Raw genomic sequence first — 55,813 nt, forward strand, 5'->3', positions numbered from 1 at the left:
CTCGCTCAGCCGCTCCAGCAGGCCCGGGATCTCCTCGGGCACGGCCCCGGGATGACGGCGGAGTTGGTCAAAGGCAGGCGGGATCGGGGATGATGCGTCGGCAGGCACGGTCTTCCACTTGGATCACGGGGCGTCGAGAACTCCATGATCTTGGAAGCCGTGCCTGTCACGTTCCCGGAACCCCACCGAGCCAGCAGATCATCACGAACCGGACGTCAAGCAACTACGCCGGAGCCCTGACCTACGAGCACTGTCCGTGGTTCTGATGCGCGTGAGCCCCAGCTGAGCGATCAGCCAGGGCTCACACCACCGAAGCCAGGACCCCCGACCTCGGAGTCCGCGGGTACCAGCCGCGGGAGGGCGGGGCTTCTGGTCGTATTGGCGCTGAGCCGCATCTGTGAGATATGGAGCGCCTACCACGACAGTAGCAATTGAGCTGCTGATTTGTGGAGGATGATGGGCGCGATGCCCGACGCCGGGGGCGTGCAGGCGGCGATCAAAGAGTCGTTGTTCACCTTCAGAGCGCATGTGGGGACAGGGGGACTCCCGCTCGGGCGGCGTGCGCCCCCCGGAGTGCCCGAGATCTCCCGCTTCATGCGGTGGTGTGAACGGACAACGGCTGATTGATGCTGGACCGGCCAGGCAAAGCCCTAGCTGATCTTTGCCCGGTGCTGCGTGAACAAGTCGTGGCGCTGATGGTCGTCCTGGCCGACAAATGCCTTGAACTGTCCCAAGGTATAGGCGAGCTCGCCCGACTTGCGCTCCGCCTTCTCCAATTCGAAGTCGTGGCCCAGATGATTCAAACGCCGCTCCACCTCAGACTGGCCCATAGAAACGCCAGTCTTCGCAAGCCTGGTAATGATCTGTTCGACCGTGAGCGGGCGGGATTGCTGACGCAACAGCTTGTATACCGGGTCGTGGACACTGCTGGACGTCTCAACAAGGGGACGCGGTTCACCCTCCTTGAGGAGTGCGTTCTTGATGGACACGCCGAGAGCCTTGGCGACCGGCGGGGGAAAGGCATTCCCGATCTGTCGGTACACCGAGGTTTTGAGGCCCAGGAAGTCCCAATGAGCGAACTCCCCGCGCCAACCCTGAATCCTGGCAACCATCTGGGTCGTCAGCTTCGGACCCGTAGCGCCATTGACGGGCTCGAAGTTCTTGTCAGGTGCCTCGTAGTTGACGCCCATGGCGTCAACTCCCAGCTCGGCCCAGGCCCTCTTCGCCCGGGTGGGGCCGAGGTCGGCTCCACCGTGCTTCTTTGAGCCGCCTACGATCGTGGGAGCGATCTTGTTGGCCTTCTTGACCCAGGCTTCGACGTTTTCGTCACCCCAGCCGTTCGCACCCATGAGGTCAGCGAGCGCCTCCCCGACGGTAGGGGCGTCGTCGGGATTTCCTTCGGGCCACTGAAAATACTCGAAGTATTCAGGCAGGAGTGCGACAAGAACAAACCGCGGTCGAAGCTGAGGAACGCCGAAGTGGGAAGCGTGAAGCAATTGCCAGTCGGCGATATAGCCAAGCTCATGGAGTTTATCTAGGACTGCTTGCCGATAGCCAGAGAACCGGTTCGCGCTGAGCCCGCGCACATTTTCAAGCAGTAGCGCCTTGGGCCTTATGCGGCCGCACAGTTCGATAGCCCAGGCAAAGAGGTCTCGCTCGTCGCTGGAACCCAGTTGCTTGCCTGCGATGCTGAAGGGGGGGCACGGAACGCCTCCCGCCAGGAGGGCGATTTCCCTGTCCTTGTACGCTTCCGGATCCCATACCTTAGGATCCGCGACATCGCCCACCCGCACGAGCTCGTCAGGTACGTCCACGCCATCCTTTTTCAGGACCCTGCGGAGGTTCTGATCCAAGGTGTGAGCCGCGTGCTTGTCCAGTTCCACAGCGAGGAGATGTGTGAATCCGGCCTTATGCAGCCCGAAGGACTGACCGCCGGCGCCGGCGCAGATCTCGATGACTTCGAGTCTCTGCTCGTGCTCCGCCGCCGACATCGTGATCTCCTTCCAAGCGCGCCGACTGAGCCGACGCAGGGGTAGCGCTGGTAGCTCTCGGCGCCGCAGACGTAACAGGTGTCCCGCTTCACGTGACCCGGCAGCACCCTAGCCGCAGATGAACGGAGATGGGACAGCGGGCGTGATGAAAGACGCGAGAAGATTTGAAGTCTACGGTGCGCCAGTGACAACCCCATACGCTGGCGCTCCCGGAGTTGCCAGGAGGCAGCCGTGCCTCAGTCCTGAAGCGCTGACCTGAGTTCATCCCGGGCGTCGGCAGGCAGTCGCCGGTAGGTGTTCCAGGCCCGCTCCAGAGGCGTTGTGCCGCGGCGGCCCCGCTCCATCCAACGGATGAGGCGGCGCCGGTCCCCCGGGTCGAGGCTCCTGATTTCAGCCATGGCCTCATCGGCGCGGGCAGTGCTTCCGCCGGAGCCGGAGCGGCAGCGCTTGCACTCAGTGGCGAGCAGGGTTTCCTCGCTGCCGTCAAGCAGAACCGTCTTGCGCTGGGTGACAGAGAGCACAGCGGTTTGATTGGAGTCGTCGTGGTACGACTCTCCTCCAGAGATGCCGCAGATGGTGCACATGTAGTGATCTCGGGCCAGGATGGCCTGCTTTTCCTTGTTCGAGACGGTCTTCTGCGGCGACGCGGCCCGTCGGGCCGCAGGGTTCCAGACTGGAACTCCGGCTCTCTCGAAACGCTGGTCCTCTGAGGTCAGGCGGGCGTCCTCAGTGTTGGTGAGCAGGACCCAGCCATACTCGCGCAGGCCACGGATACGCCTGTCCGCCTGCGAGATCCCGGGGAAGGCTTCACGGATCTGCTCCTTGTTGAAGGTGTTCCCCTCGCCGATGACTTGGACGAGCCACAGCGCACCGCGGACCATGGTTCCGGCCTTGAGTTCAGGGTCGTTCCACGCGGGCAGCGGCACTTCTCGCTCCGTTCTCCAAGTGTCCGGGACGTCGATTGTGGATTATCAGCTCACCTGCTGTCAGCGGGGCCTGCAATGATGCTGCTGCACGCTACGTCTGGCTCCTTGGAGGCTCTGGTTATGGCTGTGAAGTTCGGCGTCCCGCCCGAGGGTGAGAAGATTCGCTCGCTGGTGGACGAGCGGCTGAAGCAGGCCATGGCCGAGGACGGCGCGAAGATCACCGTGGAGTGGCGTGGTGAGCAGAAGCACCTGCATGTGATCTCCATGCCGGTCGACATGCTCTACTTCAATCCGGACACCCACCGTATCCGCGCGCAGCGCAGTCTGGAGCCTGAGCGCAACCGGGTCTTGGAGGACGAGCCGTGGAGTGAGGCCGCACAAACGTATCTGCATGACCTGCTCCGTTGTCGGCCGTCGAACCCGAGCCAGACTGACCCAGACTACGTGGCGCTGCAGGACGAGCTGGACGACGTGGGCCAGAGGGAGCCCGGCATCATCAGCCCGGACGGCATCCTCGTCGATGGCAACACCCGCTGTGCCGCGCTGAAGGACCTGGGCATCAGAGACATCCGGGTGGGTGTCCTCCCGGCGGATACGTCCCGCCGCGACATCAACAGTGTTGAGCTTGCTCTGCAACTGCGGCGTGACAAGCGCCGAGAGTACTCATACATCAACCGCCTCATCGCCATCGAGGACGAGCTCGCGGATGGCCGCCGCGAGGAGGACGTGGCGCGTGACTTCAACATCAAGAAGACCACGCTTCAGCAGGACCGCTGGGTCTACCAGTTGATCAGGGACGCGATTGACCGCAGCCGCACCGCGAACGGCGCTGTCCTGCGGCTGGTCGACTTCGAGGACCACCAGGAGAAACTTCGCGAGCTTCACCGCGATTACACCAAGCTCGCCAAGACCGACCCGGATGCCGCTGAACAGCTGAAGGAGTCACGTCTGGCCATGGTGGTGCTGAACTACGCGAAGACGACGGTGCGTCTCGCGGAGTCTGACTTCCACAGCCGTTACCTCGAAGAGCGGCTGCCCAGTGAACTGCGGCCTGTTGCCCAGGAGTCCGCGGCTGTGGCAATTCCCGGCCTTGCGGGTGTGTCGATCCCGGACGCGACCGCCGCCGTCAAGACCACGCGCGCCCTCACGGACGCCTTGCTGAAGGCAAAGGCCACGGCGCAGGCTGGCGACAAGTTGGACGGCGCGACCGTGACTCAGGCTGACGCGCTCATTAAGTCGGCGCGCAGAACCTTCGACGCTGCCGTGAAACTGGCTGGCGCGAACGCTGAGCTCCAGAAGCGCCAGATTGCCGTCCCGGAGCGCCTCACTGACGCCGCTGACTACGTCAATCAGTGTGCTGCCGAGTTCGCTGACGCTAAGGCCAAGCGGGCGCTGGACGAGGACGCTTTTGACGACGCTCTGCTCACCCTGAAGGCCAGCCTCGCCCGGCTTGCCAAGCAGGCGGGACGCACGTTCAGCTCGCCCGGCGACGGGGTTGCCTGGCTGCTCGACTCCACACGGGAGAAGTGATGGCGGGGCAGTCCGCCGCGCCCAGCCTGGAGATCGGGTTCGGCGAGGGAGCGACCCGAGCGCGGCTTCGGGCCGGAACCGGGTACGAGAGCGACCTTCGCCGCCTGGCCCTCCGGTTCCAGAGCAGTGTGCAGCGCTCGCCAGGGACCATGGAGGTCGAGATCGATGACCTCCTGACAAACCTGGTCGCGCTCGCCACATGGCCGGAACCCACCAGCGTCGCGTGGGATCCTCAGCTAGCCGCGTTGGCTACGGACTCAGCGGTTGACGCACAGACTGTCGCCAAGCGCCTCGACGCTACGGCTGGACCGGATGGAGAAGTAGACCCCGACGAGGTGGGGAGCCTGCTTGGCCCGGGCTGGGTAGCGGATCTCACCGTTTTCCAGCGCCGGGACATTGCCAAGCTGCTCTCCCTGCGGCACGGGGCCAATTTCTCTGTCCCTGGAGCTGGAAAGACCCGTGTAGGCCTCGCTGTGTTCCACTCGCTGCGGCACAACAAGGGCATTGAACGGTTGCTGATCGTGGGACCGAAGTCCTGCTACGAGTCCTGGAAATACGAGAACCAGGAGTGTTTGAGCGAGCCTTTGAGCATGGACGTGTTCTCCAAGGAGGCCGATCCGGGGGCAGATGCGCTCATCGTCAACTATGAGCGTCTGCGTCAGGACGGGGTCGTGAACGATCTCGGCCAGTGGCTGGCCGCGAGGCCTTCGATGCTCTTGCTCGATGAGGCTCACCGGATGAAGCGCGGAGCCGATGGTACGGATGGCGCCGCCTGCCTTGCCCTTGGGCCGCGTAGCAGGCACCGGCTGATTCTCACGGGGACACCGGCTCCGAACGGAGTGAAGGATCTGGAGAACCTCTTTGGTTTCGTGTGGCCTGGCCACGGACGCCAGAAGGTGATCCAGGCAGTGGCCGGCGGGGATCTCGCCAAGGCGAGCCAGGTACTGCGCCCTCTGTTCACGCGCACCACCAAGGGTGAGCTCGGTCTGCCGCCTGTGTCCACCAAAGTGACGCCCGTCCCTCTGCCAGATCTGCACCGGGAGGTGTACGAGGCACTCGTCGGACGGTTCTCTGCGCGTGCTGCTGGTTCAGAGGGCGACTTCCTTGCTCTTGGCAAGGTCATCGTTTACATGCTGATGGCGGCGACCAGCCCAGCGCTGCTTGCCGTGGGCACCACGCGCTATGAACCACTGTCCTATCGGGTGCCTCCGCTTTCCGCGCCGGAAGGCACACCACTCTTCGAGCTGATGCGAGACCTTCCGAGCTACGAGATGTCACCGAAGTACCGTGAAGTGCTTGCGATCATCAACCGGAACGCATCTCAAGGGCGCAAAACGCTCGTCTGGTCGACCTTCGTAAGGAGCCTCAACACGCTGGAACGCATGCTCAGTGAGTTTTCGCCCGCCCTCGTCTACGGCGGGATGGCCGACACCGACCGTGAGGCATCGATTAAGCGGTTCCGGCGCGATCCCGACTGCATGGTCCTCTTGTCCAACCCCAGCACTCTCGGCGAAGGCATCAGCCTTCACCACCACTGCCACGACGCCGTGTATGTGGACCGGGACTTCGCGGCAGGCCGCTTTCTGCAGAGCCTTGACCGTATTCACCGTCTAGGTCTTGCTCCTGAGACAGAGACGCGGATTACGGTGCTCGCTTCGGAGGGCACGATCGATGAAGTCGTTGAGCAGCGTCTCAGCGACAAGCTGAAGTTCATGGGGAGCATCCTCGACGATCCGGCCGTTCAGCAACTGGGCGACCTTGAGGAAGAGTCGGCGATCGGTGGCGGCCTGGATCACCGAGACCTTCAAGCTCTGATGGGTCATCTTCGTGCCCACGCCGCCTGAGCCGGTTCTACGTGCGGCTGTCCGCTGGCTGGAGAGGCTTCCGGCTAGCGGAGTGGCGCGAGTGCGTGCCCTGTTTACTACACATAGCGATTTCAGCGACCTGACCCCCACCCAATACGACGCGGCGTACGCCTGGATCCAGGAGACGGGCCTTCTGCGTGAGGCAGGTGGAGGAATGCCCGTCAACTGCAGGGTCTTCGAAGCCGCGATGGCCCAGAGCGGAGTGCCTTGGTTCCAGGACGCTGACCTGCTCATCCGCAGGCCGGACGAACTTCCCGAAGACGCGCTGCGTGCGGCGGAGTCCCTCGGCCTCGGTCCGGAGGAGGCGTACGCGCAGGTCAGTATGGCGTGGGGAAAGGTGGACACAGAGGAACGCTCCCGGATCGGCTCAGCTGGCGAACTCGCGCTTCTCGATCTCTTGTCCACAGCAGCAGAAGGCCGGGTGGAGCATGTAGCAGCCTGGTCCGACGGTTACGGCTATGACATTTTCGTGAACGGCTACCATCACTCCGCCCACCTCGAAGTGAAGACAACGGTGCGCGTCGGCCGGCTCACGGTGTATATCTCGCGCAATGAGTACGAGACGATGCTGCGTGACCCGGCCTGGGAACTAGTAACTGTCCGGCTCACTCCAGAACTCAAGATAAGAGCAGTAGCCGCAGTCCCAAAGGACTGGATCGCCGATCACGTGCCCTCGGACCGCACTGCACGAGGGCGATGGCAGTCGTGCCGACTGGACATACCCCCTGAGGTACCTGTGCCAGGCATCCCGAGCATTACGTCGATACTGGTCGAATCGGCGCCCCAGGTACTCAGAGGGGTGCCTGCGGCCTAGGTCGGCTTCCTCAATCCGGTCTCCGAGAGCAGGAACTCTTCTGGCTCCACTGGCCATTGCTCGTCAGTTGGTTCCGGGCACTCCGTTAGGGGCTGCACGTCCTCGAACGCGTCCTTGACCGCGGTACGCCACTGGTCCAGCGAACCCCGGATGGTGAACGGCCCAAGGCCGAAGGTAACGCTGCTTTCGTCGTCGATGCGCAGTGGTGCGTTTTCCTCCCCGACTGGAACGTCGCTGGCGAGGCCGGTCGCGGCGGCGTCGAGTGCCGCTTCGAAGTCCGCCGGGTCGACCCATCCGATCCAGCTCTGGCCGCCTGACTCAGCCTCAGCCACCAGCACGCTCCGGCCGGCTCCGGCGTATCCCCCAAACACCAGCGACCGGGGCGTAAGGGCCTCGGCTGTTGCGATGTCGGTGGACAGGAAAGCTGGGCGGAAGCGATCCAGGAGGGCCGCGATCCGGTCGGCGAGCAAGGCTCTACGGGCAGACAGGAAGACCCGGTAGCTGTCTGGCTCAAGTGCGGCAGGGTCGTTAGGGATGGCGTGTGCGGCACGGTCACTGGCGCCAACGCTTGGCATGTATGCAGCCGGGGAACGGCTGCCGATAATGTTCTTCGCGGTCTGTTCGGAGACGAATACGATGTTCGCGAGTTCGTTGATCTCAGTGGATGAGTAGTGGTTGCTGTGATTGCGCAGTTTCGCGGCTGGATGCACAAGGCTGTACTGCGGCTTGCCGGACCGGTCGACACTTCCCGAGATGGCGCCGCCGTCCCACCAGTCAGTCGCGCCGGCGTGTGCCGCAGCCAGGTAGCAGAACATCAGGTAGGGGCTTTGATGGTTGCGCCCGGCCAGGTCGTCAGCAGTTACGGAAATACCGCCTTGACGGATTCCGAGGTTGGAGAGCAACGCTGCTACAGGGTTCTCGCCCTCAAGCACTCTGATGTCCTGCGTCAGCGCCGTGTCTGAAGCGCCGCCATAACGGTTGCGGGCTGTTGCGGCCAGGAACCAGTACAGAAGTCCGTTTTCCACATCGTTGGCGATCTTCGCTGATTCTGCATGCCGACCGTAGAAGAGGATCAGCGGGTGGAGTGCGGCGAGTGACGGCACCAGGGCTGTGGTCGGGATCAGCAAGCGCTCCTCAAGGAGCGGGACGACACGGGACAGCCCCCGTTGGACATTCTCCCATCCCGCTTCAACCGTTTCCTTGCTGGCGGCAGTTAGCTTGGCCACGGACGCTAGACGCTTGCCTGTTGTCGACAGACTCAGGGTAAGCGCCTTGATCAGAAAATTGACGTCGAGGGCTCCGTAGCCGCGGGTAGCCCATCGGGCTGACTCCGCTTCCAGTTGCCCCAGGAAGCCGGGCGTACGCGCGGAGAGTGTCGCAAGAGCTAGATCCGTGGTTTTGAGCGCGCGCCCGCCACTGTTCACACGGACGAAGATGTCGGCGACTTCTTCGTACTCGAAGTCGTGCAGTACCTCCATGTGGAAGTCCCGCTGGGTGATCTTCTGAAGTGCGCTCAGGCGCCGCCCGATTTCAGAGTCGGGGATAGCGAGGCCGACCCCCTTGAGTTCGCCGTGGATCGCGAACACATCGGAATCTGGGCCGACGACGTCGTAAACCTTGATCCACTTCTTGTTGCGCCGGGTGGCAGCGCTCTGGTTCTGGAAGGCCTCTGTCTCGATGTTGAAGACAACCTGGGCTTCTGCGTGGTCTGTGAGGACGCGGAAGAGCGAGGTGAGCCTCTGCTGGCCGTCGAGCAGGTAGAGGGGCATGACGCTCGGCAGGGCTTGGGACACGCCGATTGCGGCTCCCCGGGTCTCCGCAAGCTGGCCGGTCTTCCAGAAGAGAAGTGATCCCGCTGGGTATCCGCGATACAGCGATTCGATGAGCCTCGCGACCTGCGATGCCTTCCACACGTATCCGCGCTGAATCTCGGGAAGCATGATCTCCCCAGCAGCGATCTGCGTGATGAGTGTCCGGACGTCGCGGTTTGTGCGCTCGACCGCCACCTTGCCCCCAGTGTCCCGCGCGGTCACGGCCGGAGAGTCCGCACCCGCTGTGCCTCGTGCGAGCACAGCCAGACGGCTTCCCCCACAGAAGTCGCTGACGCCACTGCGCTCGCTGCTGACAGCGTAGGGGACGGCGGAGGGCCTGTGGCCTGGACAGTTACGTCACGGCTTCATCGCGATGCTTGCCTTGACGTGCTCTTCGCTCGGCCACTGCCTTGCACACCGTAAGCGAACACTCTTCAGCCGGTTCGTGCTCCCAGAAGCGGAGTACGAGCCACCCCGCCTCCTTGAGCCGCTGATCCGTGTCGCGGTCACGCTGCATGTTGCGCAGAACCTTGTCGGACCAATAACCGGGATTCGTCTTCGGCGGAACGTAGTGTTCAGGGCACCCATGCCAGTAGCAGCCGTCGATGAAGACCGCTACCTTCGTCGGACCGAACACCATGTCTGCGGTCCTGCGGAGGTCCGGCAACGGGCGAGCGGCGACGCGGTATCGAAGCCCCTTGGCGTGCACCAGCCGACGGATCAGTTTCTCGGGCTTGGTATCACGGCTGCGGATCGCCTGCATGTTGCGGCGACGGGCAGCGGAGGAAGCCCAGGAACCTTCTGGTGCTTTCCATTCGGGATCTTCGGACACAGTGCTGAGCGTAGTACTGGCTTGGGCCGTGGGCACAGGGATGCCGAAGCGGTCAGGCTTGCGCGCGGCTCGTGCGGTTAGGGAGTCGGGCTGCACGGATGGTGTTTGTCCGGCGCCGTAGGCCACTCGCTTCTTGGCAGTGTCGTGCTTCCGCGGGTCGCGTCAAGGGCGCTTCACTCCGCTGCGCTGCGTTCCGCGTCGGCTGCGCCGATGGCCCTGCGGGCCACCATTGACCCGACCCGCTCCAGCACGGGGGAGAAGCGAGCGAGCGGCCGGGGGAGAGCCGGGGGCTCGGGTGGGTGGTCCCTTGGGTGGGCTTCGTTGTGGGCGTGGGCGTGGGGCGCGGTTGCGTCTCGCCTGCACGCCGGGTGGGAGTGGCGGCTTTCCCGTCGAGTGGTGCCGAGAGAGGGGGTCCGGGTGGGGTGCGCCGCCAGTGTTGGGTCAACGTTCACCCTTCCGGGTGATCGGTCTGACCTGGCGTTATTACTCTGCGTGACTGACAATGGTGGTGTGGGTCCGTTCGTGGGAGCGGAGCGTTTCGTGGCGTGCCGGTGGTCTGGGGGTGAGTGCTGTGTCTGTGGGGGAGCGGTTCGATGTGCCTGGCCGGGCGAGCTTGCCCGGTGTTGCGGACGTGGGTGCTCGGAGTTCCGTACTGTCCGATGAGTCGGTGGCCGGCCTGCGGGAGATTCGGCCGAGTGGGGGTACTGCGGCTGAGCTCGATGGTCTTGATCCGGCTCGGCTGAGTGCTCGTGGGCGGATCGATGCTCTGGTGGTGATCGAGCGGCATGTGGCGTGGCTGCAGGCCAAGCAGGTCGAGGTGCTGGCTGCGATCGATGCGCATACCGAGACGCCCGAGGCCGTCATTGTGGAGGCGGGCGGGAGTCTGGACGATGTCTTCGCGGCCTCGTGGGACTGCGCGGTGGAGGAGGTGGCGTGTGCGTTGCGGCTGGCCAATCAGACCGCTGCGCAGCGTCTCAGGATTGCGAGCTTGTTGAGTGCTCGGCATGGGGTGACCACCGGTCTGCTCGCGGAAGGGCGGATCTCCTATGTGCAGGCGATGGCGGTCGCCGAGCAGTTGGAAGTGGTGGACGACGAGGTGGCCGGGCAGGTTGAGGCGGCCCTCGCGGACAGGATGCCTGAGCAGGCTGCCGGGCAGACCAGGGCTGCGCTGCGCCGGGAGATTCACCGCGCCGATCCGGAAGGGGCCGAGCTGCGCCATAGGCGGAGGGTGAAGGAGCGGATGCTTCTCCACTATCCGCAGGATGACGGCATGGCTCTGTTCGGTGCGGTGCTTCCGGCTCAGCAGACAGCCCTCATGCAGCAGGCTGTGGACAGCCGCGCCATGGGGTATGAGGACGACGGTCGCAGTTTGGAGCAGAAGCGTGCGGATGCTCTTTTCGGTCTTGTGGTTGGTGAGGGTGGTGATGCTGCTGGGCGGGCTGGTGCTGTGGTGCAGGTGACCGTTCCCCTCGACATCCTTCTGGGGGCGGACGAGGGGCCTGCCGAGCTGAAGGGCTATGGGCCGATCACCGCCGGGCAGGCGCGGGAGTTGGCGTTCGCGCCGGGTACCGTCTGGCGGCGGTTGCTCACCGAGCCCGAGAGCGGGCTGCTCGTCAAGACCGACCCGACCACGTATCGGCCGACCGCCGAGACCGAACGGCATGTGATCGCTCGGGACCAGTACTGCGCCTTCCCCAGTTGTCGGATGCCCGCGCACCGCTGTGATCTCGACCATGTGCAGCCGTTCGACCATCGGCACCCCGAGCGGGGTGGGCAGACCACACCGGACAATCTGCAGCCGTTGTGCCGCCGCCATCATCGGCTCAAGACTCACCATCCTGGCTGGCGGGTGGTCCGGGATCCTCATACGGGCGTCAGCACCTGGACCGCCCCGACCGGGCACACGTACACCAATGCGCCACCGGTCTATCGCGAGTGAATCGTGCTGCGCTGGTATTCACCGATGCCGCGGAAAGCCCGCCAGAATCCAGAATGCTGTCTGGCGGGCCGTACGGACATGTGTTGAGCCGTCAGCCGCCCGAGGCGTTCCCGCCGTCCCTCCACAGTTGCTGCGCCTCACCGCTGTCGCAGGTCGTCACCATGACCTGCTTGGCGCCGCCGTACGACGGTGAGGCGATCTCCAGGCAGCGGCCGGTGTCGGTGTTCTTCAGGGTTTGGCCTGCTGCGGTGGAGTTGGCCACGTGCCATTGGATGTAGCCGGTTCCTCCGGCTGCGCCGCAGGTTTCCAGTTGGGTCGTGTAGTCGTTGTTGAAGGGAGCCGAGAGGCATTTTCCGCTCGCGTGGTTGACCAGTTCGAAGGTGTTGCCGCCGGAGGAGCGCAAGGTCCAGGCGTAGGCGTCGCTGGAGCTGCAGGTTCCGAAGCTGGGATAGATGGAGGCGTCGCCGGACACGCACTGGTTGGTGGATACGTTGCGGAGGCTCGCTGTGGAGCCAGGGGAGAGTGCGTCGGACTTGGACTCCGGGGACGGGGGTGTCCCGGCTTCAGGGGTGGTTCCCGCGCCGGGTTGTGCCGGCTGAGCCACGGAGTCCGCGGAGTCGGACGCGCGGGCCGCGGCAGGGGCCGACGGGGAACCGGTGGCGGACCGTGAGCCGGAAGGCGACGACGAGGGCGACCGTGACTGCGACGCGGACAGCGTCGGTGCCGGGGAGCTCCCCTTCGGGGTCGACGGAGGGGACGAGTTCGGCAGGAGAGTGATGGTCGTGATCGCCCCGCCTGCCACGATGACGGGGATGATCACCATGCGTATACGGCGTGCGCGTCGCTCCCGGACGTAGGCGACGTGGTCGGCGTGGCCGATCGCCACCCCGCCGTGGGAGGCGGTGATGGAAGTGCGAGCGGTGACGTCCGGGGCCGGGGCGGGGGCCGGGCTGTCGCCGGGCCCGTTGCCCGAGCCCGACCGGTGCGGCAGTCCTCCTTGGGGCGCGGCGCGGTCACGGCGCTGTGGACCTGACGGGCCGGGGGCGGTCAGTCCTGGGTCGCCCCCGGCTTCGGAGGGTCCGTGCGCACGCCTCCGTTCACCACACCGGCTGCCACCGAGCCGTGGTGGGCCTCGATGGTCACGTCGCCGACGACAGCGAGACCACCGGAGCCGGCCGAGGCACCTGAGCCGGAGCCGTGCTGTCGGACATGCTCGACCAGGCCCCGCAGCTCCTCGACGGCCTCGTCCCTCGCCGCTTCCGGCAGATCCTGGAGCAGGTCCGCGAAACGCGTCTGCCAGGACCGGGACTGCGCGTCGCGAACCTGTTCCCTCGCCGTCCGGGTGTCTCCGGCAGAGACCTGTGCGAGTTCGGCGGCGGTCTGGTCAAGGCGCTGCAGGACCGATTCCTCCCGTTGGCCGTCTCGCCCGAGGAGGCGGGCCACGATGGTTCGGGTCTCGGTCCAGGCGTCGGTTCCGGCCGCCGTCACCACCGCCGTTCCTCCCGAAGCGGCGAGCCCGACCAAGATTTCCGGCAACATCAAGAGCCCCCATGACCAGTTGAGTGACGGACCTTCAGCCACGTCATTCAACACGCCTCGTCGGTTCGAGGGGTCGGGAACGGGCGTCCTTACACCGTTTCCGGCCCGGGCAGGCCGATGACATGGAAGACCGGGTAATCGGGTGCGATCCGCTCGAAGTCTTCCAGTGGCGCGGTCCGGTCGACGGGTGCGTGTGGCCGGGCGCCGGGAGCCGCGTTGAGGTAGGCGCGCAGGATCTGGGCGCGGGACGAGGCCGGGACCTCCCGGAGGGTGACGTCGTGGTCCCGTCCGTGCCGGATGACGGCCTTGCCGCCCGAGGCGTGCACGTTGCGTACCCAGTTGGCGTGAGTGCCCAACATCGACACCACGTACCACTTGCCCTCATGGGCCACGGGGACCACGGGGAAAGCGATCATCCTGCCGCTGGCCCTGCCGCGGACGACGAGAGTGACTCCGCGGTCCTGCGGCGCGCGCGCCGTGCCGTAGCGCCACCGCCAGAAGGCGTTGAGCAGACGGGCGAGCGCGTCGGGCCGGTCGCCCCGGTAGATCCACCGTTTCAGCCCGTACAACGGGCGCAGACTTGTCCGACCTCGGGCCACGCCGTCAAGCGTAGCCCGGGCGCTCCGCCGTGCGTGGATGTCGTACAGATCGGGGGCGGTCAGGCCCCGAGGCCGTGGCACCCCTCGTACGTGCCCCCCGACCCGCACCAGCAGGAAGCTCCCCGCTGTGGGGGCCAGGCGACGGCTCGGCCGCGGGCTGCCAGGGTTGTCGCGTACTGGGGGAGCAGGTCGCCGTCGCCCGGTGTGGTGCCCTCGGACGCGGCGAAGGCCTCGTAGGACGGAACCGTGCCCGTCACGATGCCGAGGTTGGGGGTGCCGGAGGTGGAGAGTTCGCGGAGGGAGGATTCTATGGTCGCGAGGTGTTCCTCGTGGGAGGGGTAGTCCGCGGACAGGGTCGGGTACGCGGTGACCAGTTCCGTCAGTTCTGGGGCCGGCCAGTGGAGGACCGCCACCGGGAAGGGGCGGGACAGGGCCTCGCGGTAGGTGCCCAGTTCGGCTCGGAGGCGGGAGATTTCCGCTTCGAGTTCCGCCGGGTTGTCCGAGCCCAGGGACCAGACGCGCTTCGGGTCGTGGAGTTCGTCCAGGGAGACCGGGGAGGAGTGGAGGGTGTCGGCCAGCAGGTCCCACTCGTCGTGGGCCGCGCCGAGCATGCGGCGGACTCGGTGGCGGCCGAACAGCAGCGAGTGCGTCGAGTACGGGGGCTCCGGTACGTCCGTCAGGAGCAGGCGGGTGCCCTCCGTGAACGCCGCCTCCGCCGCCTCCAGCTCGTCGTGGGATTCCAGGGACTCCGCGACGATCACCCAGGGGGCCGGGTCGCGCGGGGCGGCCGCGCGGATGCCGTCGATGATCGCTCGGGCCTCGGCCTCGTGGCCGTACTCCCAGAGGTTCGAGGCCTTGAGGGCCCGGACCAGGTGGGGGGTGTCCAGGCTGTCCGGGGAGGAGAGCAGGCGGTCGTAGAGGGTGCTTGCGGCGGGGCGGTCGCCGGAGAGTTCCAGGTGGGCCGCGGCCTGCAGCAGCAGCGGCTCGGCGTCCTCGGGATACAGGCCTGCGGTCCGCTCCAGGCGGGCCGCTTCGGCGGTGTGGTCGACGTTTTCGGCGGGCGTGTCGGGGCGCATGCACGACACCGTACTGCCCGCTGGTGACAAAGGTGAGGTATCTGCAGGCCAGGACCCGGGCGGGGGCCGGGCCCAGGGGCTTGTCGAGGCGCTGGTGGTGTGTGTCCGCGCAAGGTGACGTATGCGTGATCCATACTCTGTGCGACAGCTTCGGGGAGGGCATGTCCATGCAGCGCAGCGGTGGGGGTATACGAGCAGTCGCGCGGGCCGTGACGGGAGTAGCGGCTGTTGTCGTGGTCGCCGTCCTGGTGAGCGGTTGTTCGTCGGAGGAGCCGGCGTTGGCCAAGGAGTGGCAACGGGAATTCTGCACCAACCTGGGATCCTGGCAGGACGCCAAGCGCGCCCGCACGCCCGGGCTTGACAACGTCGAATCAGCGGGGCAGGCGGTCATCGCCGCCTCGACGAGGCTTGACCGGGAAGGCCTTGAAGAGGGTGGCGGCCACATTCTCGATGACACTGTCAACGCGGTCGGCGGCGACATCGGAGCTGAGCGTCGTGCAGTGTCCTACTGCGACAGCGCAGGCTTCGAGACCTTGGTCGGCTCGGTCGGCTAAGTGCTGAGTTGCTGAGTTGCTGGGTGCGGGCAGGCGTGGAGACGGCCCGGGCCCTCGCCGGGGTACGGCGGTGAGGGCCCGGGCCGCTCGGCACTGCTAGATCGTGACGTTGTCCACCTGGAGGGTCTGGACCGACTTCGCCGGGAAGGACAGGGCGACCGTCTTGCCGCTGAGGTAGGTGTCCGAGCGGGCCGTGTAGAGGTCGCCGCCGCCCGTCGTCAGGGTGCTCCAGCGGGGGACCAGGCCGCCCGTGCCGCCGGTCACCGTCGTGAAGTTGGAGAGGTTGAAGGTGAGGGTCTGGGCGGAGGACGAGGTGTTCAGGGCGACGATCACCAGGCGCTTCGCCGTCGCGTCGTAGCCCGCCACCGCGTAGCTCACGCCCGTGTCGAGGATCTTCATGCCGGGGCGGATGTGACGGCTGAACTGGGCCATCACGTAGTACTTCGTCTCGACGGCGCCGGCCTGCAGCGTGCTCGCGTCGTACTTGATCACCCCCCAGCCCGCCGTCGGGTCCATGACCTGCCAGTAGACCCAGGCCGTCGGGTGCAGCCAGCGGAAGTCGTAGAGGAGGTTGAAGGCCATGGTGTAGCCGGTGCCGTCGCTGTCGCCGGTCTCGGAGTTCCACAGGGCCTTGCCGGCCGTCGTGACGACGTCCGTGTAGAGGAGGTCCCGTCGGCCGCCCGAGCCCTGGTAGCCGTGGACGTTGACCCGGTTGACATAGCCCTTCGTGGTGGAGGAGAAGGAGTTCCAGGTGGTGCGCGCGAGGTCGTAGCTCGTCTCGTCGCTCGCGGAGATCTTCGTCGAGGTCAGGCCGCGCTTGTCCAACTCGCTGCGCATGTACGGAAGTACGGCCGACTGGACCGTCGCGTCCATGTGGCAGCCCTCCTGGGTGCCCGTCGCCGTCCACCAGGACGAGGAGGGCTCGTTGAAGGGGTCCACCGTCGCGAAGTTCACGCCCCAGTTGTTCTTGGCGTAGAGGGCGACCGCGGCGAGGTGCGAGGCGTGCTGGCGGTAGTTCCAGGACTGGAGGTTGTTGCCGCCGCCGGACGCGCCGGAGGGGTTGTGGTTCAGGCACATCCACCACATGGGGGAGTTGGCGAAGAGTTCCGTCGTCGCGCCCCGGGCGACGGCCTTCTGCAGCATCGCGCGCTGGGTGGCGTCCGCCGTCCAGTCCCAGGCCGAGGACGTGGGGTCCTCGTTGTTCCAGTCCTGCCAGTAGCCCTCGATCTGCTTGAAGGCGGGGATGTTGGCGGAGGCCACCATCGACTCGCCGTTCACCGTGTTCCAGCTGCACGCGCCCAGGTTGTAGCGGGCGATGTTCAGGCCCAGGCCGGGCAGGCTCGTGCCGTTGTAGGTCACCGACTTGGTGGTGAAGAAGGCGTCGGCGAAGTCGTCCCGGGCGCCGAAGACGTTCGCCCACCAGGCGAGCGAGGTGCCCCAGCCTTCCCAGGTGCCGTAGGACGTGGACGGGTTGACGGAGATGGTGGCGTCGGCGTGGGCGGTGCCCGTCGCCAGTGCGCCACCGAAGAGCGCGCCGCCGGTGGCGGCCAGCAGTGTCCTGCGTCGGATCATGACTACTCCGCTCCGAGTCGTGGCCGGTCCCGTGCGGCCGAAACGAAGCATCGGGTGTGGCGTGTGGGGTTGTCGAGAGTTCTGACAGCCCTTTTTCCAACCTGTGGAGGAAGGGGGAGGAATCGACTCGGGGCGAGTTCCGGGCGAGTTCCGGTCGAGTTCTCCGGGCGGTTCGAGGGGGCGAACGCGCAGGTCGTGTATGTGCGGGTCTGGAGACCTCGTCCTGCCGGCCTTATGGTGCCCCGATGGCGCGACGCGTGCGGATTCCCCTCGTGCAGCACAGCTCGCTGCGGCGGCGTGCCCGGTACCGGCGGGTGCTCTGGACCGGCGCCGAACTCCTCGTCACCGCAGGGGTGTTGGTGCTTCTTCTCGTCGCGCATCAGCTGTGGTGGACCAACCGTGAGGCGAGGGACGGCGCCGAACGGAAGGTGGAGGCGCTGGAGCGGGAGTGGGGCGGGGGTGCGAGCGGTGACGGCGACGCCGACAGCGGGGGTGGCGTCGGCGGTGACTCTTCCGGTTCCGATTCGGGTTCCGGTTCCGGTGGTCCTGGTGGGGGGCGGTCCGGGGGCTCCTCGGCGGACTCCTCCTCCGGTACGAGCCCTCGTACGACCCCGCGCGCCTCCCAGGCCTACGCCGTCCTCCGTATCCCCCGCCTCGACCTCCGTGTCCCCGTGGCCGAGGGCACCAGCAGGCAGAAGGTTCTCAACAAGGGGTACGTCGGCCACTACACCCACACCCAACAGCCGGGCCGGGCCGGCAACTTCGCGGTCGCCGGGCACCGCAACACCCACGGCGAACCGTTCCGCTACCTCAACCGTCTCAGGAAGGGCGACACGGTGGAGGTCGAGACCAGGGACGCGACCTACACGTACAAGGTCGACAAGATCCTGCCGCGGACCTCACCCCGTGACTCGGGCGTCATCCAGCCCGTGCCCCGCTCCCTGACCAGCCCCGCCTACGGCTACACCCTCCCCGGCCACTACCTCACCCTCACCACCTGCACACCCGAGTTCACCTCGCGGTACCGGCTGGTGGTGTGGGGGAAGCTGGTCGGGGCGGTGCCCAGAGGCTAGGGTCGCGCCCTCGGAAGCTGTTCCACCGCGCCCGCGCCCGTGCCCGTGCCCGCGCCCGCGCCCTCGCCCGTGCCCGGCCCCCGGAGGCGTACCGCCGTCCCGCGCCCACGCCCCGCAGATCACGAACGTGACGCTGATCAGCAGGGCCCAGGACGCCCACTTGGACACGGAGACGGGTTCCCAGCCGTGGAGTTGGGACGGGTAGCGCCAGGCGCCCAGGTAGGTGGCGAGGTTCTCCGCCAGCCACAGGAAGAAGCCGACGAGGGTGAAGCCCAGGGCCAGGGGCATCCGGTACCGGGCGGCGCCGACCGTGTAGTGGACCCAGGTGCCCCAGGTCGCGGCGAGCAGCAGGGCGCCGAGGGGCAGACGCAGGTCCGGCAGCCAGTGGTGGCTGAGGAAGTTGACGTACAGGCCGACGGCGAGGGCGGCGGTGGCGCGGGGGCGGTAGCCGGTGAGGGAGAGGGCGAGCAGCCGGTGGGCCCGGCAGACGTAACTGCCCACGGCGGCGTACATGAAGGCCCCGTACAGCGGCACCCCGGCGACCTTGGCCAGGCCGGTCTCGGGGTAGCTCCAGGAGCCGACGCGCACCTTCACGATCTCGAAGGCCAGCCCCAGCACATGGCAGGCGGCGACGACCGCGACCTCCCGGCGGGTCTCCCACTTCAGCAGGTAGCCGGCGCCGGTGAGCAGTACGCCGTAGAGGAGGAGCAGGTCGTAGCGGGCGATGGGGAGGGGCGGGAGGAGCTTGGAGGCGGCCATGCCGCCGAAGAGTGCGACCGCGAAGGCGCAGCAGCGCGCCTGGAGCAGGCCGAAGCGCGTGAGCTGCCGGACGAGTGTCGGTCCCGCTGTCTCCTTGATCCCGTGCATGTGGAGGGAGAGTCGCTGGGAGGGGGAGATGGTTGCGCACCTCGGGGGCAGCCGCTCATCCCTCCCTCCCCAGCGCCTCCCGCACCGCCGTGAGGATCGCCTCCGTGCCCGCGCCCAACGCACGCGCCGCTGCTGTGAAGTCGCGGGCCAAGGTGGTGAGTTGGTCCGGGTCGAAGCGGACCGGTTCGGTGGGGAGGGCGGCGACGCGGGTGCCGGCGCCGCGGCGGGTGCGGATCAGCTCGGCGGCCTCCAGCTCGCGGTAGGCGCGGGCGACCGTGCCGGGGGCGAGGCCGAGGTCGGCGGCGAGCTGGCGTACGGTCGGCAGGCGTTCGCCCTCGGTCAGCCGGCCGGTGAGGATCAGCGCGGCGAGCTGGGCGCGGATCTGCTCGTACGGCGGTACCTGGCTGGTGGTGTCGACGCGGACGGCGGCCTCACTCATCGTCGACAGCCCGGGGGACGACGATGGTGAACACGGACCAGCCGAGGGTGAACAGGCTCACCAGGCCCAGCGGGTAGATCACCAGGGCGGTGACGTTGCCGAGCATTCCGGCACAGCGTGAGTAGAACAGCACCCTGCCGATCATGCCCAGGACGAGCAGCAACTGGCTGGAGACCAGCAGGCCCCAGGCGGCGGTGATCGCCCAACTGCGGTCGTGGCGCTGCTGGTTCTCGCCGGGGCGGTGGGCGATACGGCGCAGCGCCCAGGCGCAGGCGGCGGTGCCGAGGGTGAGGGAGCCGAGGACCGGGGTGGCGTAGTAGAGGCCCGGCCAGGGGGTGAGGTGGCGGGTCAGGCCGACTGCGCAGGTGACGGCGAGTGCCCTGCCGGCATGACCCGCGCGGTCCGCGTCGGCGGCGGCGACCCCGACGACCAGCAGGACGGCGAGGCAGGCCGTCTGGAAGACGAGCAGCGGGGCCATCCGCGGCGGTACGTGGTCCCGGACCCGGCGCGGGGCGAGGGCGGCGGTGCGGACCCTGTCCTGTGGGGCGGGGGTGAGGGAGTCGCCGAGCAGCACCCCGCCCACCGCGCACAGTCCGAAGGCGGTGACGGCGGCCACGAACGGCATGGCCATGTCCTCGCTGTCCATCGTCGCCAGCCCCTGCGCGACCGCCGCCCCGAGCGCCAGCCCGGCCCAGCGGGCACACAGGTCGGCGCGGGCCAGGAGTCTGTCGGGCGTGACGGTGTCGATCATGTCGTCCCCCGGTGGAAATGTGGAAATGCTTGTATCAAGTGATGAGTACAAGATGCCGGGCGGTGGGTTCTTGTGTCAAACCCTTGATACAAGGCGGGTGGAACCCTGGTGCCGGTCCTGGACGTCCTCATGGTGAGAGGGCGTCATCATGGTGAGAGACGGTGAGAGGGAGGGGGGAACGTGATCCGTAAGCGCGTCACCGCGCGGTCCGTGCCGCTGCTCCTCTTCCTCGTTCTCGACGTCCTCCTCCTCGACGCCGGCAGTCTCTCGGCCGCCGTCGCGCTCGCCGCGACCGCCGCCGCCTCCTCCGCGCTCACCGTCTGCGCCCTGGTCGCCTCCCGCAGCGCCCCATCCGTACCGCCCACCCGGGTGCGTACGGCCATCAGGGACCGCGCCCGGCGTACGGCCTTCCTGCCGCAGCGCGACCCGGACGCCTCCGGTCGGCCCCGTCCCCGGGCCCCCGGTCACGCCCTCACGGCGACCGCCGCGTAGGGCACGTCTGTTCGTTCCCCCGTGCCCCGGCGCGGGTCGTCATGCCGCCCTTTTTCGCCCTTTTCGCAGTTCCGGCACGACGAGACCCCGGAGGGCTCCTCACCCATGTCCGTATCCATGTCCGTATCCGTGTCCGTACCCATGTCCGTTTTCGCCACCCTGGTCGAGCGCCTCGCCGACCTGCTCCAGCCGCTGTTCGGCGCGTCCGCCGCGGCTGCCGCGATCGTCCTGTTCACGGCTGTCGTACGACTCCTCGTCCACCCCCTGTCCCGGGCGGCGGCCCGCGGTCAGAAGGCCCGTGCGGCGCTGCAGCCGAGGATCGCCGAGCTGCGGAAGAAGCATGCGCGCAACCCCGAGAAGCTGCAGCGGGCCGTGCTGGAGCTGCACACCGAGGAAAAGGTGTCGCCGCTGTCCGGACTGCTGCCGAGCCTCTGCCAGTTGCCCGCCTTCTTCCTCCTCTACCACCTCTTCTCCAGCTCCTCGATCGGCGGCGAGGCCAACCGCCTGCTCGGTCATCAGCTCCTCGCCGCGCCGCTCGGCGACCGGTGGGCCGACGCGCTGGGCGGCGACGGGCCGTTCGGGGCGGCGGGGCTGGTCTATCTGGGGTTGTTCGCGGTCGTGGCCGCCGTCGCGACGTTCAACTTCCGGCGGGCCAAGCGGGTCCCGCTGCCCGAGACCGGCACCGGCACCGGCATCGGCACCGCCACCGGCCAGGACGTGCCCGGGGTCGCCGCGATCGCCAAGGTCGTGCCGTTCCTGTCCTTCTTCACCCTGGTCACCGTGGCCGTCGTCCCGCTGGCCGCCGCGCTGTACGTGATCACCAGCACGACGTGGAGCGCGGTCGAGCGGGCCGCGCTGTACCGGTGACCCGCGTGAAGGTCCAGTACGTGAACCGGGTATTGCGGAGCGCATCCACAGCTTGGAGGATCGACCAGTCATCCGATGGCTGCACCCGGAGATGGTGAACATGAAGCTGCTGCGAGTCGGTACGGCGGGCGCGGAGCGTCCCGCGCTGCTCGATGCCGACGAAACCCTGCGGGACCTGTCGGGTGTCGTGGACGACATCGACGGCGCGCTGCTCGCCGACGACACCGCGCTCGACCGGATCCGCGCGGCCGCCGAGGCCGGTGAGCTGCCCGTGCTCGACGCGACCGGGCTGCGGATCGGGCCGCCGCTGGGTCGCATCGGCAAGATCGTGTGCATCGGGCTGAACTACCACGACCACGCCCGGGAGACCGGCTCCGAGCCGCCCGCCGAACCCGTCGTCTTCTTCAAGGCGGCGGACACGGTCGTCGGGCCGTACGACACCGTGCTCGTGCCGCGCGGGTCCGCCAAGACCGACTGGGAGGTGGAGCTGGCGGTCGTCATCGGGCGTACGGCCCGCTATCTGGAGTCGGCGGAGGACGGGCTCGCGCATGTCGCCGGGTACGCGGTGGCGCACGACGTGTCCGAGCGGGAGTTCCAGCTCGAGCGGGGCGGGACCTGGGACAAGGGGAAGAACTGCGAGACGTTCAATCCGCTGGGGCCCTGGCTGGTGACCGCCGATGAGGTGGGCGATCCGCAGGAGTTGTCGCTTCGGTTGTGGGTCAACGGGGAGTTGAAGCAGGACGGGACCACGGCCGAGCAGATCTTTCCCGTGGGGGAGGTCGTGCGGTACGTGAGTCGGTTCATGACGCTTTATCCCGGGGATGTGATCAATACGGGGACGCCGGCGGGGGTTGCGCTGGGGGCGCCTGAGCCGAAGCCGTTCTTGCGGGCTGGGGATGTGGTGGAGCTGGAGATCTCCGGGTTGGGGAGGCAGCGGCAGGAGTTCAAGGACGCCTGAGGGCTGTTTCTGATGCGGCCCTGCCATGACGGTACTCGTGGATCCTGGGTTCGTTGCGCGCGCCCGTCAGCCGTGCTTGGCTCGCCCGATGGACTTTCTGTTGACGGCGAGTGGCCTGCGCAACGAGACGTTGCGGGATGCGCTGCGAGACATGCTGGGAAAGCCGTTCGGATCGGCGAACGTCGTGTTCGTTCCCACGGCATCAGTCGCCGAGCCCGGGGACCACGGGTGGGTCGTCGCGGACATGAACCGGCTGCACGGCCTCGGCTGGCGGGAGTTCGACGTCCTGGAGCTGAACGGCCTGCCCCGGCAGATGGTGCTCGACCGGCTGCTCAACGCCGACGTCATCTATGTCGAGGGCGGCAGCCACTACCACCTCGCGCGCAGCATCACCGGCAACCGCCTGGCCGACGGCTTCCTGGAGGCGCTGGAGAACCGGGTCTATGTGGGGGTCAGCGCCGGCTCAATGATCTTCAGCCGTCATCTCACCGCACACTCCGCCGACGTCATCGGGGACACCACGGACCTCCACGTGCTCGGCGCGACGACCGTGGAGCCGCCGTTCGGCCTCTTCGACTGGTATCTCAAGCCCCACCTGTACTCGCCGGATTTCCCCGAGCGGGACGACGCCTGGGCCGATCGCATCGCTGCGCGGGCGGACTTCCCGATCTACTTCATCGACGACGAGACGGCCGTTCGCGTCAGGGACGGCAAGGTGGACGTCGTTTCTGAAGGCCGGTGGCGGTTCCATCCGTGACTTGGGGGCGGGCCCGTCGGCACTGCCGCGACCAGGAGTGTGGGGCGCGGGTGTACGGCGTGTGCGGGCCCGATGTGGTTGCTCGCGCAGTTCCCCGCGCCCCCAAGAAGGCGTCTCTTCTACAGGTACTTTTCCAGGAACCGTTCCAGGGCCTCCACCACGAACCTGTGGTCCTCCAGTTGGGGCAGGCCGGAGACCGTTACCGCGCCCACCACGCCCACTCCCTCCACGTTGATCGGGAAGGAGCCGCCGTGGGCCGCGTACTCGTCCTGGTTCAGGCGGGAGGACTCCTCGAAGGTCGTTCCACGGGAGCGGTAGCGGGTGCCGATCAGGTAGGAGGAGGCGCCGAAGCGTTCCACCACGCGGCGTTTGCGGGTGATCCAGGCGTCGTTGTCGGGGGTGGAGCCGGGCAGGGCCGCGTGGAACAACTGCTGGCCGGCGCGGTGGATGTCGATCGCCACCGGGGCCTCGCGCTCGCGGGCCATGTCCACCAGGAGCGAGCCGAGCGCCCATGCGTCCTCGTGGGTGAACTGGCGGAAGACCAGCCGACGTTCCTGGGCCTGGAGCTCCTCCAGGGTCGGGGTGATCTCCGGGGTGAACTTCGGGGTCAGCTCGTGGGTGCCCATTACAGCGTCACCACCACTCCGTCTCGTGCCGAACGGCGGGCCGCCTCCAGTACGTCGAGGGCGGCGGCCGCCTCGACGGCGGTCACCGGGTTCGGGCCGCCGTCGATCAGTGCCTTGGCCACCGCAGCGTAGTAGGCGGGGTAGTCGCCGGGGAGGGTCCGTACGGGTCGTCCGCCGCCCGTCAGGGGGGACTCGCCGGAGCCGATGCGGCCCCACAGCTCCTCGGGTTCCTCGCCCCAGCCGGCGGGCCCGGGGCGCTCGCCCTCGCGCAGGGCCGCCTCCTGCGGGTCCAGGCCGTACTTCACATAGCCTGCCGTCGAGCCCAGCACCCGGAAACGCGGGCCGAGTTGGGGGGTGGTGGCGGAGACGTGGAGGTGGGAGCGGACCCCGCTCGTGTGGGTGAGCGCGATGAACGTGTCGTCGTCGGTCTCCGCGCCCGGGCGGCGGACGTCCACCTCGGCGTACACGGAGGCGGCGGGCCCGAACAACACCAGTGCCTGGTCGACGACATGGCTGCCGAGGTCGTACAGCAGACCTCCGATCTCTGCGGGGTCGCCGGACTCCCGCCAGCCGCCCTTCGGCTGCGGCCGCCACCGTTCGAAGCGTGACTCGAAACGTCGTACGTCACCCAGCTCGCCCTCGGCCAGCAGCGCGCGCAGGGTCAGGAAGTCGTTGTCCCAGCGGCGGTTCTGGAAGACGGAGAGGAGCAGGCCGCGCTCGTCGGCGAGGGCTGCCAGCTCGCGCGCCTCGGCGGCGGTGCCGGCGACCGGCTTGTCGACGACGACCGGGAGGCCCGCCTTCAGGGCGGCGGTCGCCAGGGGGACGTGCGTGCGGTTCGGGGACGCGACGACGACCAGGTCCAGCTCGTCGGCGCGGGTGAGGAGGTCCTCGGCGGTGGCGGCGAGCCGTACGTCCGGGAACTCGGCGCGGGCCTGGTCCTGACGCTCCGGGTTCGAGGTGACCACCGTGTCCAGGGCGAGGCCCTCGGTGGCGGCGATCAGCGGGGCGTGGAAGACCGAGCCCGCGAGGCCGTAGCCGATCAGGCCCACGCGCAGGGGGGTCTCGCCTGTCTTGCGTCCAGTCATGAGGCCCACTTTCGCAACGCTGTTGCCAAAGTGCAAGCAGGGGGGAGAATGGAAGACGTGAACGGGACGAACGGAAGCGGGCGCACGAACGGCGTGAACCTGCCGGACCTGCGCAACCACAACGCCGCGCTGGTGCTGGACCTGCTGCGGACGGCCGGCCGCGACGGCATCAGCAGGCTGGAGCTCGCCGACCGCACCGGACTCACCCCGCAGGCCGTCAGCAAGATCACCGCACGGCTGCGGGAGGAGGGCTTCGCGGCGGAGGCCGGTCAACGTGCCTCGACCGGGGGCAAGCCGCGCACCCTGCTGCGACTGGTCCCCGACGCCGGGCACGCCGTCGGCGTCCATCTGGACCGCGACGAGCTGCGGGCCGTGCTGGCCGATCTCGACGGCAGTGCGGTGGCCGAGCGGCGGCTGCCGCTGGACCTGGGGGGCGGCGCCGAGGCGGTCCTGGATGCGGTGGTGCGGGAGGCCGAGGAGCTGGGGCACATCGTCGGCGGTTCCCTGCTGGGGGTCGGTGTCGCGCTGCCCGGGCCGCTCGACCACGTCCACGGCGTACTCCACCGCGTCACCGGCTTCCCCGAGTGGGACGGCTTTCCCCTGCGTGACGCCCTCGCCGAGCGCCTCGGCGTGCCGGTCGTCGTCGACAAGGACACCAACGCCGCCGCCCTCGGACTCGCCGTCGGCGGCGAGCACGGCTCCTTCGCCTACCTCCACCTCGGTACGGGCCTCGGGGCCGGGCTGGTGATCGGCGGGACCGTGCACCGGGGGCTGCGCACCGGCGCGGGCGAGTTCGGACACCAGGTCATCCAGATGGACGGACTGCACTGCTGGTGCGGCAACCGGGGCTGCGTCGAGGCGCTGTGCCTCGCGGCCATCGGCAAGGGCGACGTGAGCGAGGCCGCCCGGGTGCTCGGCGAGGGCGCCGCCAACCTCGTGGGGCTGCTCGACATCGACCTCATCCTGCTGGGCGGCCGTACGGTCACGGCGGCACCGGGGCCGTTCGTCCGCGGGGTCACCTCGGTGCTTGCCGACCGTGCCCGGCGCGAGGGGGCACCGGAGGGTGCCGTACCGGTACGGCTCGCCCCGGGCGGGGACCGCGTGGTCGCCGACGGCGCGGCCCAGCTGCTGCTCGCGCCGGTGTTCGGACGGGGGGACGGCTGAGGGGGTCGGCTGAGGAGGCCGGCTGAGGAGGCCGGCTGAGGGAGCCGGCTGACTCCCGTTGCACCGCAGGGGTGAAAAGTCCGCACATCGTACGGTCGTACGGTCGTGTCGCCGCTCTCCGCCCCGTTCCGTCGGGCAGGCTCACATGACCATGCGAGTGTCCACGCCCGATGTCCTCCGCCGTGCCGCGACCGCCGCCGCCGTCACCTCCGCCGCGGCCGCCGCCGTTCTCGGCGTGCCCGCGTACGCCGTTCCCGCGCACGCCGAGAGCGGCTCGCCCTGCGCCGGTTCCGACGCCGCCGCGTTCCCCCTCACCACCCGGCTGCACGGCGGCCCGGACTCCTACCGTGCCGGCGGCGGCTACGGGTCCTGGTACCTCGACCTCACCAACACCACCGACCGCACCTGCGCGGGGATCCACCCGGTCGTCGTCCTCGTCGACACCGGGCGCACCCTGAAGCCCGGCCAGCCGCACCTCGACTTCTACGCGGGCGCGGACGGGGACGGGAACGCGGATGGGAACGGGGGCGGGAACGGGAACGGGAACGGGGACGGTCGGCCGCATCCCGTGCGCTTCGAGACGACCGACGAGGACGAACTGGTCGGAGCCTTCACCGACGGCCCCGAGGGGGAGGCCGGCGCCTTCCCCGGCTTCACGATCGCCCCGCACCGGACCCTCACCGTCAAGGTGCGCCTCGCGCTCACCTCGGACACCGCGCCCGGCGACATCACCGCCAACGCGGCGCTCGTCCAGCGGCACGGCGACGACGGCGACTGGATCGGGCAGTCGAACGACTACCGGTTCGCCGTCGAGACCACCGAGCCCCGCCCGACCGCCCCCGCGACGGAGACCCCCACCGAGGCCGGTACCGCGACCGAGACCGCACCCGAGACCGCACCCGAGACCACCTCCGACGCGTCCTCCTCCCCTCGCTCCTCCGGCGCCCCCTCCCTCGCCGACGAGGCCGCCGAACTCGCCCGCAGCGGCCTCGGCTCCACCGCCGCCCTCCTCACCGCCACCGCCTGCTTCGTCGCCGCCGGCATCGCTCTGCTGCTCGCCCGCCGCCGCAACTGAGCCGGTCCCGTCCCAGCCCGTGGACGTCCCGATTCCGGGCATTCCCTCAAGATCGGGCGTGTGATTAGGCTGGGGCGCACGCAGCACCGCGTGCACCGGCACAGGCGTGTACGCGGCACCGCACCGCGTACACGCTGTACACGCTCAGTACGGCGCACGGCGCACGGCGTACGGCAGGAGATCCCGCACATGGCAGAACGCAGGCCCATCGAGTCGTGGCTCACCGACATGGACGGTGTGCTCATCCACGAGGGCGTCCCGATCCCCGGAGCCGACGCCTTCCTGAAGAAGCTGCGCGAGTCCGGCAGGCCGTTCCTGGTCCTGACCAACAACTCGATCTACACGCCGCGCGATCTGCACGCCCGTCTGCAGCGCATGGGCCTGGACGTGCCCATCGACAACATCTGGACCTCGGCCCTGGCCACCGCCCAGTTCCTGGACGACCAGCGGCCCGGCGGCACGGCGTACGTCATCGGCGAGGCCGGCCTCACCACCGCCCTGCACGACATCGGCTACATCCTCACCGACCACGAGCCCGACTACGTCGTCCTCGGCGAGACCCGCACGTACTCGTTCGAGGCGATGACCAAGGCTGTCCGGCTGATCAACGACGGCTCCCGGTTCATCTGCACCAACCCCGACGAGACCGGTCCCTCCACCGAGGGCCCCCTCCCGGCCACCGGGGCCGTCGCCGCGCTGATCACCAAGGCGACCGGCAAGCAGCCGTACTTCGCGGGCAAGCCCAACCCGCTGATGATGCGCACCGGTCTGAACGCGATCGGCGCCCACTCCGAGACCAGCGCGATGATCGGCGACCGCATGGACACCGACGTGCTGGCCGGCATGGAGGCCGGGATGCAGACCTTCCTGGTGCTCACCGGTCTGACCCGGCCCGAGCAGGTGGAGAACTTCCCGTACCGCCCCTCGAAGGTCGTCGACTCGATCGCGGACCTGGTCGACCGGATCTGAGACACGGTTCTGCGACGCCGCACCGGAAACGCCGGATCTGAAACCCGGTCGGCGTCCGAACACACCCGTACGGAGCAATGAGACCCCGCCAGAGGATGCGGATCGGGTCTCGGCGGGGGAGTCTCCAGATAGCTGGAGGTTCACGATGAGTTCACTGAAAGTCACTCTCTGTGCGGGCGTCGCGGCCGCTGCCGCGGTGCTCCTCCCCACGGCCCACGCGTTCGCCGCGGACGGCGGAGGCGGCAGCGTCTCCGTGACGCCCGAGACCCCCACGCCCGGCTCCGAGGTCGTCCTGAAGGTCAGCGGCTGCGGCGGGAAGACCGCCACCGCGGCCTCGGCCGCCTTCGTCGCGGACGCCCGGCTCGTCGGCACGGGCGGCACCCTCGTCGGCGAGACCCAGGTCCGCACCTCGATCACGGCCGGCGCCTACGACGTGAAGATCACCTGCGTCGACTTCCAGGTGAAGGGCCGGATCACGATCGTCGCGTCGGCGCCGTCGCACGCGCCGTCGCAGCCGTCGGTCCCCGGCGACACCCCCGCTTCTCCGATCGCCCCCGTGCGCGCGGGCGGCGGCGGTACCGCACCGCTCGCCGCAGCCGACGAGGCCCGCGTCGAGGGCCCCGGTACGGCGCAGACGGTCACCGGGCTGGTGCTGGCGGGCGTGGCCGCGGCCGTCGTGGCGTACCGGGGTACCCGTGGTGCCGCCCGCGGTGCCCGGGCCGCGCGTGGCGCCCGCCGGGGTCGCGGGGCGGGCTGAACGATGTCCGACCCCGAACGCTCCTCCGGCCGCCTCGTCACCGGGGTGGCCTGGGCGGTGCTGCTGCTCGGGCTGTGGCTGTGGGGGCGCGAGGTGACCGACGTACGGCCGGGGGCGTCCGCGCCGACCACGGGTGACGTGGCCGCCGTGGGCCGCCCGGCTGCCGCCGACCTGCCCCCCGCCGCCGAGCCGCTCACGGCCGCGCTGCCCCAGCGCATCGACATCCCCGGACTGGGCGTCCAGGCACCGGTCGTCGCCCGCGGTCTGGACGCCCAGGGCGGGATCGACCCGCCGCCGTTCGACCAGGCGGGCGTCGTCGGCTGGTACGCGGCCGGCGCGAAACCCGGCGCCAAGGGCACCGCCCTGATGGTCGGGCACGTCGACACCGAGACCCGCCCCGCCGTGTTCTACAAGCTCAGCACCATGCGGGCGGGCGAGACGATCCGGGTGGTCCGCGACGACGGCAGGGTCGCCGAGTTCACCGTCGACGACGTCGAGGTCGTCCAGCGCGCCGACTTCGACGCCCGCCAGGCCTATGGCACCCGGCGGGCGGACCGCGCCGAACTCCGTCTGATCACCTGCGGCGGCACCTTCGACCGGGTGAGCCGCGGCTACACGGCGAACGTGATCGTGTCGGCGTACCTGACGGGCCGCACCTGACCGCAACGCCGAGGGGGATCCGCATGTACGTCAGGAGGGGGGCCGCCGCCCGGCCGGCCGCCGCCCTGCTGGGCGCGGCGCTGCTGCTCACGGGCTGCTCGCCGTCGCCCGACCCCGCGGACGCCGCCGACCCCTTCTGGGTTCATGCCTCCTTCTGGGTCGACCCGGACAGCTCGGCCGCCCATCAGCTCGCGGCGTACGAGAGCGAGGGTGAGGGTGAGGGTGAGGGCGGGAGTGATGGCGAGGGCGAGGAGACCAAGGCGGCCGCGATCCGGGAGATCGCCGAGCGCCCGACCGGGCAGTGGCTCGGCGGGGAGAACCCGGAGGCGGAGGCCCGCCGCGTCACCGAGGCCGCCGAGTGGGCGGGCCGCACCCCGCTGCTCGTCCTCTACAACATCCCGCACCGCGACTGTGGCCAGTACTCCCGGGGCGGCGCGGCCGACGGCGCCGCCTACCGCGCCTGGATCGCCGCGGTGGCCCGGGGCATCGCCGACCGCCCGGCGTTCGTCGTGCTGGAACCCGACGCGCTCCTCCATCTGGTCGACGGCTGCACCCCGGCCGCCCTGCACGAGGAGCGCTACGACCTCCTGGACGGCGCGGTCACCACCCTCAAGTCCCTGCCCCACACCAAGGTCTACCTGGACGCGGGCAACGCGGGCCGGGACCGGACCGGCGAGATCGACCGGGCGCTGCTGCGGGCGGGCGTGGGTCGTGCCGACGGCTTCGCGGTCAACGTCTCCAACTTCTACTCCACCGAGGACTCCCTGGCGTACGGCAAGCGGCTCTCCGCGAGGGTCGGCGGCAAGCACTTCGTGATCGACACCAGCCGCAACGGCAACGGTCCCTACCGTGAGGGCGACCCGGCGAAACGCTGGTGCAACCCCCCGGGCCGAGCCCTGGGGACTCCTCCGACCACTGACACGGCCGACCCCCTCGCGGACGCCTACCTGTGGGTGAAGCACCCGGGGGAGTCGGACGGGGAGTGCAGGGGAGGCCCGAGGGCGGGGGAGTGGTGGCCGGAGTACGCGCTGGGTCTCACGCGGTGATCACAGCACTGCGCACCGGTTCACTCACGCATGCGAAAGGCCCCCCGCTTCCGCGAGGGGCCTCTGCCGTCTGTGCGCCGCCAGGGACTCGAACCCCGGACCCGCTGATTAAGAGTCAGCTGCTCTAACCAACTGAGCTAGCGGCGCCTGCTGACGTCGTAACTCTACAGGACGCCGAGGGGTGCCTTTGACCACCGGAACCCCGGCCCTTCCCGGTCGCGCCCGGCCGCTCTCCACTCCGGGCCGGTGTACATCATTCGGACCGTCAGCATGCGCGTCGGGACGACAGTTGAGAAACTGGCGAACGTGCACAGCCGCGGACATTTCCACCTGGGTGTGAGGGGAATCGCATGGAGACTCCGGTATTCGAGGAATTCGATCCCGCGAGTGACTGCGACTGCCCCGGATGCACGCACTGGCGGCGGGTGAATCCCTATTCCCCCGCGTGGGGGGCGTCCCGGTTCGGCGGTCATCCGGCCGCCCGGCGGGCCCTGGTCGTCGCCACCGCGGCGGCCGCCACACTCGGCGCCGGTCACGCCGTACCCGCCCTCGCCGCCCCGCAGGCCCCCGGTCGGCCGGGCGTTCCCGCAGGTGACGAGCCCCAGACCCCGCAGGGCGGCAAGGCGCCGCTGCACGGTCCGGGCGGGCGGCCCGCGCAGCCGACGGCCGGCGTGGGAGTTCCGGCGACGACCCGTGCGGAGATCATCCGGCGGGCCGGGGAATGGGCCGCGGCCCGGGTGCCGTACAGCATGAGTTCCTACTGGTCCGACGGTTACCGGCAGGACTGCTCGGGCTTCGTCTCGATGGCCTGGCAGCTGCCCGGAAACGAATGGACGGGCACTCTCGGCCAGTACGGGACGCGTATTTCCAAGGAGGAACTCCAGCCCGGCGACATTCTTCTCTTCCACAATCCCGCCGACCCCCAGAATGGTTCGCACGTCGTCATTTTCGGCGGCTGGACGGACTACACCCACACCTACTACATCGCCTACGAGCAGACCCGTCCGACCGCCCGCCGCCAGGCAACCCCGTACGCCTACTGGAGCCATGCGGACCGCTATGTCCCGTACCGCTACAAGGGCCTCGTGGCGGGCTCGGGTGCGGGCTCGGGTGCGGGTGCGTCCGGGGGCGCCGCGCCGGTGGCCCCCTACCCGGGCCCGTCGTCCTTCGGCCCCGGCGCGAACAACCCGTACGTCACCCAGCTGGGCCGGCACCTCGTGGCACGCGGCGGGGCCCGCTTCTACACCTCGGGGCCGGGCCCCCGCTGGTCGGGGGCCGACCGCCGGGCCACCCAGGCCTTCCAGCAGGCCCAGGGCTGGCGCGGCGCCAACGCGGACGGGCTGCCCGGCCCGCAGACCTGGCGCCTGCTGGTCACGGGGCGGGGGCGGGGCATCGCGCCCACCGCACCATCCCCCGCGACCGGCGCGGCGGGCCCGCCCGCTCCCTCCGCGCCGCGCGTCCCGGCCTTCCCCGGCCGGGGCGTGTTCCGGCCCGGAGCCCACAACACGTATGTCACCCAGCTGGGGAGACAGCTGGTGAAGAAAGGGTTCGGCAAGTACTACGCACAGGGTCCGGGGCCGCGCTGGGGAGAGGCCGACCGGCGTGCCGTCGAGGCGTTCCAGCGCACCCAGGGCTGGCGCGGCGGCGCGGCGGACGGCCACCCGGGGCCGGAGACCTGGCGGCGGCTGTTCTCGTAGGCGTGCGCGGGCGCCGCCGCCTCGCAGGCCTTCTTGTGGGCCCGTGGGGTCAGTTGGGGGGCGTCCGCTCACTGTCATGGCGTATCTGGCGCGGAGGCTGGAGGCACGCATTGCACACGACCACTTCACACACCCCCGAGCCGGAGCCCTCCTCGGACCCGGCCGCACCGGCGCAGTCGGAGCAGGCGCTCGCGAAGCCGCCCGCGAAGCCGCCCGCGAAGTCGCCCGAGAAGGTCCCCGAGAAGGGTGAGGGCGCCGAGGTCGTGCCGGGGCGGCCGGGGCGGCTCATCCAGAACGAGGCGACCACGGAGATCCCCGTGCATCTGCTGTTCCGGGACGAGGTCGAGCCGCGGTCGGTCGCGGTGGGGCCCGCCGTGGTGGGGACCCGGAGCGGGGAGCCGCCGAGGCTGCGGCGGCCGATGGCGGCGAAGGCGCGGCCGCAGGCCGAGGTCGACCCGGCCCTGGTGGAGCGGGCCGCGCGGGTGCTGCCCGGAGCGGCCGGGGTGTTCACCGGTGTCTGCGGGACGGCCGGGTGTGTGGCCACCTCCTGGTGGGCCGGGGTGCTGCCGCCGCTGGTGGAGGAGGCGCTGCGGCTGCCCGCGTGGACGGGCGCCGGGCTCGGTCCGGCGCAGTGGGCGGCGTACGCGGGGGCGGGGGTCCTGGGGCTGTTCGGGTTCGGGGGGCTGGCGCGGGGGCGGACCGGGCGGGCCTGGGTGCTCGGTCTGTTCGGGCGCTACCGGGGGACGGTCCGCCGTACCGGTCTGCTGTGGGTCAACCCGCTGCTGCTGCGCCGCCAGGTCGACGTACGGCTGCGGCACTGGCGCAGTGAGCCGCTGCCGGCGGCCGACGGCAGCGGGGTCGCGCTGCGGGTGGTGGTCCTCGTGGTGTGGCGGGTGCGGGACACCGCGCGGGCCACGCTGGGCGTCGAGGACCACGAGACGTATCTGCGGGAGTGCGTCGAGGCGGCCCTGGCGCGGATCCCGGTGGAGCCGCCGGGCTCGGGCCGGGGGTCGGTCGAGGCCGCGGGGGAGGCGCTGACCCGGCGGGTCGCGCGGGACGCGGGCGCGATCGGCGTGGAGGTGTTCTCGGTGCAGCCGCTGCGGATCGAGTACGCCCCGGAAGTCGCCGCCGCGATGCACCGGCGCCGGATCGCCGCGCTCGACGCCCAGCACCGGGCGACCGTGCTGACCTCGGTGGTCGACTCGGTGGAGGACACGGTGACCCGGCTGACCATGCGGGGCCTGGTGGAGCTCGACGACTACGAGCGCAAGGCGCTGGTGAAGGATCTGACGGTGGCGTTCTGCGCGGGGCGCGGGGAACAGGGGCCCTGAGATCCCTGCGATCGTTGAGATCCCCGCGGTCCCTGCTATCCCTGCGATCCCCTGAAATCCGCCCCCACGATTGGTATGGACATGTTCAACGAACGGCAATAGCCTCGAACTTGGTCTAGACCTGCACGGCTCGGCTCAGTGAACTCCCCACGTTCTCCAGGAGCGGCAGCATGCGCAAAAAGACCAAGCTGTACGCCGCCGTGGTGGGACTCGCCACCACCGGAGCCCTCGTGCTCTCGTCCGGCGGCGCCAGCGGCCACGGCTACACCGACCTGCCCATCAGCCGGCAGAAGCTCTGTCAGAACGGCACGGTCACGAACTGCGGCGACATCCAGTGGGAGCCGCAGAGCGTCGAAGGTCCGAAGGGCTTCCCGGGCTCAGGGGCGGCAGACGGATCGATCTGTTCCGCGAACAACACCCGCTTCGCCCAGCTCGACGGCCCGAAGACCCCCTCGGGTGGGGCGTGGCCGACCACGAAGGTGACCGGCGGTCAGAGCTACACCTTCCGCTGGCAGTTCACCGCGATGCACGCCACGACCGACTTCAAGTACTACGTCACCAAGCAGGGCTGGAACCAGAACCACAACCTGGCCCGCTCCGACCTCAACCTCACCCCGTTCCTCACCGTCCCCTACAACAACCAGCGTCCGCCCGCCACCCTCTCCCACAGCGGCACGCTCCCGTCGGGTCTGTCCGGACACCATGTGATCCTCGCCGTCTGGACGATCGCCGACACGGGCAACGCCTTCTACGCCTGTTCCGACGTCACCTTCTGAGGCACCGTCGGATAGGGTCCCCGGGTCCGCGTGCGTCATCACCGGCGCACGCGGGGTCGGGTCCTGGCATCGACGTACGGGGGTGGGGCCGCATGGAGGCCGTCAACATAGTCTTCGTTCTGCTCATCGTCGGCTTCCTCGCCGTGGCTTACACGATCGTGCGCCGTACGCGGCAGCGGCGGGCGGCCTGGGAGAGCGGGCTGACCGCGCAGGCCCGCGTGGTGCGGCAGTGGCGGACCACGCAGATGGTCAACAACGTGCCCCGCACGACGCAATGGCACGAGTACAACTACACCACCGCCGACGGCCGCGCCGTCGTGTTCAAGGAGGGCGGCGGCCCGCACACCCGCGCCGTCGGCGACGAGACCCTCGTCTACTACACGGCCGAGGACCCGGAGCACGCCACGGCGGTCGCACCGCAGCCGGGCAAGGACACGGCGTCCATGGTCTTCGCCCTGGTCCTCTTCGGCGCCGGCATCGTCCTGTTGATCAAACTGATCGTGACCGGTCCCTGAGCCCTGAGCCTCAAGCTTCTGGGCTTCGAGTTCTGAGCTTCTCTTGAGTCAACCCCGCCCCACACGCGGGTAGGTTCCCTGCACACCGGCCGCGCAGGCGGGTGTCCGGAGTTCGGGGGGCTCACTTGGACGTCTTCTTTCTGATCATCCCGTCGGTCATGATCGCGGCCATTCTCTTCGCGATGTACACCGTGATCAGCCGCTCGCGCCGGGCCACGCGGGCCTGGGGCAGCGGTCTGACGGCCGAGGCGCGCTGTCTGCGGACGTACACGACGACCAGGACCAGCAGCGGTGAGCACCGCCGGGTGACGACGGTCCTGCACCACGTCTACGAGTTCACCACCCGCGAGGGCCGCACGGTCCGGTTCGAGGAGGAGAACGGCCCGGGGACGACCCTGGAGGGTGACATCGTCACCGTCTTCTACCCGGCCGACCGCCCCGACCAGGCCACGGCCCACCCTCCGGCGCGCGGGCGGCTGTTCGCCGAGTCCGGCTGTGTGCTGGTCTTCCTCGGTGTGGCGCTCGCCTTCTGCATCGGCTTCATCATCTCCGTCGAGGCCGCGTTCTCCGCGGTGTCCGAGTTCTCCGAGGTCTCCGACTGGGACGACGTCGCGCCATAGTCTTCTGACGATACGTCAGCTACCGTGCGCCTTCATGGAGTCCGTCGCCGAACTCGTAGCGCAACGCTGGGACGACCACCGGCCGGGACTGTGGTGCGAGGAGAGCGTGGGCTCCGGGGTCGCGGTCCTCAGCCATCACGAGATCGCGGCCGGTGCCGCCGCCCGCGCCGCGCTCCTGGCCGACCTGCTGCCGTCGGGCGCCGAGCCGCACCTCGGGGTGCTGCTGGACAACACCCCGGAGTTCCCGCTGTGGCTGTCCGCCGCCGCGCTCGCCGGTGCCGCAGTCGCCGGGATCAATCCCACGCGGCGGGGCCCAGAGCTGGCCCGGGACATCCTGCACACCGAGTGCCGGCTGCTGATCACCGAGCACGGCCGGCTCCCGCTCCTCGCCGGGCTCGACCTTCCCGGAGTCCGGGTGCTGGTGACGGACACGGAGGAGTACGAGGCTCTCCTCGCGCCCTACGCGGGCGCTCGCCCGGATCCCTCCCGGGCCCGCCCCGCCGACCGCCTCCTCCTCTACTTCACCTCCGGCTCGACCGGCGCACCCAAGGCCGCGATCTGCACCCAGGGCCGGCTGGCGGCGGCGGGGCGGTCGCTGGCGGCGCAGTTCTCCGTCACGCCGGACGACGTGCACTACATCTGCATGCCGATGTTCCACGGCAACGCGGTGATCGCGGACTGGGCGCCCGCGCTGGCCGCCGGGGCCGGGGTGGCGCTGCGGCGGCGCTTCTCGGCCTCCGCCTTCCTCAGCGACATACGGCGGTACCGGGCGACGTACTTCACCTATGTCGGCCGGGCGATCCAGTACCTGCTGGCCACCGAGCCGTCGCCGGACGACCGGGACCATGTCCTGCGGCTGGGTTTCGGCACGGAGGCGGGGGTGGTGGACGCGGCGGCCTTCGAGCGGCGGTTCGGGGTGCGGCTGGTGGAGGGGTACGGCTCGTCGGAGGGCGGCGCGGCCGTGCAGTGGACGCCGGGGACACCGGCCGGGGCGGTGGGGCGGGCGGGGCCCGGGCTCGCCGTACTCGATCCGGAGTCGGGGCAGGAGTGCCCGTCGGCTGCTTTTGACTCCGCCGGGCGGCTGCTGAACGGGGACGAGGCGATTGGGGAGCTGGTCAATCGCGGGCCGAACCCGTTCGAGGGGTACTGGCGCAACCCGGCGGCGGAGGCCGAGCGGCGCCGGGACGGCCTGTACTGGACCGGCGACCTCTTCTACCGCGACCCCGACGGCTACCTCTACTTCGCCGGCCGTACGGACGACAGGCTGCGCGTCGACAGCGAGAACCTGGCCGCCGCGATGATCGAGAACATCCTCGCCCGGTACGAGGGCGCGGACGCCGTCGCCGTGTACGCGGTGCCCGACCCGGTGACCGGGGACCAGGTGATGGCGGCGATCGCCGGGGACTTCGAGCCGGCCGCGTTCGCCGCGTTCCTGTCCGCCCAGCCGGACCTGGGGACGAAGATGGCACCCCGGTTCGTACGGGTCGTGGACCGGATGCCGGTCACCGCCACCAACAAGATCCATCGTGCGCTGCTGCGGCGGGAGGGGGTGCGGTGCGCGGACACGGTGTGGTGGCGCCCGCCGGGGGAGCCCGGCTACCGGCCGCTGACCAGGGAGGATGCCGAAGGGCCCCTCGTGGTGTCCACGAGGGGCCCTTCTTCGGTGCGCCGCCAGGGACTCGAACCCCGGACCCGCTGATTAAGAGTCAGCTGCTCTAACCAACTGAGCTAGCGGCGCATGACTCCCGCCGTCCACCCTTCGGTGGCTGGCGACAGAGAAAATACTACCTGGTCCCGAGGGGTGCTCCGGACCGCCGGCCGAGCACCGGGGCGTGCGCCCCTCCGCGTGGGTGAACCACGTGACCACATAGTCATATGTCACAGGCCGGTCCCCCTTCTCGCTCGATGGTGGTCGCACCAGACCTCTTCGTTCCACCGACCCGAAAGGGGCCCGCCGTGACCACCGTGGAGCTCGACTACAGCAGTGACGGGATCGTCCGTCTGCTGAGAACGCCCCCGGAGCAGCGCTCCCTGCCCTGGCTGAAGGACGCCCTGCAGCAGGCGATCATGCTGGAGCTCGCCACCCTGCCGCCCTACCTGTGCGGCATGTGGTCGCTGCTCCAGGACACCGACTCCGGGAAGGCGGCGGCCGCCGCCATCCGCGTGATCGTCTTCGACGAGATGTCGCACCTCGGGCATGTCTGCAACCTGCTCACCACGATCGGCGGGAGCCCGCGCCTCGCCGACGAGAGCGTGCTGGCGCCGTACCCCTGTCCGCTGCCCGGCGGGGTGCGGCCCGAGATCAATCCCGATCTGGAGGTCTACCTCGGTGGGCTGACGAAGGACTCGGTCGAGATGTACTCGCAGATCGAGGCGCCGGAGGAGCCGCTCGCCCAGTTCGCGGCCGCCGAGGAGACGTTCGCCTCGATCGGTGCCTTCTACACCGCGATCCTGGAGGCCTTCCGCGTGCACCAGGGGGAGATCAGGGGCACCCGTCAGGTGACCAGGAGCATGGGGCACCACGGGGAGGGGAACAGCCTCTTCCCGATCAGGACCTTCGCCGACGTCGAGCAGGCGATCACGGTCATCAAGGAACAGGGCGAGGGCACGGACAAGACCCCGGACAACCCCTTCCCCGGGCACGCGGGCGAGCTGTCCCACTACTACGTCTTCCGGGAGATCTTCCGGGGCCGGAAGCTGAAGAAGATCCAGGAGACGCCCCCGAAGTGGGACTTCCAGGGCGACCCCATCCCGTTCCCGAACGCCCGTCCGATGGGCAGGGTGCCGAAGGGTGGCTGGGCGAACGACCCGGGCACGGTCCCCGACGCGGCCGTGCAGACCGAGCTGGACAAGGGCAACACGGCCTTCAGTGAGATGCTGCACGCGCTGGAGAGGGCCTGGGAGCAGGACCGGCCGGAGGACGCCGACCCGCACATGGACGACGCGGTCGGCCACATGTTCGCCCTCAAGGGTCCCGCGCTCAGGCTGATGGACATGCCCCTTCCGAACGACCCCGCGAAGCGCTACGGCCCGGAGTTCCGGTTCGTCGCCACCCCGTAGCCCCGGCATCCGGAACGGCGGCCCCTAGGGCCTGTCGTTTGGATCAGGTCGCAGGATGGTGACGGGGGTGTTCGGCGCCGGTGAGCGGGGTCTGGTGCGTGCAGCTGCAAGGCGGAGGAGGGCGTCGACGCGGAGCGTCGGCAACCGACGACAACGCGGCAGATGCGCGTGCCAGACCCCGCGTCTGCGACATGATCCAAACGACAGGCCCTAGATCGCCAGGGACAGCAGGACCGGGGCCGCGTTCCTGTTCAGGGCGTCGGCCGCGTGGCGCAGGCGGTGGGCGTGGGCGACGGGCAGGGACAGGGCGAGGCAGCCGACGGCGGAGCCGGCGGTGATCGGGACGGCCGCGCAGACCGTGCCGACCGCGTACTCCTGGAGGTCGAGGTGCGGGACGGTGGGCGGCTGGGACTCCAGGCGGGACAGGAGCAGCCGGTCGCTGGTGATGGTGCGCGAGGTGAGGCGGGCCATCTTGTGCCGGGAGAGATGGTCCCGCCTGCCGTTGTGGTCGAGCTGGCCGAGCAGGCTCTTGCCGAGCGCGGTGGCGTGCGCCGACGAGCGGAAGTCGAACCACTCGTGCACGGCGGGGGTGGCGGGGCTGTCGGCGTACTGGGCGATGGTGACCTCGCCGTCGACGTACCGGCTGACGTAGACGGCGGCGCCGATCGAGTCGCGCAGCCGGTCGAGGGTGCGCTGGAGCTGCTCGCGCAGGGCCTCCTGGCGGCCGTGGGCGGAGCCGAGGCGGGTCAGCGCCTCGCCCGTGACGTACGCGCCGTCGGCGACCTGCTCGACGTATCCCTCGCGGCGCAGCATGCGCAGGAGCGTGGTCAGCCGCTCCGTGCCCAGGCCGGTCTCGCGGGCGAGCTGGGCGTCGGTGACACCGGTGGAGTGCCGTGCCACCGTCTCCAGGACACGCAGGGCGTCCTGAGCCGAGTGGTACGGCGCGGTCGGCTCGTGCTTCAGCGCCACGGTTCCCCCCTGGTCGCTTTCTCTGGCCGTGATCCTGGCAGCGAATCATCTCCACGATAACGGCCAAGCGGGCGGAGGGGAGGGGGTGTTGGCGAGAATGTGGTGAGCCTTTGGTGCTCTCAACTGCGACACTGACCCTCTGGCATATGCCAAAGACATGTCCAGCCGCCTCCGGCCCCGCCCTGGCCCCGCCCCGACCTGGGAGTGTGGTGACCGTCAGCGGCCGGGGACGTATCCGCGTTCCTTGTCGACCACGTTCCGCAGGGGCCGGCCCGCCGCCCACCGCTCGAACAGCTCCACGAACTGCGCGCCGAGCTCGTCGTGCCGCCCGACCGTGTCCCCGGCCATGTGCGGGGACACGAGCAGGCCCGGAACCTGCCACAACGGACTGTCGGGCGGGAGGGGTTCGGTACCGAACACATCCAGGGCGGCGCCTGCGATCCACCGGCTGCGCAGGGCCCGTACGAGCGCCTCCTCGACGACCAGACCACCCCGCCCGACATTCACGAAGCGGGCGGAGGGCTGCATCACGCCGAAGCGGCGGGTGTCGAACATGCCACGGGTGCGCTCGGTGAGCGGCGCGGCGGCGATCACCCAGTCGGCGCGGGCGAGGAGCCGGTCCAGGTCGTCGGGGCCGTGGATGCCGGTGCGCGGGACGCGGCCCACGATCGCGGTGGTGACGCCGAGCGCCTTCAGGGTGCGGGTGACCGCCCGGCCGACCGGGCCCGACCCGACGACCACGGCCCGGGTACCGGCCACCCGTCGGCTCTCCCGGGGCCGCCACTCGCCGCGCGTCTGCAGCTCCCAGGTGCGCGGCAGGTCCTTCGCCATCGCCAGGACCAGCGCGGCGACGTATTCGGCGACCGGTTCCTCGAAGATGCCGCGGGCGTTCGTCAGCACCGTGTCGGACGCGGCCAGCTCCGGGGACAGCACCCGGTCCACGTCCGCGCCCGACGTGTGCACCCAGCGCGGTCTCGGCCCCGCACCGGGCCAGGCGGCGCGCACCGCGTCCGAGGCGGTGTCCCACACCAGCAGGACGTCGGCCTCCGGCAGGAGTCCGTGGAGGCTGGAGCCGTCGGCGTGCAGCACCCGCACCCGGCCCGTGAGACGGCCGAGGCGGGGCGGGGGCTCCGCGTCGAGGACGAGGAGCGTGGGAACGGCGGCCATCCGGTGCCTTTGCCTCTTCCGTGACCAAGGGCCTGACGTGCGCGGACGGAACACGGTCGCACCCCGGCCCACGGCCGTCAACACGGCCGGACCGCCAACCAGGTGAGGATGGAGCCCGTGGGCTGCGCCCGCTGGGTACCCGGGTACTTCCCCGAAGAAGAGCAGCAGCAGGAAGGCCGGTCATGACCGCACTCGGATTCCTCCACCCGCGCCACTCGGCCGAGGACGACTACCCCCGTATCGAGCAGCTCCTGGCCAGCGACATCCGGGTGGACCTCGTACGCGCGGAGCCGGGCGGGGATCTGGAGGGGGACTCGGGCGGGGACCTGGGACGCGCCGACGCGTCTTTGCGGATGGGCGCGCCCCACCGGCTCGCCGCAGGTGTCGAGCAACTGCGGCTCTCGGGCGCGGAGGCCATCGTCTGGGCCTCCACGAGCGGCAGCTTCGGCTACGGCTGGGAGGGCGCCCACGAGCAGGTGCGCACCCTCGCCACGGCCGCCGGCATGCCCGCCTCCTCCACCTCCTTCGCCTTCGTGCACGCGGCCCGGGAACTGGGGGCCGCGCGGATCGCCGTAGGGGCGACCTACCCGGCGGACGGCGCCGGTCTGTTCGCGGAGTTCCTGCGGGCGGGCGGCCTTGAGGTGACCGCGCTGCACGCCGCCGGGGCCACGGCGGAGGAGGCCGGCGTCTGGGGCGAGGCGGAGGTGCTCGCGCTCGCGCGGGCGGTCGACGCGTCCGGCGCCGAGGCGGTCCTGCTGCCCGACACCGCCCTGCACACCGTCGCCTGCCTCCCGGCCCTGGAGCGGGAACTCGGCAAACCCGTCCTCACCGCCAACCAGGTCACCGTGTGGGAGGCGCTGCGCCTGACGGACCGGCGGGTGAACGAGCCACGGCTGGGGGCGCTGTTCCGGCGGGAGCCGATCGTGCAGGTGTGAGGCCCGAGAGGGCTTGAGGGAACAACTTGAGGGAGCAACTTGAGGGAATAAACGGGGACACCCTCCCGTTAGGGCGCGGAGGACACCGTAAGCCCGACGACAGGAGGACCCCGTGGCGGCAGACGAGACGGCGACGGAGGGGACGGCGACGGAGGGGACGGCGAACGGCGGGGCGGCGGCCGGAGAGACGGCGGCCGACGGCATACGAGCCACCGCCCACGGCACCGCCCCCACCCCCCTCTCCGTCCTCGACCTGGTCACCGTCGGCTCCGGGCGCACCGCCACCGACGCCCTGCGCACCAGCGTCGACCTCGCCCGGCTCACCGAGTCCCGCGGTTTCCACCGCTACTGGGTCGCCGAGCACCACTCGATGCCCGGCGTCGCCTCCTCCTCGCCCGCCGTGATCCTCGCCCACCTCGCCGCCCACACCGGCCGCATCCGGCTCGGCTCGGGCGGCGTGATGCTGCCCAACCACGCGCCCCTCGTCATCGCCGAGCAGTTCGGCACCCTGGAGGCGCTCGCGCCGGGCCGGATCGACCTCGGCCTCGGCCGCGCCCCCGGCACCGACGGCGCCACGGCCGCCGCGCTGCGCCGTACGGCCACGCTGCACGAGGGCGCCGACGACTTCCCCGAGCAGCTCGCCGAGCTGACCCGGTTCCTGGACGACGACTTCCCCGACGGGCACCGCTACCGCCGTATCCACGCGGTGCCCGGCCCGGTCCAGGCGACCTCGCCCGGCGGCGTCCAGTCCCGGCACCGTCCGCCGGTCTGGCTGCTCGGCTCCTCCGGGTTCAGTGCCCGGCTGGCCGGACTGCTCGGGCTGCCCTTCGCCTTCGCGCACCACTTCTCCGCGCAGAACACGGTTCCGGCCCTCGACCTGTACCGGGAGTCGTTCCGCCCGTCCGAGGTGCTCTCCGAGCCGTACGCCCTGATCGGTGTCTCCGTCCTCGCCGCCGACGACGAACGCGAGGCCCGCCGCCAGGTCCTCGCGACGGGACTGAACATGGTCCGGCTGCGCACCGGCCGCCCGGGACTCTTCCCCTCACCCGAGGAGGCGGAGGCGCACGAGTTCAGCGAGCTGGAGCGGGAGTTCGTCGACTCCTGGACGGCGAACATCGTCCACGGCACCGCCGACGAGGTCCGCACCGGCCTCGACGACCTGCACAAGCGCACCGGCGCCGACGAGCTGATGCTCACCAGCCACGCCCACCGCGGCGAACTCCGCCTGCGGTCGTACGAACTGGTCGCGGACGCGTACGGTTTGCCCACGGCCTGACCCGGACCGGTGTGTGGGGGTGGGGTGCCCCTACGGGTTCGCCACCGCCGCCCGGTCCGGCCCCGAGGCTCGCAGCTCGGAGATACGATCCGGCGACACCGCCCGTGAGTACAGCCAGCCCTGGCCGGTGTCGCAGCCGATGCTGCGCAGGCGGTTGGCCTGGGCGGCGGTCTCGACGCATTCGGCGGTGACGGTGAGGCCGAGGCGGTGGGCGAGGTCGATCATCGCCTCGACGACGACCTCGTCGGCCGGGTTGGGCGCCGCGCCCGTGCCCTCGTACTGGAAGCCGCGGACGAACGACCCGTCCAGTTTGAGGACCGAGACCGGCAGCCGGCTCAGATAGGCGAGGTTGGAGTAGCCGGTGCCGAAGTCGTCGATGGCGATGTGCACGCCCATGTCACTGAGAGCTTGCAGGGCCTGGAGCGGGCGGCCCGCCGAGCCCATGACCGCGGACTCGGTGAGCTCCAGCTGGAGCAGGTGCGGCGGCAGCCCGGTCTCGGCGAGGATCTCCGCCACGTCCGCCACCAGGTCGGAGTCCCACACCTGACGGACCGCCACATTGACACTCACGAACAACGGCGGCTCGTCCGGCCGGTCCAGCTGCCAGGCGCGGGCCTGACGGCAGGCGGTGGCCAGAATCCACCGCCCGAGCGGGACGATCGAACCGTCCTCCTCGGCCAGCGCGACGAACCGATTCGGCGGCAGTGAACCGAACCGGGGGTGGTCCCAGCGCACCAGCGCCTCCACCCCGCGCAGCCGCCCGTCCGACATGCCGACCAGCGGCTGGTACTCCAGCCGGAACTCACCGCGCTCGATGGCGGGCCGCAGCGTGGAGGCGAGGGCCTGGCTGGTCATCAGATGCGCGTTGCGCTCCGGGTCGAACAGCGTCCAGCGGTCCTTGCCGTCGACCTTCGCCCAGTACAGCGTGGTGTCGGCGGCCTGCATCAGCGCGGTCGCGGTGGTCCCGGCCGCGTGCCGTTCGACGACGCCGATCGACGCGGAGACGTTCATCCGCTGCCCGGACAGGTCGAAGGGCGCCTGAAGGGCCTTCAGTACGGACTCGGCGAGATCCGCGAGCTGCTCGGTGCCGGTCGAGTCCTCCACCAGCAGGGCGAACTCGTCGCCGCCCAGTCTGGCCACCAGTGGCACGCTCGGCCGGTTCTGCCCGGCCTCCTTCGCGCACTCCGTCAGCCGCTCGGCCACGGCCGCGAGGAGCCGGTCGCCGACGCGGTGGCCGAGGGTGTCGTTGACCGCCTTGAAACCGTCCAGGTCGAGATAGCACAGGCCGATCCGGCCGGTCCCGCTCTGCTCGTACGACTCCGCCTCCAGCGCCGCCGACACCCGCTCGAAGAACAGCGTCCGGTTGGGCAGCCGGGTCACCGGATCGTGCATCTGGAGGTGCCGCAGCCTGGCCTGCAGGTCACGGCGGTCGCTCACGTCGGCGACCGACAGCAGCACCCCGGGGCCGCCGCCGTCCAGCGGGGCGACGGTGACCTGGGCCCAGAGCGTGCGCCCGTCCGGGTGCTTCAGCCGCCGGGTGCAGCGCAGTTTCGCCTGCCGGCCGCGCAGCACCTCGCGGTAGGCGTGCCAGGTGCGGGCGTCGGAGGCGAGGTCCAGCAGATCGGCGGCGACCCGCCCGGCCAGGCTCGCCCCGTCGCCGCCGAGCAGCTCGCCGAGCGCCTGGTTGGCGTCCACGACCTGGCCCTCGCGATCGACGAGGGCCATGGCGAGAGGTGCCGCCGCGAACACGGAACGGTAGGCCGGGGGGTCGGCTCCCCCCAGGCTCTCCGCACAAGTAGCTGCCTGACTGTCACGCTCCGTGACGGCGGACCGGTCGAGGTCTGCCGCGGGCGTCGGCCCTTCGGACGTTCCGCTCACCGCTCGCTCCCGCAGTGCACTCGATCGCTGTCCTGGCAGGAAAGTGTGCCGATCATAGATGCTGCCCCCGGAGTTGCGCAGCCACTGCCCAGTGTCCCCGAACACCCCACCCTTCTGACAGATCGTTTCTGCCCGCAAGGGGACCGCTTCTGCAGGCGCCCGATCGCTTGTGACGGACCGTGAGAATTCCGGGGGTGTCGGAATTGATGCCCGCTTTCTCTCTCCTCACTCTTCTGGGGCAGACAAACAGGGCATAGCGCGACAAAGTCGAACAGGCTGGGGGCGGTGATCCGCGAACCGCCCCCGGAGGTCCGAAGTGCCGCGACTGTTCCCGCGCCCCCGACTGCGCAGCACCGCGGCCATGTGCACCACCCTCTCGGCGATCGCCGCGATCTCCCTGGCCACCGGCCCCTCCATCGCCGAACCCTTCTCCGCCGCGCCCTGTGTCCTCGAGCGCACCGACGCCCACCACTCCGAGGGCCTCGACACCTGGAACACCGCCTACCCCCGGCCGACCCGCGCCCTTGACGCGGTGATGGTCTTCCTGTCCTTCCCGGACCGGGTCCCGACCGCCACCCCCGCCGAACTGACCGCCGACCACTTCCCGGCCACCAGCCGCTTCTTCCGGCAGGCGTCCTACGGCAGGTTCAGCCTGCGCGCCCACCCCCTGAAGCACTGGCTCCGGATGCCGAAGCCGTCCACCGCGTACGCCATACAGCGCGACTGGAACGCGGAGCGTCGCGCCGCCTATCTGCACGACGCGCTCACCGCCGCCGACGCCGAGGTCGATTTCTCCCGGTATGACCTTGTCTACTTCGTCGCCGACCCGGACGCGCCCGGCGTGGACTCCGACGCCACGAAGGTCGTCAACCTGGACGAGCCCCTGCACGCCGACGGCACCGACATCCGCCGCGTCGTCACGGTCTTCGAGAAGCATCCCCCCGACCGGCTGGTCCTCGCCCATGAGACCGGGCACGTGTTCGACCTGCCCGACCTCTACCACCGCCCGGTCGACGGCAAGGGCGACTGGGACACGTACGTCGGCGACTGGGACCTGATGGGCAGCCAGTTCGGACTCGCCCCGGATCTCTTCGGCTGGCACAAGTGGAAGCTGGGTTGGCTGGCGCCCCGCCAGGTGGTGTGCGTACGGGACGCGGGGCCCACCCGGCTCACCCTGGAACCCCTCGGCGCCGGCCCCGGGGTCCCCGTCACCGGCGCCTCCGGCGCACCCGCCTTCGGCCTCGGTGACGGCGCCAAACTGGCCGTCGTCCGCACCGGCCCCGACTCCGTCCTCGCCTTCGAGGCCCGCGGCCCCATCGGCAACGACCACGCCGCCTGCCGCTCCGGCATCCTCGTCTACCGCATCAGCGGCGACGCCCAGTCCGGCCGCGGCCCCGTCGAGGTGATCGACGCCCACCCGCACACCGAGGCCTGCTGGGAGTCCTCCGTCTACCCGGCCCTCGCCGACGCCCCGATCGCCCTCGGCGAGACCTTCACGGTGCCGGGGGACGACGTACGGGTGGAGGCGGAGGGGCGGACACTGTCGGGGGCCTGGAATGTGAAGATCACACTGCCGCGCGTATGAGCCGGACTGTGGCATGCGGCATGCGGCATGCGGCATGCGAAAGGCCCCCCGCTTCCGCGAGGGGCCTCTGCTGTCGGTGCGCCGCCAGGGACTCGAACCCCGGACCCGCTGATTAAGAGTCAGCTGCTCTAACCAACTGAGCTAGCGGCGCCTGCTGACGTCGTAGACCTTAGCATCCTGGTCGGCCGGGGGAAAAATCGATATCCGCACCGCCGTGCGGGCCGCCCGGACGGCCGCCCAGAGCACGACCTCGGGGCCCGGCAGCCAGGGGTGACGGCAGTCCGGGGCGACCACCCAGCGGGTCGGCCCCTGCTCGTTCTCCGGGGTGAGCGCGGGCACGGTCACCGCGTCCCCGGTGCCGTGGCACAGCAGCGGCGGCACGGATCCCGTACGGCCGTCCCGCCGACCGTGGGCGCCCCACTCCTCCCACTCCAGCAGCGAGGGCAGTCGCTGTGCCGTGCCCGGCGCGGCGAACAGCAGCATCCGCCCCCGGAGCACCGCCACCGGCCCGGAGCCCGGCCCCTCGCTCCACAGCCGGTCCAGCATCAGCCGCCCGAACATCGCCGGCGCGCTCACGATGTCGAACACCGAGCCGCAGGGCAGCACGACCGGGGCCTGCGGCCGCTCTTCCCAGAGGGCGAGGATGCTGCGCGGATACGTTCCGGCGGAGGCCAGCCAGACGGCGCCGTCCGCGGTGACACATGCGCTGCTCATGCCCACCTGTCTACCGGCTGTGAGGAAACGGCTCCCGAGAGTTGCGGAAAACCGGGACAGAGAGCGGGGGAGCGAGTATCTTGCCCGCCCGCCTGGCATATGCCCAGCACGGCCTACAGCGGGTCGACGGGCCCCCGCCCCTCGGTGTCCCCGCGCAGCAGGTCCCGGCCGAACTCGACCATCTTCTTCGCGTAGTCCTCGGTCCACTCGGCCCGCTCCGCGATGTCCGCGGGCGTCAGCCGGTCGAAGCGGCGCGGATCGGCGAGCTGCGCGGCCGCGACGGCCTGGAACTCCAGCGCCCGGTCGGCGGCGGCCTGGAACGCCACCGTCAGCTCCGTTGCCCGAGCCAGCAGCGCGCCCGGGTCGTCGATCGACTCCAGGTCGAAGAAGTGCTCCGGATCACCGGCCGCCTCCGCCGGCTCGAAGAGCAGGGGCGCGGGGCGTAGCCGCGGTTCGTTCCGACGCGGCGTGGGCTCCGCCATGTCTTCTCCTCCTCGTGCGTTCCTGTGTTCGTGCGTTCCGATGCGGACCACCTTCCATTGTCCCCCGGGGGCGCAAGAGGCCCTCGGCCCCGCACTCTCAAGGAATCCGCACCCCCGGATGTTCCCCCACCGTCACGCCTTCCAGGCCACCCGGTGCGGTGCCCCCTGGCCGCCCCCGGCGGCGTGCCGGACTTCGTCCGGGGGTGGGGTGCGGCGGCGGAGGTCCGCCGGGCAGGCGCTGTGGTGTCGGTCAGGCGTGGGCGCTGTGGCGTCGGTCAGGGGTGCCAGGTCACCCGGTGTTCGGCGAGATGTGCCAGCACCGCGTGGTTCGCCTCCCAGCCGTCCGGGAACTTCACGAGGGTTCCCAGCTGGACCGGTTCCGTCGACGGGTAGTCGTCCAGGAGGTCGCCCACTCCCGCGCGGCAGACCACGACGCACGCGTGCCGATGGCGGGAGGCGAGGACGCAGAGGCGGCCGGTCTCCAGGTGGAAGGCGGTGGCGTCGGGGCGGCCGGAGAGCGGGTGGAGGATCACCGTGACGTCGAACTCCATGCCCTGGAGCCGGTTCGCGGTGTCCACCGTGACATCCGCCACGCCCAGCTCGGCCAGGGCGGCCCGTACCGCTGCCGCCTGGTCCCGGTGGGCGGTGCCGACGGCGACCCGGCCGGCGGTGAGGGGAGTGGGGTGCGGCGAGCGTTCGGAGGTGGCGGCGCCACCCCGGTCCAGCAGGCGTCGTACGACCGTCGCCACCGCCCGTACCGCCTCGGGGTCCGTGCGGGGCGTGTGCCGTGCGGGCAGCTCCAGCAGGCCCCAGCCCGACTCGGCCGCCTCGTCGATCACCCGGTCGGGACCGGAGCCGTCCGAGGGCACGGCGAAGGAGAGCCGGCGGTCGCCGTGACCGGTGCCGCTGCGGAACGGCGTGTACGGGTAGAAGGCGTCGGAGACGAGCGGTGCCGCGGACGCCGGGAGGCGCCAGGAGACCGGGAGGCGGTGCTGGGGGAGCTCCGGGTTGTGGGCCAGCAGGGTGGTCACGGCGGAGGCCGAGGGGTCGTACGACAGGCCCGCCCACTGCTCGCTTCCCACGATCGCGAACGGGTCCAGCTGCCCCGGGTCGCCCACGAACAGCGCCCGCTCGAACAGCCCGGCCACGGCCAGCAGCCCGTCGGAGCGCATCTGGTACGCCTCGTCCACGATCGCGTGCGGCCACGGCTCGTCGACCTTCACATGAGCCCACTTGGCCGCGGTGGAGATGACGACCGGCAGCCCGGCGAGGTCCGCGACCTTCGCGGACTTCCTCACCTGGTCCAGGCCGTCCAGCGCTTTGTCGTACGGGTCGGTGTCGCTGCTGTGCAGCCGGCCCACCGGCAGCCCGGGGCTCTTCTCGGCGAGCCGCAGCACGAGATCGTCGACCTGCGCGTTGGTCTGCGCCACCACCATCAACGAGCGTCCCGCGTCGGCGAGTTCCAGCGCCGCCCGGACGACGAGCGTCGACTTGCCGGCGCCGGGCGGGGAGTCGACGACCACCCCGCGCGCGGTGCCGTGCAGGGTGTCGCGGAGGATCGCGTCGGTGGCGCGGGTCGCGGCGGTACCGGGGTCGAAGGCGGCCTCGGTGGTCACAGCAGGTCCTCCTGGGTGACGGAGTCGGGGGCTTCGGGAACCTGCTCGCCGGGCGGTCCGCCGTGCGTCCACGGCGTCTCCTCCGGGTCGGGCAGCTTGGCGCCGCCGCGCTGCTCGTGTTCGAAGAGCGTGAAGCAGAGCAGGTCGCCCTTCTCGGGTACCGACCCGGCCTCCGGCTCCTTGCCGCGGCCCATCTTGTCGACGATCCGCAGCACCAGCAGACCGTCCTCCGGCTGCTCCACGAACTCCGCCGCCTGCGGCTTCCCGCCCAGCGACCGGTAGACCTTCGCCCGCCCGAGCTGCGGCCGGTCGTCCGTCCGTACGGTGACCAGCGGGCGCGGACCGGGCCGCCTGCCCTCGCTGTACGCCATGGCGACATCGACGACCTCGCCCGCGAACGCCTCCCCGGCCAGCCGCCGCCCCGCCATCACCAGCGGGTCGTCCAGCGCCTCCTGTGCCTCCAGCCGGGCCTGCTCACGCTCGCGCGTGGCCAGCTTGTTCGCGGCGGTCACCGCGTCGTCGCGGCGCGGCTGCGGGGGTTCCCCGGCGGTGACCCGGTCGCGGTGGCCGGTGAACGACCAGCGGTCGCGCGTCCACCGCTCCTCGCCGTGCGCCCCCTCGGGCAGCTCCCGCAGCAGGTCGAGCCCCTGCCACACCGTCTCCCAGGTGGGCAGGGTCCGGCTCAGCACCAGGTCGCGGATCTCCCGCTCGGCGGCGGCCAGCGCGCCCAGCCGGTCGTCGGCCTCCAGGCCGTCCTCGGCGGCGGCCAGAGCGGTCCGCGCGCGGTCGTAGCGCTCGATGGCCGGGGCGAGCAGCTTGTTGTCGAAGGCGGGGTCGGTGGCCGGACCGGCCGGCGGGCACAGCAGCTGTCCGGCGGCGTCCCGGGCGAGTTCCGCCCGCTCGGCCGCCGCGGCGCCCGTCTCGCCCTCGGGAGGGTCGATCCAGGCGAGCAGCGCGCCCAGGTGCTGGTCCTCCAGGCTGGACTGCCCGGTCGCCCAGTGTCGGCCGAGCACCTCGGTGAGCGCGAGCAGCAGCGACGAACCGGGCACCCGGGCCCGCTCCCCGAAGTGCGTCAGCCACCGGCCGAGCAGCGGCACGCGCGGGGGCGCCGGATGCGGCGACTCCGGGTCCTGCTCCGCCGTACGCCGAAAGCGCATGGAGCGGCCGAGGAGGCGTACGTGGTCGACGCCCGCGCGGCTCGGGACGATCAGCTGGGGCGCGTCGGCGCACAGCTCGACCTCGACCTTGACGCGCTTGCCGGTCTCGGGGTCGGTCTCGCCCCGCTCGGCGGCCTCCACGGCTTCGGCGTAGGAGTCGATGTACGGCAGGACGACGTCGGCGAGTTCGGCGAGGAACGCGAACCTCAGGTCGCGGTCGCGGGGCTGCGGTACGACGAGCAGGCGCGGCGCGTCCCGGTCGGTGCCGACGAGTGCGCCGAGCGGTGCTCCGGCCTCACCGGCGGTGGTCAGCGGCACGAACACCAGCGGGCGGTCGGACAGATGCCGGTGCCGGACGGTGGCGGTGCGCTGGGCGCGGCCCGTGGCGACGGCCTCGAGGCGGGTGAGGGTGGCGATCAGCGACACTTCGCCCCCAACGTCCCCATCTCCCCCAACGTTCCCATCTCCCCCAACGTCCCCATTGCCCCCGTCGCTTCAGCCGCTCCCGTCACTCCCGTCGTCCCCATGGCCGCGAGGGCCTCGGTGCGCAGGTGTGCGGCGCGGCGCAGGGCGGCCACCGCCGGGTCGTCCGGGTCGCCGGACTCGCCGCGCGCGGCGGACAGTACGTCCTCGACGGTGGTGAGGCCGCCCAGTTCGGCGCGGACCGAGCGGCCCAGGGTGGTCACCGCGCCGGCCGCGCGGGAGCGGTCGCGGCAGTGGAACGCCAGCTCGCAGGCGGCCAGGCACTCGGGCGCGTAGGCCGCCGGAACCGCCTCGACGGCCGCCGTGAGCCGCTCGGCGGGTAGCTCGGGGGAGAAGCAGGTGCCCTCGGGGAGGGCGTCGGCGATGTCCTGGATGCGGGTGAGCCGGGCCAGCTGGCGGCTGGTGACCGCGCGCTGCTTGCGGATGTCGACGGCGGAGGCGGTGGGCAGGTTGGAGAAGTCCTTGGGGCAGACCAGGAGGATCCGGTGGCGGACCTTCGGCGCGGGGTCGAGGCGGGCGGCGACCTCCTCCAGGGCCAGCACGTAGACGGCGGCCTGGCGGGCGGCGGCGCCCACTTTCGCCGGGTCGGCCGAACCGTCCAGCATCGGGAAGGACTTGATCTCCACGACCGTCCAGCTGCCGTCCGGGTGCACCACCACCGCGTCCGGCTCCAGGAAGGCGGGGGAGCCGGCGACGTCCAGGGCCAGCATCGGGTGGTCGAGGAACGTCCAGGTGCCGAGGGCCTGTTCGGTGGCCTCGCGCAGCGCCAGCGCGGTCCGCGCGGTGCGGCCCTCGGGGCCGGAGGCGGCGAGGTCGGGGGTGCTCTTGGTGGTGGGCGGTTCGGCGCCCGGGTCCAGCCGTTCCCGCACGAGCCGCAGCAGTTCGGCGCCGCCGTCCGCCTTGACCTTCGCCTCGAACGCGTTGCCGCGCGTGAGGGCGAACTGGGACTGGCCGAAGGCCGACGGGGAGCCCAGGGCCCCCGCCAGCGCCGCCTTGTTCACCCCGGCGCCGTCGAGGATCGCGCGCCGCTTGCAGCCGGGGTTGGCGGCGAGGGCCGCGAGGGCACGGGCGTCCAGCGACTTGGCCGGTACGTCGGGGCCGCGCAGCTCAGCGAGCCGCTGCCGGAGCGCCGTCCCCCGCGTCCGAGGGGGAGGCACCCGGCTCGGGTCCTGGCCCGAACCGTGACTCGCGCTGCCATGGAATTCGCTCACCCGTCGAAGTCTGGCATCCGCCACTGACAATCGGGGCGCCTGTGTCCAGGGAGGCCGTCGAGGCGGCGGCCGCCGCGACCGACGGGGAGGCCGTCGCCTGGGCCGGGATCCGGGCGGGGATCCGGGCGGGAATCCGGGCGGTGAACGACGGGACACGGGCCGCGAACGACGGGACACGGGCGGCGAACGCGGGCCGCAGCCGGTCCATGGTCCGCATCATGAGCGGTGCCAGCAGCAGGCCGATCCCCATGACGGCCGCGCCCGCGACCGCGTCGAGGAAGTAGTGGTTGGCGGTGCCCATGACCACGATCGTCGTCAGCAGCGGGTAGAGCACGGCGGCTGTCCTCGCCGCGCGTGTACGGCCGTGGCGCCACAGCATCACACCGCACCACAGGGACCAGCCGACGTGCAGGCTCGGCATCGCCGCGTACTGGTTGGTCATCCCGCCGAGCCCGCGCGGCGCGCTCGCCTCACCGCCCCACCAGCCCCATGAGCTGTACTGGGCCATCGTGTCCACGAAGCCGTACTCCGCCGACAGCAGGCGGGGCGGGCAGGTGGGCAGCAGTGTGAAACCGATCAGACCTATGAAGGTCGACGTCATCAGCCAGGTGCGGGCCGCCCGGTAGCGCAGGCTTCGGGAGCGGAACAGCCAGACCAGGATCACCGGGGTCACCAGGTAGTGCAGCGACGCGTACCAGAAGTCGGCCGGGACGCCGAGCCAGGCCTCCCGCGTGAACAGCCGGTTCAGCGGGTGCTCCGCGTTGATGTGCAGGACCTTCTCGATGCGCAGGATCGCCAGGCCGTGGTCGACGGCGGTCGTCACGTCCCCGCGCGCGAGCAGCCGGCCCGCCGAGTAGCAGGCGTACACCAGCAGGATCAGCGGCAGTTCCGTCCACCAGCGCAGCCGGATCCGCGGGGCCGCCTCGGTGCCCGGTGCCTCGGTCTGCGGCATCCGATCGCCCTCCCCCTTCATGTCGCTTCATGTCGCTGACGTGTCGCTGCGCCCGTGGTCGCGGGACGTGCCACTTTACGGCGTATGCGCGCGCCCTTTCGGGGTGCCCCCGGCCCTCAAAGACGCCGGGATCGCCCGCCGGGTTGCCCCGTTTCAGGGTGAGCGATGATGGAGGGGTCCCGCCTCCCATTTCCCCCTGAGACGTCCCAGGGTTTCCCCGGAAAGGTCCCCCATGGCACCGCGCATCCTGCTGGCCCGGCACGGACAGACCGAGTGGTCGCTGTCCGGCAAGCACACCGGCAGGACCGACGTACCGCTCCTGGAGGAGGGCCGCCGGGGCGCCAAACTGCTCGGCGAACGGCTGCACCGGGCGCCGTTCGACGGGCTCCGGGACGTCGAGATACGCACCAGCCCACTGGCACGCGCGCGTGAGACGTGTGAACTCGCCGGTTTCGGCGAGCGGGCGGCCCACTGGGACACCCTCATGGAGTGGGACTACGGCGCGTACGAGGGCATGACCCCCGCCGACATCCAGACGGTCCGGCCCGGCTGGCTGATCTGGCGCGACGGTGTCCCCGAGGGGGAGTCCCTCGCCGAGGTCACCGCCCGCGCGGACGAGGTCGTCGCCTGGGCACGCTCGGCGGACCGCGACGTCCTGGTCTTCGCCCACGGCCACATCCTCCGCTCCATCGGCGCCCGCTGGCTCGACCTCCCCCTGAACTTCGCGGCCCGCATCCGCCTGAACCCGACATCGCTGTCGGTACTGGGCTGGGCATACGGCGAACCGGCAATAGAAACCTGGAACGACCTGGGCCACCTAGTTCCGTAGCTGCGGGCAATCGTGCCTCCCCCAGTGCCTTAAGGGCCTGGGAGGTGCCCCCAGGCGGCACGGGTGGGCGCAGCGGCACCCCACAGGCGTGGGCAAGCGAAACCCACCCCCCGCCCCGCCCCGACACCGGTCGCCGATCTCACACGCCCCGCGGCGCGGAAGCGTGCCGGTCCAGAAACTCCCGCACCCCCCCGACCCGCCGATGCGGCAGCAACACCCGCGCGGTCCCCGCCAACATCCCCTGGATCCGCGAAGACTGCACCTGACCCAGCAGATCCAGCACCCGCATCCCCGCCACCGCCGCCTCGTCGGGCCGCCCGCCCCGCGCCAGATCGTCGGCCAGCTCGGCCGTGTACAGCGCGATGTTGCGCGTGAAGTGCGGATCCTGCAGTTCCGCCGCCCGCCGCGCGTGCCGGGACGCCCGGGTCCAGTCGCCCAGCGTGGACCAGCACTGCGCCTCGAGCCCGGCCAGCTCGGCCTCGCCGTAGAACGTCATCCACTCGGGGTCGGCGTCCGAGGGGCCCTGTTCGTGGAGGGCGTGGGCACGGGCGAGGGCCTGTTCGCAGCCGGCCCGGTCGGCGAGCCCGGCCCAGCCGCCCGCCTCACGCAGCGCGAGGAGGGACATCAGCCGAGGTGACCCGAGAGGGCGCGCGGCGCGCTGGGCGGCCTGCGCGGCGCGCACGGCCTCGCGGGGGCGCCCGGCGTCGCGCGCGAGGAACGCCGTGTTGCAGAAGGCGTGCGCCTCCAGTGCCTGGTCGCCGGTCATGCGCGAGGTGGCGAGGGCCTCCGCGTAGTGCGAGCGTGCGTCGTCGAAGCGGCCCGAGTCGTGTGCCAGCCAGCCAACGGAGATCGCGAGTTCACCGGCGCCGGAGTGCAGCCGGTCGGCGGTCGCCTGCCGGGTGGTGCCGGCGTCCAGCAGCGCGTAGGCGGCGCGCAGGGGTGCGGCCGCGCGACGGTAGAGGCCGTCGGCGCCGTGCCGGTCGTCCAGCACACGGATCCTGCGGACCGCTTCTTCGAGGGCGCCCGCCTCGCTCGCCCCGACGCGGCGCACGGGGCGCTCCGCTGCCGATGCGGGCCTGGCGAGCCCCAGGGGGCCCAGCGAGGCGGCGGCCACGGTGGCGCCTCCGCCGGTCATGAATGCGCGACGCAGCACGTCGCTCTCCTCGTGGTTGTGGTGCGTGTCGTACGGGTCCTGCGTGTCATACGGCTCACGCGCCCCGCGTGTCTCACCCGCCTCCCGCGTCTCACTGGTGGTGAGCGCCGGGCGCGTGGTGTGCGCGAGGGGCGCGTCCCCGGCGGTGCGCGCTCCGCGTCCGCGTACGGACGCCCGGGGCGCGAACCCCAGGTCGGTGAGCGTCCGGCCGGGGAACATGTGCAGGAAGACCCGCTCGTACGCGTAGTTGGGGCAGCGGATCTCCCCTGCCTCGACCCGTCCGATGTAGCGCGCGTCGCAGCTGACCCGCTCGCCGATCTCGCGTGCGGCCCGCCGTACCAGTGCGGCGAACTCGGCCGGCGAGCGTTGTCCACGCAGCTGCCGGAAGGCGAGGTTGGGCCGTGGTGGCCGGTCGGGCCGGGGTGGGGTCACCGTTGACGACGCCATGGCCGGGTCCTCTCATGCGAACCGTCGAACCATGCCGGGATCGGGATGATTTGGCCGTTTTCCAGCGGTGATCACCCTGATGTCCAGCGAGCAAGAACGTACCTGTTGTGATTGGGCCGCCACGCTGTGTTTGGCTACAAACCGGATATCTCATCCAAGATCTGCCATGAACTGCCATCCTTTGCGGCGGACTTCCGCCGTAGCCGTTGACGCGATGCCGCGTTGAGTGCTGTGGACCACAAGAGCGGGCTGTGCGGTGGAGGCCGGGATGGAGACCAGCCGGAGCAACGATCCTTGTACGCCGTCGTCGGCGGGCGTGCCCGCGG

At 70.5% G+C, this 55,813-nt stretch carries 52 protein-coding genes, 3 tRNA genes and 1 pseudogene (1 of these 56 cut by a window edge); 29 read left to right on the forward strand and 27 right to left on the reverse strand.

The genetic code is table 11. From position 1 onward, the window contains the following. Nucleotides 1-650: 650 nt before the first annotated feature. Nucleotides 651-1,991, reverse strand: a complete 1,341-nt coding sequence (locus ACLZN2_RS31150) for a DNA cytosine methyltransferase (RefSeq protein WP_416982737.1) — start codon at nt 1,989-1,991, stop codon at nt 651-653. Nucleotides 1,992-2,227: 236 nt separating this feature from the next. After that, nucleotides 2,228-2,917: a hypothetical protein gene (locus tag ACLZN2_RS31155; RefSeq protein WP_416982738.1), complete on the reverse strand. Its 690-nt coding sequence runs from the start codon at nt 2,915-2,917 to the stop codon at nt 2,228-2,230. A 120-nt stretch (nt 2,918-3,037) separates the two neighbouring features. On the opposite strand from ACLZN2_RS31155, the gene ACLZN2_RS31160 reads away from it, so the two are divergent. The 3 genes from ACLZN2_RS31160 (at nt 3,038) to ACLZN2_RS31170 (ending at nt 7,126) form a co-directional block, all read left to right on the forward strand. Continuing rightward, nucleotides 3,038-4,447: a transcriptional regulator gene (locus ACLZN2_RS31160; protein ID WP_416982739.1), complete on the forward strand. Its 1,410-nt coding sequence runs from the start codon at nt 3,038-3,040 to the stop codon at nt 4,445-4,447. Further along, on the forward strand, nt 4,447-6,291 hold the full coding sequence (locus ACLZN2_RS31165; protein WP_416982740.1) for a DEAD/DEAH box helicase: 1,845 nt from the start codon (nt 4,447-4,449) through the stop codon (nt 6,289-6,291). Before ACLZN2_RS31160 ends, ACLZN2_RS31165 begins: the two co-directional genes overlap by 1 nt. A gap of 175 nt (nt 6,292-6,466) precedes the next feature. Then, nucleotides 6,467-7,126 carry a protein NO VEIN domain-containing protein gene (locus tag ACLZN2_RS31170; protein ID WP_416982741.1) on the forward strand — a complete coding sequence of 220 codons (660 nt, stop codon included), beginning with the start codon at nt 6,467-6,469 and terminating at the stop codon, nt 7,124-7,126. Here ACLZN2_RS31170 and ACLZN2_RS31175 read toward each other — a convergent pair. Beyond that, the gene (locus tag ACLZN2_RS31175; RefSeq protein ID WP_416982742.1) at nt 7,123-9,159 is read right to left on the reverse strand and encodes a GmrSD restriction endonuclease domain-containing protein; all 2,037 of its coding nucleotides are present in this window, start codon (nt 9,157-9,159) and stop codon (nt 7,123-7,125) included. The two genes, ACLZN2_RS31170 and ACLZN2_RS31175, sit on opposite strands and share 4 nt — an antisense overlap. A gap of 130 nt (nt 9,160-9,289) precedes the next feature. Beyond that, nucleotides 9,290-9,769, reverse strand: a complete 480-nt coding sequence (locus ACLZN2_RS31180; RefSeq protein ID WP_416982743.1) for a very short patch repair endonuclease — start codon at nt 9,767-9,769, stop codon at nt 9,290-9,292. A 772-nt stretch (nt 9,770-10,541) separates the two neighbouring features. Between ACLZN2_RS31180 and ACLZN2_RS31185 the strand changes: the two genes are divergently transcribed. Then, a complete protein-coding gene (locus ACLZN2_RS31185; RefSeq protein ID WP_416982744.1) occupies nt 10,542-11,708 on the forward strand; it encodes a DUF222 domain-containing protein in 1,167 nt (388 codons plus the stop codon). A 91-nt stretch (nt 11,709-11,799) separates the two neighbouring features. Here the strand turns inward: ACLZN2_RS31185 and ACLZN2_RS31190 are convergent, their stop codons facing one another. Beyond that, a complete protein-coding gene (locus ACLZN2_RS31190) occupies nt 11,800-12,312 on the reverse strand; it encodes an RICIN domain-containing protein (RefSeq protein ID WP_416982745.1) in 513 nt (170 codons plus the stop codon). A gap of 52 nt (nt 12,313-12,364) precedes the next feature. Between ACLZN2_RS31190 and ACLZN2_RS31195 the strand changes: the two genes are divergently transcribed. After that, the gene (locus ACLZN2_RS31195) at nt 12,365-12,565 is read left to right on the forward strand and encodes a hypothetical protein (RefSeq protein WP_416982746.1); all 201 of its coding nucleotides are present in this window, start codon (nt 12,365-12,367) and stop codon (nt 12,563-12,565) included. 190 nt (nt 12,566-12,755) lie between these two features. On the opposite strand, the gene ACLZN2_RS31200 is transcribed toward ACLZN2_RS31195, so the two are convergent. From ACLZN2_RS31200 to ACLZN2_RS31210, 3 genes are all read right to left on the reverse strand, one after another. Then, nucleotides 12,756-13,196, reverse strand: coding sequence for a hypothetical protein (locus ACLZN2_RS31200; protein WP_416982747.1), 441 nt, complete (start codon nt 13,194-13,196; stop codon nt 12,756-12,758). Between the two features lie 140 nt (nt 13,197-13,336). After that, nucleotides 13,337-13,846: a nitroreductase/quinone reductase family protein gene (locus ACLZN2_RS31205; RefSeq protein ID WP_416982748.1), complete on the reverse strand. Its 510-nt coding sequence runs from the start codon at nt 13,844-13,846 to the stop codon at nt 13,337-13,339. Between the two features lie 59 nt (nt 13,847-13,905). Then, nucleotides 13,906-14,922, reverse strand: coding sequence for a hypothetical protein (locus ACLZN2_RS31210; protein ID WP_416982749.1), 1,017 nt, complete (start codon nt 14,920-14,922; stop codon nt 13,906-13,908). Between the two features lie 278 nt (nt 14,923-15,200). Here ACLZN2_RS31210 and ACLZN2_RS31215 point away from each other — a divergent pair, with 278 nt between their 5' ends. Next, the gene (locus tag ACLZN2_RS31215; RefSeq protein ID WP_416982750.1) at nt 15,201-15,476 is read left to right on the forward strand and encodes a hypothetical protein; all 276 of its coding nucleotides are present in this window, start codon (nt 15,201-15,203) and stop codon (nt 15,474-15,476) included. 96 nt (nt 15,477-15,572) lie between these two features. Here ACLZN2_RS31215 and ACLZN2_RS31220 read toward each other — a convergent pair whose 3' ends face one another. After that, entirely contained in the window at nt 15,573-17,048 is a 1,476-nt protein-coding gene (locus tag ACLZN2_RS31220) for a beta-1,6-galactanase (RefSeq protein ID WP_416982751.1), read from the reverse strand. Nucleotides 17,049-17,293: 245 nt separating this feature from the next. On the opposite strand from ACLZN2_RS31220, the gene ACLZN2_RS31225 reads away from it, so the two are divergent. Beyond that, nucleotides 17,294-18,121, forward strand: coding sequence for a class E sortase (locus tag ACLZN2_RS31225; protein ID WP_416982752.1), 828 nt, complete (start codon nt 17,294-17,296; stop codon nt 18,119-18,121). Nucleotides 18,122-18,256: 135 nt separating this feature from the next. Here ACLZN2_RS31225 and ACLZN2_RS31230 read toward each other — a convergent pair. The 3 genes and pseudogenes from ACLZN2_RS31230 to ACLZN2_RS31240 form a co-directional block, all read right to left on the reverse strand. Next, nucleotides 18,257-18,988, reverse strand: a pseudogene (locus ACLZN2_RS31230) (DUF817 domain-containing protein); the annotation flags it as partial. Nucleotides 18,989-19,043: 55 nt separating this feature from the next. After that, nucleotides 19,044-19,427 (reverse strand): GntR family transcriptional regulator, encoded by a 384-nt coding sequence (locus ACLZN2_RS31235; protein ID WP_416982753.1) that lies wholly within the window; start codon nt 19,425-19,427, stop codon nt 19,044-19,046. Further along, nucleotides 19,420-20,178, reverse strand: a complete 759-nt coding sequence (locus ACLZN2_RS31240; RefSeq protein WP_416982754.1) for a hypothetical protein — start codon at nt 20,176-20,178, stop codon at nt 19,420-19,422. The genes ACLZN2_RS31235 and ACLZN2_RS31240 overlap by 8 nt, the downstream gene beginning before the upstream one ends. 180 nt (nt 20,179-20,358) lie before the next feature. Here ACLZN2_RS31240 and ACLZN2_RS31245 point away from each other — a divergent pair, with 180 nt between their 5' ends. The 4 genes from ACLZN2_RS31245 to ACLZN2_RS31260 all read left to right on the forward strand — a co-directional run bounded on the left by ACLZN2_RS31245 (nt 20,359) and on the right by ACLZN2_RS31260 (nt 23,252). Beyond that, nucleotides 20,359-20,670 carry a DUF6412 domain-containing protein gene (locus ACLZN2_RS31245; protein ID WP_416982755.1) on the forward strand — a complete coding sequence of 104 codons (312 nt, stop codon included), beginning with the start codon at nt 20,359-20,361 and terminating at the stop codon, nt 20,668-20,670. Nucleotides 20,671-20,811: 141 nt separating this feature from the next. Beyond that, nucleotides 20,812-21,537 carry a YidC/Oxa1 family membrane protein insertase gene (locus tag ACLZN2_RS31250; RefSeq protein ID WP_416982863.1) on the forward strand — a complete coding sequence of 242 codons (726 nt, stop codon included), beginning with the start codon at nt 20,812-20,814 and terminating at the stop codon, nt 21,535-21,537. A 100-nt stretch (nt 21,538-21,637) separates the two neighbouring features. Then, entirely contained in the window at nt 21,638-22,495 is an 858-nt protein-coding gene (locus ACLZN2_RS31255; RefSeq protein ID WP_416982756.1) for a fumarylacetoacetate hydrolase family protein, read from the forward strand. Nucleotides 22,496-22,583: 88 nt separating this feature from the next. Further along, entirely contained in the window at nt 22,584-23,252 is a 669-nt protein-coding gene (locus tag ACLZN2_RS31260) for a Type 1 glutamine amidotransferase-like domain-containing protein (protein WP_416982864.1), read from the forward strand. Between the two features lie 119 nt (nt 23,253-23,371). On the opposite strand, the gene ACLZN2_RS31265 is transcribed toward ACLZN2_RS31260, so the two are convergent. Together ACLZN2_RS31265 and ACLZN2_RS31270 are read right to left on the reverse strand one after the other, a co-directional pair. After that, nucleotides 23,372-23,878, reverse strand: a complete 507-nt coding sequence (locus tag ACLZN2_RS31265) for a heme-degrading domain-containing protein (RefSeq protein WP_416982757.1) — start codon at nt 23,876-23,878, stop codon at nt 23,372-23,374. After that, the gene (locus tag ACLZN2_RS31270) at nt 23,878-24,963 is read right to left on the reverse strand and encodes a Gfo/Idh/MocA family oxidoreductase (RefSeq protein ID WP_416982758.1); all 1,086 of its coding nucleotides are present in this window, start codon (nt 24,961-24,963) and stop codon (nt 23,878-23,880) included. Before ACLZN2_RS31270 ends, ACLZN2_RS31265 begins: the two co-directional genes overlap by 1 nt. Before the next feature lie 48 nt (nt 24,964-25,011). Between ACLZN2_RS31270 and ACLZN2_RS31275 the strand changes: the two genes are divergently transcribed. From ACLZN2_RS31275 to ACLZN2_RS31300, 6 genes are all read left to right on the forward strand, one after another. Beyond that, on the forward strand, nt 25,012-26,127 hold the full coding sequence (locus ACLZN2_RS31275) for an ROK family transcriptional regulator (protein ID WP_416982759.1): 1,116 nt from the start codon (nt 25,012-25,014) through the stop codon (nt 26,125-26,127). A 145-nt stretch (nt 26,128-26,272) separates the two neighbouring features. After that, nucleotides 26,273-27,202 carry a hypothetical protein gene (locus ACLZN2_RS31280; protein WP_416982760.1) on the forward strand — a complete coding sequence of 310 codons (930 nt, stop codon included), beginning with the start codon at nt 26,273-26,275 and terminating at the stop codon, nt 27,200-27,202. A gap of 189 nt (nt 27,203-27,391) precedes the next feature. Then, entirely contained in the window at nt 27,392-28,171 is a 780-nt protein-coding gene (locus tag ACLZN2_RS31285; RefSeq protein WP_416982761.1) for an HAD-IIA family hydrolase, read from the forward strand. Nucleotides 28,172-28,316: 145 nt separating this feature from the next. Next, a complete protein-coding gene (locus tag ACLZN2_RS31290) occupies nt 28,317-28,928 on the forward strand; it encodes a hypothetical protein (protein WP_416982762.1) in 612 nt (203 codons plus the stop codon). A 3-nt stretch (nt 28,929-28,931) separates the two neighbouring features. Continuing rightward, the gene (locus tag ACLZN2_RS31295; RefSeq protein ID WP_416982763.1) at nt 28,932-29,588 is read left to right on the forward strand and encodes a class F sortase; all 657 of its coding nucleotides are present in this window, start codon (nt 28,932-28,934) and stop codon (nt 29,586-29,588) included. Nucleotides 29,589-29,611: 23 nt separating this feature from the next. Further along, the gene (locus ACLZN2_RS31300; RefSeq protein WP_416982764.1) at nt 29,612-30,634 is read left to right on the forward strand and encodes a glycoside hydrolase family 6 protein; all 1,023 of its coding nucleotides are present in this window, start codon (nt 29,612-29,614) and stop codon (nt 30,632-30,634) included. Nucleotides 30,635-30,707: 73 nt separating this feature from the next. Here ACLZN2_RS31300 and ACLZN2_RS31305 read toward each other — a convergent pair. Beyond that, nucleotides 30,708-30,781: transfer RNA gene (locus ACLZN2_RS31305), tRNA-Lys, on the reverse strand. 203 nt (nt 30,782-30,984) lie between these two features. Between ACLZN2_RS31305 and ACLZN2_RS31310 the strand changes: the two genes are divergently transcribed. The 6 genes from ACLZN2_RS31310 to ACLZN2_RS31335 all read left to right on the forward strand — a co-directional run bounded on the left by ACLZN2_RS31310 (nt 30,985) and on the right by ACLZN2_RS31335 (nt 37,272). Then, nucleotides 30,985-32,331: a peptidoglycan-binding protein gene (locus ACLZN2_RS31310; protein ID WP_416982765.1), complete on the forward strand. Its 1,347-nt coding sequence runs from the start codon at nt 30,985-30,987 to the stop codon at nt 32,329-32,331. A gap of 263 nt (nt 32,332-32,594) precedes the next feature. After that, a complete protein-coding gene (locus ACLZN2_RS31315) occupies nt 32,595-33,662 on the forward strand; it encodes an SPFH domain-containing protein (RefSeq protein ID WP_416982865.1) in 1,068 nt (355 codons plus the stop codon). Nucleotides 33,663-33,832: 170 nt separating this feature from the next. Continuing rightward, nucleotides 33,833-34,438: a lytic polysaccharide monooxygenase auxiliary activity family 9 protein gene (locus ACLZN2_RS31320; protein ID WP_416982766.1), complete on the forward strand. Its 606-nt coding sequence runs from the start codon at nt 33,833-33,835 to the stop codon at nt 34,436-34,438. A gap of 92 nt (nt 34,439-34,530) precedes the next feature. Next, nucleotides 34,531-34,953 carry a DUF3592 domain-containing protein gene (locus ACLZN2_RS31325; RefSeq protein ID WP_416982767.1) on the forward strand — a complete coding sequence of 141 codons (423 nt, stop codon included), beginning with the start codon at nt 34,531-34,533 and terminating at the stop codon, nt 34,951-34,953. 125 nt (nt 34,954-35,078) lie between these two features. Next, nucleotides 35,079-35,573, forward strand: a complete 495-nt coding sequence (locus ACLZN2_RS31330; protein ID WP_416982768.1) for a DUF3592 domain-containing protein — start codon at nt 35,079-35,081, stop codon at nt 35,571-35,573. A 34-nt stretch (nt 35,574-35,607) separates the two neighbouring features. After that, nucleotides 35,608-37,272, forward strand: coding sequence for an AMP-binding protein (locus ACLZN2_RS31335; protein ID WP_416982769.1), 1,665 nt, complete (start codon nt 35,608-35,610; stop codon nt 37,270-37,272). Here ACLZN2_RS31335 and ACLZN2_RS31340 read toward each other — a convergent pair. Beyond that, nucleotides 37,238-37,311: transfer RNA gene (locus ACLZN2_RS31340), tRNA-Lys, on the reverse strand. The two genes, ACLZN2_RS31335 and ACLZN2_RS31340, sit on opposite strands and share 35 nt — an antisense overlap. A gap of 218 nt (nt 37,312-37,529) precedes the next feature. On the opposite strand from ACLZN2_RS31340, the gene ACLZN2_RS31345 reads away from it, so the two are divergent. Beyond that, nucleotides 37,530-38,633, forward strand: coding sequence for a ferritin-like domain-containing protein (locus ACLZN2_RS31345; RefSeq protein ID WP_416982770.1), 1,104 nt, complete (start codon nt 37,530-37,532; stop codon nt 38,631-38,633). Between the two features lie 210 nt (nt 38,634-38,843). Here ACLZN2_RS31345 and ACLZN2_RS31350 read toward each other — a convergent pair whose 3' ends face one another. Together ACLZN2_RS31350 and ACLZN2_RS31355 are read right to left on the reverse strand one after the other, a co-directional pair. Beyond that, the gene (locus ACLZN2_RS31350; protein ID WP_416982771.1) at nt 38,844-39,602 is read right to left on the reverse strand and encodes an IclR family transcriptional regulator; all 759 of its coding nucleotides are present in this window, start codon (nt 39,600-39,602) and stop codon (nt 38,844-38,846) included. 216 nt (nt 39,603-39,818) lie between these two features. Further along, the gene (locus ACLZN2_RS31355) at nt 39,819-40,769 is read right to left on the reverse strand and encodes a D-2-hydroxyacid dehydrogenase (RefSeq protein WP_416982772.1); all 951 of its coding nucleotides are present in this window, start codon (nt 40,767-40,769) and stop codon (nt 39,819-39,821) included. 182 nt (nt 40,770-40,951) lie between these two features. Between ACLZN2_RS31355 and ACLZN2_RS31360 the strand changes: the two genes are divergently transcribed. Together ACLZN2_RS31360 and ACLZN2_RS31365 are read left to right on the forward strand one after the other, a co-directional pair. Further along, nucleotides 40,952-41,704, forward strand: a complete 753-nt coding sequence (locus tag ACLZN2_RS31360) for a decarboxylase (RefSeq protein WP_416982773.1) — start codon at nt 40,952-40,954, stop codon at nt 41,702-41,704. 112 nt (nt 41,705-41,816) lie between these two features. Continuing rightward, nucleotides 41,817-42,980 (forward strand): LLM class flavin-dependent oxidoreductase, encoded by a 1,164-nt coding sequence (locus ACLZN2_RS31365; RefSeq protein WP_416982774.1) that lies wholly within the window; start codon nt 41,817-41,819, stop codon nt 42,978-42,980. 30 nt (nt 42,981-43,010) lie between these two features. Here the strand turns inward: ACLZN2_RS31365 and ACLZN2_RS31370 are convergent, their stop codons facing one another. After that, a complete protein-coding gene (locus ACLZN2_RS31370) occupies nt 43,011-44,858 on the reverse strand; it encodes a putative bifunctional diguanylate cyclase/phosphodiesterase (protein ID WP_416982775.1) in 1,848 nt (615 codons plus the stop codon). Nucleotides 44,859-45,174: 316 nt separating this feature from the next. On the opposite strand from ACLZN2_RS31370, the gene ACLZN2_RS31375 reads away from it, so the two are divergent. After that, complete coding sequence (locus ACLZN2_RS31375) at nt 45,175-46,443, forward strand: M6 family metalloprotease domain-containing protein (RefSeq protein ID WP_416982776.1); 1,269 nt, start codon at nt 45,175-45,177, stop codon at nt 46,441-46,443. A gap of 77 nt (nt 46,444-46,520) precedes the next feature. On the opposite strand, the gene ACLZN2_RS31380 is transcribed toward ACLZN2_RS31375, so the two are convergent. The 7 genes from ACLZN2_RS31380 to ACLZN2_RS31410 all read right to left on the reverse strand — a co-directional run bounded on the left by ACLZN2_RS31380 (nt 46,521) and on the right by ACLZN2_RS31410 (nt 53,058). Further along, nucleotides 46,521-46,594 (reverse strand) — tRNA-Lys (locus ACLZN2_RS31380). Next, entirely contained in the window at nt 46,585-47,157 is a 573-nt protein-coding gene (locus tag ACLZN2_RS31385) for a bifunctional DNA primase/polymerase (RefSeq protein WP_416982777.1), read from the reverse strand. The genes ACLZN2_RS31380 and ACLZN2_RS31385 overlap by 10 nt, the downstream gene beginning before the upstream one ends. Nucleotides 47,158-47,270: 113 nt before the next feature. After that, complete coding sequence (locus ACLZN2_RS31390) at nt 47,271-47,639, reverse strand: hypothetical protein (RefSeq protein WP_416982778.1); 369 nt, start codon at nt 47,637-47,639, stop codon at nt 47,271-47,273. 275 nt (nt 47,640-47,914) lie between these two features. Beyond that, nucleotides 47,915-49,255: an AAA domain-containing protein gene (locus ACLZN2_RS31395; RefSeq protein WP_416982779.1), complete on the reverse strand. Its 1,341-nt coding sequence runs from the start codon at nt 49,253-49,255 to the stop codon at nt 47,915-47,917. Continuing rightward, on the reverse strand, nt 49,252-50,838 hold the full coding sequence (locus ACLZN2_RS31400; RefSeq protein WP_416982780.1) for a hypothetical protein: 1,587 nt from the start codon (nt 50,836-50,838) through the stop codon (nt 49,252-49,254). Before ACLZN2_RS31400 ends, ACLZN2_RS31395 begins: the two co-directional genes overlap by 4 nt. After that, the gene (locus ACLZN2_RS31405) at nt 50,829-52,052 is read right to left on the reverse strand and encodes a hypothetical protein (RefSeq protein WP_416982781.1); all 1,224 of its coding nucleotides are present in this window, start codon (nt 52,050-52,052) and stop codon (nt 50,829-50,831) included. The genes ACLZN2_RS31400 and ACLZN2_RS31405 overlap by 10 nt, the downstream gene beginning before the upstream one ends. Beyond that, a complete protein-coding gene (locus tag ACLZN2_RS31410; RefSeq protein WP_416982782.1) occupies nt 52,003-53,058 on the reverse strand; it encodes a phosphatase PAP2 family protein in 1,056 nt (351 codons plus the stop codon). Before ACLZN2_RS31410 ends, ACLZN2_RS31405 begins: the two co-directional genes overlap by 50 nt. A gap of 232 nt (nt 53,059-53,290) precedes the next feature. Here ACLZN2_RS31410 and ACLZN2_RS31415 point away from each other — a divergent pair, with 232 nt between their 5' ends. Beyond that, nucleotides 53,291-53,887 (forward strand): histidine phosphatase family protein, encoded by a 597-nt coding sequence (locus ACLZN2_RS31415; RefSeq protein WP_416982783.1) that lies wholly within the window; start codon nt 53,291-53,293, stop codon nt 53,885-53,887. Between the two features lie 139 nt (nt 53,888-54,026). On the opposite strand, the gene ACLZN2_RS31420 is transcribed toward ACLZN2_RS31415, so the two are convergent. Next, nucleotides 54,027-55,487, reverse strand: a complete 1,461-nt coding sequence (locus ACLZN2_RS31420) for a hypothetical protein (protein WP_416982784.1) — start codon at nt 55,485-55,487, stop codon at nt 54,027-54,029. 268 nt (nt 55,488-55,755) lie between these two features. Here ACLZN2_RS31420 and ACLZN2_RS31425 point away from each other — a divergent pair, with 268 nt between their 5' ends. Next, on the forward strand, nt 55,756-55,813 hold the 5' portion of the coding sequence (locus ACLZN2_RS31425) for a hypothetical protein (protein WP_416982785.1). It continues 347 nt past the right edge of the window; only the first 58 of its 405 coding nucleotides appear in the window; the start codon lies at nt 55,756-55,758; its stop codon lies off the right edge, out of view.

The sequence above is a fragment of the Streptomyces sp. T028 genome (assembly GCF_048159505.1).
Lineage (GTDB): Bacteria > Actinomycetota > Actinomycetes > Streptomycetales > Streptomycetaceae > Streptomyces.

Excerpts from the sequence above, each read along its gene's own strand:
- ACLZN2_RS31150 (WP_416982737.1), bottom strand. The coding sequence starts at position 1,991 with ATGTCGGCGGCGGAGCACGAGCAGAGACTCGAAGTCATCGAGATCTGC.
- ACLZN2_RS31160 (WP_416982739.1), top strand. The coding sequence starts at position 3,038 with ATGGCTGTGAAGTTCGGCGTCCCGCCCGAGGGTGAGAAGATTCGCTCG.
- ACLZN2_RS31165 (WP_416982740.1), top strand. The coding sequence starts at position 4,447 with ATGGCGGGGCAGTCCGCCGCGCCCAGCCTGGAGATCGGGTTCGGCGAG.
- ACLZN2_RS31170 (WP_416982741.1), top strand. The coding sequence starts at position 6,467 with ATGCCCGTCAACTGCAGGGTCTTCGAAGCCGCGATGGCCCAGAGCGGA.
- ACLZN2_RS31210 (WP_416982749.1), bottom strand. The coding sequence starts at position 14,922 with ATGCGCCCCGACACGCCCGCCGAAAACGTCGACCACACCGCCGAAGCG.
- ACLZN2_RS31220 (WP_416982751.1), bottom strand. The coding sequence starts at position 17,048 with ATGATCCGACGCAGGACACTGCTGGCCGCCACCGGCGGCGCGCTCTTC.
- ACLZN2_RS31225 (WP_416982752.1), top strand. The coding sequence starts at position 17,294 with ATGGCGCGACGCGTGCGGATTCCCCTCGTGCAGCACAGCTCGCTGCGG.
- ACLZN2_RS31235 (WP_416982753.1), bottom strand. The coding sequence starts at position 19,427 with ATGAGTGAGGCCGCCGTCCGCGTCGACACCACCAGCCAGGTACCGCCG.
- ACLZN2_RS31240 (WP_416982754.1), bottom strand. The coding sequence starts at position 20,178 with ATGATCGACACCGTCACGCCCGACAGACTCCTGGCCCGCGCCGACCTG.
- ACLZN2_RS31250 (WP_416982863.1), top strand. The coding sequence starts at position 20,812 with ATGTCCGTTTTCGCCACCCTGGTCGAGCGCCTCGCCGACCTGCTCCAG.
- ACLZN2_RS31255 (WP_416982756.1), top strand. The coding sequence starts at position 21,638 with ATGAAGCTGCTGCGAGTCGGTACGGCGGGCGCGGAGCGTCCCGCGCTG.
- ACLZN2_RS31260 (WP_416982864.1), top strand. The coding sequence starts at position 22,584 with ATGGACTTTCTGTTGACGGCGAGTGGCCTGCGCAACGAGACGTTGCGG.
- ACLZN2_RS31265 (WP_416982757.1), bottom strand. The coding sequence starts at position 23,878 with ATGGGCACCCACGAGCTGACCCCGAAGTTCACCCCGGAGATCACCCCG.
- ACLZN2_RS31270 (WP_416982758.1), bottom strand. The coding sequence starts at position 24,963 with ATGACTGGACGCAAGACAGGCGAGACCCCCCTGCGCGTGGGCCTGATC.
- ACLZN2_RS31275 (WP_416982759.1), top strand. The coding sequence starts at position 25,012 with ATGGAAGACGTGAACGGGACGAACGGAAGCGGGCGCACGAACGGCGTG.
- ACLZN2_RS31280 (WP_416982760.1), top strand. The coding sequence starts at position 26,273 with ATGACCATGCGAGTGTCCACGCCCGATGTCCTCCGCCGTGCCGCGACC.
- ACLZN2_RS31285 (WP_416982761.1), top strand. The coding sequence starts at position 27,392 with ATGGCAGAACGCAGGCCCATCGAGTCGTGGCTCACCGACATGGACGGT.
- ACLZN2_RS31290 (WP_416982762.1), top strand. The coding sequence starts at position 28,317 with ATGAGTTCACTGAAAGTCACTCTCTGTGCGGGCGTCGCGGCCGCTGCC.
- ACLZN2_RS31295 (WP_416982763.1), top strand. The coding sequence starts at position 28,932 with ATGTCCGACCCCGAACGCTCCTCCGGCCGCCTCGTCACCGGGGTGGCC.
- ACLZN2_RS31300 (WP_416982764.1), top strand. The coding sequence starts at position 29,612 with ATGTACGTCAGGAGGGGGGCCGCCGCCCGGCCGGCCGCCGCCCTGCTG.
- ACLZN2_RS31310 (WP_416982765.1), top strand. The coding sequence starts at position 30,985 with ATGGAGACTCCGGTATTCGAGGAATTCGATCCCGCGAGTGACTGCGAC.
- ACLZN2_RS31320 (WP_416982766.1), top strand. The coding sequence starts at position 33,833 with ATGCGCAAAAAGACCAAGCTGTACGCCGCCGTGGTGGGACTCGCCACC.
- ACLZN2_RS31325 (WP_416982767.1), top strand. The coding sequence starts at position 34,531 with ATGGAGGCCGTCAACATAGTCTTCGTTCTGCTCATCGTCGGCTTCCTC.
- ACLZN2_RS31335 (WP_416982769.1), top strand. The coding sequence starts at position 35,608 with ATGGAGTCCGTCGCCGAACTCGTAGCGCAACGCTGGGACGACCACCGG.
- ACLZN2_RS31355 (WP_416982772.1), bottom strand. The coding sequence starts at position 40,769 with ATGGCCGCCGTTCCCACGCTCCTCGTCCTCGACGCGGAGCCCCCGCCC.
- ACLZN2_RS31360 (WP_416982773.1), top strand. The coding sequence starts at position 40,952 with ATGACCGCACTCGGATTCCTCCACCCGCGCCACTCGGCCGAGGACGAC.
- ACLZN2_RS31385 (WP_416982777.1), bottom strand. The coding sequence starts at position 47,157 with ATGAGCAGCGCATGTGTCACCGCGGACGGCGCCGTCTGGCTGGCCTCC.
- ACLZN2_RS31390 (WP_416982778.1), bottom strand. The coding sequence starts at position 47,639 with ATGGCGGAGCCCACGCCGCGTCGGAACGAACCGCGGCTACGCCCCGCG.
- ACLZN2_RS31410 (WP_416982782.1), bottom strand. The coding sequence starts at position 53,058 with ATGCCGCAGACCGAGGCACCGGGCACCGAGGCGGCCCCGCGGATCCGG.
- ACLZN2_RS31415 (WP_416982783.1), top strand. The coding sequence starts at position 53,291 with ATGGCACCGCGCATCCTGCTGGCCCGGCACGGACAGACCGAGTGGTCG.
- ACLZN2_RS31420 (WP_416982784.1), bottom strand. The coding sequence starts at position 55,487 with ATGGCGTCGTCAACGGTGACCCCACCCCGGCCCGACCGGCCACCACGG.